Genomic DNA, 49581 nt, shown 5'->3' on the forward strand with positions numbered 1-49581 from the left:
AAACGGGTTGTTTTTGCTAAAAATGGTGTTAAACCACCACCTGAGCCGCTGTACTGTGATAGCAATATCTTTTGTTCAGCTGTAATATCATCAATGCTCATTTCACCATTAATCATCTTTTTGGCCAGATCAATGGCTTGATTATTCCGTTTTTGACGCGTTTTAGCGCCAATACCATTTTCATTGTAATTAAATAAATTAGTATCAGTGACTTGTGGTCTGCTTTCAACGCCGCGACTTTCTTCGAGATCTTCAAGTTCAGTCGGATTTCCATCCAAATCTACAATAGAAATAATTTCAATATTCCAATCATCATCATTGACGGCATCGTCAAAAATGGCTATTTTATCATCATAGGGAATGTGATTTGTTCGTGACCGACTAGCCTTGTCGCTAGAGACAGAATCGAGAACAAGTTCATTCCCTTTGCTATGATACGCAACAAAAATAAACTCTCCATTCTCTCTTTCGGCTACTGAAACTGTATGTTCAACTTTTCTATTATCAAATACAGCAACGCCTTTGAAATAATGGAATGCAACAAACTTTTTCGTTGACTCTTTGTTTTTGTTGTTGCTTTCTCTACCTAAATATTCTCCATTTTTTAATGTATTGGGAACATGAGGGACTAATGCCGCGCGCTGTCTATTTTTCGCAGTTCCAAGCAATAATTCACCTTTGGAAACAGCATTAAACAACACATTCCCGATAACCGTTTTGATATACCTTCCTTGTAGATTTTGCTTAATATACCGTTCAACTGTAACCGATAAATTCTCATCATCATTTTGTTGATACTTATTTAAATCCGTATCAACGTTCTCAGGCAATATTTCATTTGTTAATTGAGGGCGCTTGTCCGCTTTTGCCGCCCCCTCAAACAGCCCTAATTGGCGGCGCAAATCCTGCACCGCCTTGATTAATGGTAATTTTTTAAGTGGATTTTTCTCGATGTTACGTGCATCAACAGCAGATTTTAATTGATTAACCAGCTTCATCTTTTCTAATGCATTCATTATTATTCATCCTCTTGCTGTGCATATTCATCGGTTTTCAGTGTGTAAGCTTCAACAGCTTTTGCGACCAAATCTTGATCGTATTCATACACACGCGTTGCGATTTCTTCCATCTTGGCGTAGAAGTCATCGGCCAATACATCAATCTTGCCGTCGATTACATCTTGCAAGAATGCGCGGTCGTCTTCGACTTGCGGTTCGGTTACAGCCGGTTGCTCTGTCTGAACTTCATTCTCTTGTGCTTTATCATCGGTTTCATTGTCCCACACCTTTTTAAGCCAGTTATCCAAAATATGTTCAGCTTCTTTCATATCTCCACCGTTTTCTAACAAATCACGTGCCTTTGCACCGGCAGAATATTTGTCTATATTTGAAGAGTTGGTGTAGCCATTCGCTTTATGCCACAAGGCCGCTCTTGGATATTTTTCTTCAAGCTCCTGAACTTTAAGTCGTGTATTCTCTTCATCGCCAAGAATAACGCCTGTTCCTTGCTCTATCGAACTTCTGCGATTTTCATACGCAATCTCATTTTGCAAATAAGCCTCTCTTAGCTCCTCAATGCCGGGAACGTTCATATCTCTTTTTTCCTGTTCAAGCCTTTTTTCTCGTTCTTTTTCAGCATTAATCATGTTATAAAAACGTTCTGAAGACTGCACGTCCAGCGCCATCCATTTGTTTTTTTCACCTTCAATTTTCAACAAGAACGCAATCACCCGTACTTCTTCACCATTTATTTTTGTGCTTTTCCACTCAAAACTAAAATAGTCAAAGACACGGTCACCATCAATAGCGCTGATAACTTTGTTTGCATTATCAATATGGACGTTATTCCCATTGATGGTGGTATAGACCGGCTTTTCTTCCTCTTCATCGTACGAATCTTCATCCTTGATTTCGTTGCCGTCTTTATCGAATAAGAATAGATTCAACACCCATTTGCCACTATAAGCCGAATCAAGAACAACATCATTTTCAGCATTAAGTTTATCTAATGCTTCGCCGTCTTCTGCAAAATCGTCTTGCGCACTAACGGAATCAAGTGTAATATTCTCCTTAAGCGGTTTATCCGCTTGAAGTGCGCGATTATCGAACGCCCCGGATTTGTGAACCGGCAAGCCCTCGTAATCGCGCATTTCTATTGCACCGTCCATAATACCCTCTTGCGTAACATCAGATTCAGAGGTATTATTAGCCTCAATACGGTTGCTATCTGAATGTTGACCCCCGGATTTGTTTTCGGTGTTACTCTCATGTTCAGGTATCAGCCGCATTACACTATCCATAACCCCCCCTTCATCTTTAATGTACATATCGTAGAACAGGTTGCCGTTCGAATCTTCTTCTATAGTTAATCGAGCTTTGAACTTATTTCCGCCAATCTCAACCCCTTTTTCCAAATAGTGATACGCAGAGACGCGGGGCTTCTTATCTACTTTATGATTGTCAGTTGTGCCCGTTTTGGCTGCATTTTTTATAATTTCCTCGATTTGAGCCAGCGCTTTCAGCTTATTAGCATCAGCAGAAAACGCCATTACCTTCTTCACTCCGCGCTTACGGATTTCTACATCTGCATTTAACGCTTGACAAAATACTGTTCTGCCGCGCATTGATTCCAAATGTGCCTTGACGGCCTGACGAAGCGCCTTTTTCCCCTCTTCGGTATCAGTATCAAAATCGCCAAGCTCTTTGCCGGTTACTACAACGGGCTCAATGGTTGCTGTTTGACCGTCATTGCCTGCTGCCACGGCTTCAGACGGCATTTCTGATCAGCAGGCGCCTCACTTGATTCTGATTGCTCGTCCAGCCATTCATTGCCCCATGCCAGCGCTTCATCAAGCGAGTTGGTTTTCTTGGGCTGAACAAATCCGCCGTTTGGCAGTTTAAACACGACCTCATAATCATAAGGGTTGCGTTTATACTCTGTGACATCTGAATTTTTATAAGCCCCGGAAATAACGACCTCTTTGTCGCCAACACTTTTTTTGGCCAAAAAGGTTCCCATGGCAGCATCATCATAATTCACAAAATAGCCCATACTTTCGGCTAAAATTTTTCTCACTTTCAATTTTCATTTTTTAATGGCACAAAAAAGGGCTTGATTCGCTTAAAGCCCCATTTTACGCCACTCCATTACCAATTTATTCCCGCTTATTTCAACCAATTCCCTAGTTTTCTTTTTTCTCATGTTAAATGGTTGGATACACTCGTTTCATTATTTTCCCTCGTTAGTGGCGTTATTTTGCCACCTATTGAGGACTCTGGAATTAGTCTACCACTACATATAGAAGAATAACCAAGTGCGGTCGGGGGCAGACCGCACTTGGGGGAGATAGAATCAGGCTTACGGTTTATCTTTATTGAGAAATTTTATGGCTAAATCTGGAAAATCGGTAAAGACGCCACTTGCGCCGGATTGATTCAATAGGGCGTCAGAAACATTTAGGGAAATACCGAAATTCAGGATAACTTTCTAATATCATTCGATAAATTATGGGGTATTTTGGTATTGTTCGTATAGATGACGAAGCTTATGTAAAACCTGAGGATTAATAATAAAGGGGCAGTCTATTTGTTAAACCACTTATCGCCGTAGAAAAACAGTAACATTCCGAAAAATACAATGAGTAATCCGACAAATTTCCAGATAGTGGCCGGGCGGATCGGCATATAAATTAAACCGTAGTGATCGATTAGCATTGCCATAATCAGCTGTCCGACAATGATAAAGAACAGCATATTGCTGACCCCGACTTTGGGAGCAAGCATGATGGTGGTAAAAACAACCAGTGCGCCTAATGTGCCGCCCGTCCATTTCCACCATTGTTGTTGCGGCAGATTTAGCCAAATTTCACTGATATTGGCTTTTGCGAGCGTAATTGCCAGTAAAACTAACGTGCCGGTAAAAAAAGAGATCAGGGCAGCGGCGACAGGCTGATCGCCGACCGCTTTACTGAGTTGGCTATTGATAGCGGCTTGACTGGCAAGAGCAATTCCGGCCGCAAAGGCAATCAGATAGAACAGCATTAAATGGCTTCTTCGTTTTCTTCTGCTGTGCGGATACGGATCACTCGTTCAACATCGTAGACAAAGATCTTTCCGTCGCCGATTTTGCCGGTTTGTGCTGTTTCGATAATGGTATTGATACAGATATCGACTTGTTCATCGGCAATCACAATTTCTAGCTTAACTTTAGGAAGAAAATCAACCATATACTCGGCACCGCGATAAATCTCGGTGTGTCCTTTTTGGCGACCAAAGCCTTTGACTTCGGACACGGTCATACCGGTGATGCCGACATCCGATAACGCTTCTCGCACATCATCGAGTTTAAACGGTTTGATAATAGCTTCTATTTTTTTCATAAGGCATCCTTATTTTTCTTGGCGTGCTGATTTGGGGCGAAAACTTTTAATCACTTCAGGCACTGTATCAATATAAATGCCATCGATCAACTGTAAGCAATAAGGAACGGCACTGAAAATACCGTTGACTAATACGTTGCCGTTCTGATCTTTTACGCCTTCCAATGTTTCTTTGATGGCTTTAGGCTGGCCGGGCAGATTTAAAATCAGGGATTGTTTGCGAATCGCGCCGATTTGACGCGATAAGATCGCGGTGGGAACAAAATTCAGGCTGATTTGTCGCATTTGTTCACCAAAACCCGGCATTTCCCGATCGGCGATCGCTAAGGTCGCATCCGGGGTAACATCGCGTTTTGCCGGGCCGGTTCCCCCTGTTGTCAGTACCAAATGGCAGTGGTGTTGATCAATCAACTCGATTAATGTTTGCTCAATAACGGATTGTTCATCGGCAATGAGACGAGTTTCACTCAAAAAGGGGTCACTTAAGGCGGCTTCGAGCCAAGCGAGTAATTCCGGTATCCCCAGATCCTGATAAATGCCTTGTGAAGCACGGTCGGACACGGATACCAGACCGATTTTTAACTGTTTTTCCATAGCGTTCTCTATTCTTTTTCGGTTGAGGATTCTTGCTGTTGCTTTAATTCTTCAATCGCATGCGCCATGCTGCGTTCAATGAGAGGGATTCGTTCGTCATCAGGTGCAAGCTGGCGCAGCATCATTTCCCATGACATTAACGCCATTTTGTAGTCTTCTTTTTCAAAGGCGCTGAACGCCAGCAGGCTCAATGCGTGGACATTGTTATGATCCTGTTTGATTACGTCGCGTAATAACAGTTCACCGCGTAATTTATCGTTTTCATCTTGTGAGAACATTAATACGCGCGCATGGCTTAGTTTGTATTCGTTATTGTCCGGCTGAAGTGCGGCGGCTCGTTTATAGCTGTCCAGTGCAAGCTGCCCGTTGCCGGCGGCCATGGCGATTTGCCCTAACAACCACCAGTTATCATCACGTTGCGGATTTTTTTGCAGATCAGTGCGTAATGCAATAATAAATCGTTGCAGTTCGTCGGTAGTGAGCGGCTGCTCTTTTTCTTCTGCCAGACGCTGTTGTAAGTGCGGTAGTTCGCTGTGTGCCTGTGCCAGCATGTTTTCGGAGTGCCATGAACCAACGGCAAAATACGCCAAGAGGGCGATGGACGCAAGCGCCAGTGCCGCTGAGGCAAACCAGATTTTACCGTTTTTTAGCGCATGGTCGCTAACCGCACTTTGTTGTTGAGGAATATCGTTCAGCAGGCGCTGTTGTAATTCGTTTTCACTTTGTTGCGGATCGTCCAGTAGTCCCTGTTCGTTGTCTTTTTGCAGCTCTTGCAGCCGATCATAATAGAACGCCTTATTCAGATCCTGTTGCTGAACCGCACTTTGATTATGTTGACGGTTGAGCAATAACGGAAAAAATGCCACGGCTGCCGCGATGAACGTCAGCAGCAAAAAACTAAGCCACAGCATTATTTTTTCTCCTTGTGGTCGGTGTGCAAAATAGCCTGTAAGCGTTGCTGATCGATTTCCGTCTCAGCGGTGTTATGCGGTAGTGTGCTTGCTTGCGGTTTGCGGCGAAACAGGATAACAACACCCAACAGCAGCAAGATCGCCGGAATCAACCATAACAGTATCGTGGACAGGGTCAGCGGCGGATCATAGGTGACGAAATTGCCGTAACGCTGCACCATATAATCCACGATTTCCTGTTTATGTTTACCCTCTTGCAGCAATTGGTACACTTTGGCGCGCATATCGTTGGAAATGGTAGCGTTGGAATCGGCAATATTGTTATTCTGACATTGCGGGCAGCGCAATTGCTGGGTCAGTTGCTGATAAGTTTGCTCTTGCTGTATGGAAGAGAACTCATAGGTTTCAATTGCCGCAAAGGCGGATAGGCTGAAGAATAACAGACAGACTATTTTTAGGCTTTGCATGTGGCATCCTCTGCAATAATTTTATCAAATAACGGCTTAAACCGCACTTGCCATACCGATTCGTTCATATCGCCGGCATAGCGATAGCGGATAACGCCGTTGCAATCGATTAAAAAGGTTTCCGGCGCACCGTATACGCCTAAATCCAGTCCGAGCATACCTTTTGTATCCAGAATATTGTATTGGTAAGGATTACCCAGATTTTTCAGCCACTGCACCGCTTTATTTTGATCATCTTTATAGTTGATGCCGATGATGGTAATGCCCCGTTTGGCGAGTTGATTCAGGTATTGATGTTCGGCATAACAGGTCGGACACCAGGTTGCCCACACATTCAGTAACAGCGGTTTCCCTTGTTGAAACAACTCGTTGCCGAAAGCCGGTTCATTCGGGTGCAAAGCGGGCAAGTCAAAGTGCGGTACCGCTTTGCCGACTAACGCCGACTCCAATGCTTTCGGATCGTCTCCGGCGGAGTTTCTTGCCAATTGCCAAGCGAAAACGACAACCAGCGCCAAAAAAGCCAATAGCGGCAGAAACAGTTTTTTATTCTTCATTTATACGGTCTCCTGTTGACGAGCGTCTTGGGTGATGCGATTCAAACGATAACGACGATCGAACATCGACAGTAATCCGCCGAGCGCCATAAACAGCCCTCCGATCCAAATCCAGCGGATAAACGGCTTGTAATACAGGCGCACGGCCCACGAATTATCTTCCAAGCGTTCACCGAGGGCAACGTAAATATCCCGCTTAAAGCCCCAGTCGATCGCCGCTTCGGTCATACTCATGCGGCTAACGGTGTAAAAGCGTTTTTCGGCGTGCAGAACGGTTTCCAGTTTATCTTTGCGGTAAACTTCGACAACCGCTTTAACGCCTTCATAGTTTGGGCCGTTATCCGGCGTTACGCCTTGAAAAACAAAGCGGTAATCGGCAATTTGTGCGCTGTCGCCGCGGTTCATGCGCACATCGCGCTCGACACTGTAATTTTGGCTGAAAGCGATACCGAATACCGTCATGGCCACGCCGAGATGGGCGGCAATCATGCCCCAATGTGAGCGTGACAGTTTAGTGATGCCTTTAAAAAACGAATGGCGGTGGCTTGCCCGTTGCTGCATTTCATACAGGCTCAGGAGCACAATCAGCACGCTCATCATTGTACCTAAAACAGCCGTCACCGTGATTTGCTCAAACAGCAAGTGCGGTAAGGCAACACCGGCGATAACCATCAATATCAGGCTGATAATCACCGGTGTGCGAATGGCGCTGAACTGATCGCGCCGCCATTTGACCAGTGGACCGATACCCAAAATAAATGCAAACGGCACCATTAAAATCAAGAACATTTGATCGAAAAACGGTGCGCCGACCGAAATTGAGCCTAGACCTAATTGTTTGTGTACCAGCGGTAGCAGCGTACCGATTAATACAATTGAAAGTGCGGTCATCAGCAGGACATTATTCAACAGCAATAAATTCTCACGTGAATAGCGTTGGTAATTGACGGTTGAGCGGATTTGATTGCCTTTAACCGCATAAAGTGCCAGAGAACCGCCGATGACAATCACCAGATAAGCCAAAATATACAAGCCGCGGGTCGGATCCGAGGCAAAGGCGTGTACCGAGACCAGAATCCCGGAACGCACTAAAAACGTACCGAGCAGGCAGAGCGAAAACGCCAAAATTGCCAGTAATACCGTCCATGCTTTGAAGCTACCCCTTTTTTCGGTGACCGCTAACGAGTGAACCAATGCCGTACCGGCAATCCACGGCATGAGCGAGGCATTTTCAACCGGATCCCAGAACCACCAACCGCCCCAGCCCAGTTCATAATAAGCCCACCATGATCCGAGTACGATGCCTAATGTTAAAAACAGCCAGGCGGCAAGTGTCCACGGGCGAGACCAACGTGCCCAAGCGGTATCGAGATTGCCGCCTAATAACGCTGCAATCGCAAAGGCGAAAGCAACGGAAAAACCGACATAGCCCATATACAGTAATGGCGGATGGAAGATCAAGCCGACATCTTGCAATAACGGATTCAGTTCACGGCCGTCGACCGGAAAATCGGGAAAAGTGCGGTCGAACGGATTGGAGGTAAAAATAATAAAGACTAAAAAGCCGATACTGATTAACCCCATTACCGCCAATACGCGCGCAATGGCTTCTTGCGGCAGGCTTTTACTAAAAACGGCAACCGCAGCACCCCAGAGAGAAAGCAGCCAGATCCATAGCAGTAATGAGCCTTCGTGCGATCCCCACACTGCCGAGAGGCGGTAATGCAGCGGCAGGTTGGTATTGGAATTATTGACAATGTACTGCACGCTGAAATCATTGATGGCAAAAAGATAAGATAGCGCAACAAAGGAAAAGGTCAGGCAGAAAAACAGGCTGAATGTCATCGGTTTAGCCAATGACATCAGCACGGCATTATTTTTCAAACAGCCGTAAGCCGGCAGCAGCGTTAATAAAACCGCAACGGCCAAAGCAAGGGCAAGAGCGTAATTTCCGAGTTCCGCAATCATTTGTTTGCCTCAATCGTTTGTTGCAGATTGTGTTGGAATTTTTCCAGATTTTGTTGATCACGCTCGGACACACCTTTTAAATCGTTGTCCGATACGCCCATCGGCTGATGGACTTTTTGCATTTGGCTTTCTAATTCCGGCGGGACATAATTTTCATCATGTTTCGCCAACACTTCGTGGGCTTTTAATGTTTTTTCATCAACCAGTACGCCTTGCGCTACAATGCCTTGCCCTTCACGGAACAGATCCGGCAGGATTCCTTCGTATTCTACCGTGACGGAAGGGCCGATATCGTTGAGGTCAAACCGCACTTTGAGGCTGTTCGGATCGCGAACCACCGTTCCTTCCACCACCATGCCGCCGATTCGCAGCCGTTGGCCGACTTGCGGTTTGGTATCAGGTTGGTTTTCTTTTCCGTAAATAATTTCGGTCGGCGTATAAAATAAATCAATATTTTGTCGCAGCGCATACAGCATTAAGCCGACGGCAACGGAAATACCGAGCAGAACCAACAGCAGTAAACTGAGGCGGGATTTGCGTCTAGGATTCATTACGGCCTCCTGTTGTCGGTGAGGTTTGGCGCTGCCCCAGCCGTTGCTGGCGCTGCCGTTCTTTGGCGACCCATTTCAAAATCTGTTTTTTTTCGCCGATGCTGGCGATAATCAGTATCAGCAGCGCTACGATGGTCACGGCATAACACAGCCAAACGTAAAATCCGTAGCCGCCCATATTAAAAAAGTCGTGCCAAGTTTGGAAAAACGGGGTCATTTTTTCACTCCTGTAAGGTATTTTTCAGCCAATGCCTGCACCCAAGGGCGCTTTTGTTCTTCTTGCAGTAAGGCATTGCGATAGCGTATCAGTGTCAGCCACACAGATAAAAACAGAAAGCCGAAAATGGATAGAATCAGCGGAATTAACATGGAGGTTGCCATTGACGGTTTTTCAAATTTGGTAATCGTAGCGCCTTGGTGCAGGGTATTCCACCATTCTACCGAAAAATGAATAATCGGCAGGTTAATCACCCCGACTACGGCGAGGACGGCTGCCGCTTTGGCGCCGCTGCGACGATCCGGAAAGGCGGAGTAGAGCGCCAGAATACCCAGATAGAGGAACAGTAAAATCAATTCTGCGGTTAAACGGGCGTCCCAAACCCACCAAGTGCCCCACATCGGTTTGCCCCAAACGGCACCGGTCAGCAACGCCAAAAAGGTGAGCGTGGCGCCGACAGGCGCCATGGCGATCATGGCGAGGTAGGCATGGCGAATCTGCCAGACCAGCCCGATCACGGCTGCGATAGCCATTGACCCATAAATGCCCATTGACCAAATTGCTGCCGGAACATGCGGATAGATCATGCGAAAGCCGTTGCCCTGTTGGTAATCGGCGGGGGCGAATACCAATCCCCACACCCAGCCGACAGCGAGCAGCAACAGGGCGAAAATGCCGATATAAGGCTGCAATTTACCGAGCAGATGATATTGGGTTTCTGCTTTGGCATAAGGGTGTAACCATTTCCACATAGGTCATTTCACTCCATTTTATTTTTCAAATAAATCAACAAATCACGGTAAACGTATCAATCCAAGCTGATGCGAAGTGCGGCAGCGATGGCAAAGGGGGCAAGCGAGACGGTCAGTGCCATAATTGCCCCCAGAATCGCCAATTGGCCGTGATAATTTAAATTCAACGAGGCGGCATCAAGCACCGCGGCTGAAAAAATCAGTACCGGAATAATTAACGGTACAACCAGTAAACTCAGTAATACACCGCCTTTACGCAGTGCTACCGTCAGTGCCACACCGATTGCACCGATGGCGCTTAAGGTCGGTGTTCCCAACAGTAGCGTGAAAACCAGCGCTTGCCATACGGCGGGTTCCATTGATAACAGCAGTGCGGCAATCGGCGAAAGCAACAATAACGGAAGTGCGGTCAATAACCAGTGCGCCGCCACTTTGGCAAGCATTACCAAGGGTAACGGATAGGACAGCAGCATAAGCTGTTCCAGTGAACCGTCACGAAAATCATCGGCAAATAAGCGTTCAAACGCCAATAATGCCGACAGCAATGCGGCAACCCAAACCACGCCGGGGCCGATCCGCGCCAGTAATGTCGGTTCGGGCCCGATCACCAGCGGGAAAAGGGTGATGACCAGCAGAAAAAACCAAAGCGGGTTGAGCAGTTCGGCTTTTTTTTGTCGGGCGATTTTCAGTTCCCGTTTGATAATGCTGGCAAAAATCATCTCCAATGATTCCTTATGCGGATGCAGCCGCTTTAAAAGGCTGCATCGGGAATAGGTGTAATAAATCGCTGTTCACGGTTTGGTGGCTGGTAAGTATCACAATGCCCCCTTGTCGGCAGTGCTGCTCGAAAAGTGCGGTCAGCTCGGCGCGCCCTTGTTTATCGATAGCGGTAAAAGGTTCGTCTAAAATCCATAGCACAGCATTGCTCAACCATAAACGTGCCAATGCAACCCGTTTTTGTTGCCCTGCCGAGAGCTGGTAAACCGCACTTTCTTCATAACCGCCCAAACCGACGTGGTATAACGCCTGCCAAATCATGTCATTGTCTTGCACGCGGTTGCTGATCTGCCGGTAAAAACACAGATTGTCATAAGGTGTCAGCTCGCTTTTTACACCGCTGTAATGCCCCAGATACAACAGATCGGAAAGATAAGCGTCCCGATTTTTAAAAATATCGGTTTGATTCCACCGCACGCAACCGTCGGCAGGGCGAGACAGAGTCGTCAGAATGCGCAGCAGGCTGGTTTTGCCGATTCCGTTATGCCCTTCCAGTTGGATTAACTGACCGCTTTCGAAATTTGCCGACAAACGCTCGAACAGCAGCTGTTCGCCACGCTGACAGGCCAAATTATGCAGTTCTAATCGGTTTGGTGCAAACATCAGAGTTACTCGACATCAATAAAAACAGAGCGCAAATTTTAACATAACTGATTGATTAGTGATAACAATCAATTCGATAAAAAACTACCTATTTTTGTGTATTTTATTATTTATTTTGAAATGTAACTATTTGATTTTTAATGATGTATTTGCCGGTTGACGATTTAAGGGTTATTTGATCTAAAACAAGTAAAAAAATCCCAAGTACAGCGGGGCACTTGGGATTTTTATCGATGGTTTTGAATTTTATAACGTGCGGTATTTCGGTTCGTCAAAAACCGTAACGGTCGGTGCTTCTCCGGTGTATTTTTCCACTTGTAAAATCGCCGTGTTCGGCGAGTTCCCTTGTGCCAGTTTTGAGGTGCCGATATCCATAGTCAGTACGTTCGGATTGCCGAATTTACACAACGGTTTTTCATCGCTGCCCAATCCTTGCGGATCGTACCAAGCACCTTCGTGCAGTGCGACGGTTCCTTTGATGATGCCGTCAGTCACGACTGCGCCGGCCAAGACCTGTCCTCGCTGATTGAACAGGCGGACGATATCGCCGTTGGCAATGCCGCGCGCTTTGGCATCGTCGCTGTGGATCAAGACCGGTTCGCGCCCGTTGACGGTGTAGTAATTCCGCAATTCGGCAGAGAAACAGAGCTGGCTGTGCAGGCGATAGTACGGATGCGGCGTCACCAGTGCGAGCGGTGCTTCTGTGGTAACGTTGCCGGCATATTCTTCCGGGACGAACCAAGTCGGATGTCCTTTACAGTCATCATAGCCCATTTTGGCAACGGTATCCGAATAGATCTCGATTTTACCGGACGGCGTTCCTAGCGGATTAAGCAGCGGATCATTGCGGAACTCCTCATAACGAACCCATTTTTTGGCTTTTTCGGCGGCTTTAAAAGTGACGGGTTTGTTTTCTTGCCAAAACTGTTCAAAGCGCGGCATGATAACTCGGTTTTTGCGTGCACTATCGTAGGCGGTTTGGTAGAACGCTTTTAACCAGTCCATCTCCGATTTTCCTTCGGTGAATTTTTCTTCGACACCCGCCAGTTTGGCTAGTGCGGCAAAAACGTCATAGTCGCTTTTTGCCTCGAATTGCGGTTCAACGGCTTTTTTCATCGGATAGACATGCATCATGGAGTAATCGCCGCTCATGGTGAGGTCGTTGCGTTCGTAAGAGGTGGTTACCGGAAGTACGATATCCGCCATACGTGCCGTCGGGGTCCAGTAAATTTCATTGACGACGATGGTTTCGGGCCTTTGCCAGGCTTTAACCAAGGTATTGGTATCTTGGTGGTGGGTGAAAGGGTTGCCGCCGGTCCAGTAAATGAACTTGATGTCGGGATAGGTGATTTCAGTCCCGTTGTATTGAATTTTTTTACCCGGATTCAGTAGCGCATCGGAAATCCGTGCCAGTGGGAAACTGTATTCCGACGTTTTGGTCAGCCAAGACATTCCTGTGTTGTCACTGTTATTGCCGACCGTTGCAGATATTGAACTTAAGCTGCCGCCGGTTGTTGTCGGGGCGCCGCCGTTAGAGTAGTGGTAGCTCAAGCCGAATCCGCCGCCCGGCAACCCGATTTGCCCCAGCATTGCCGCCAGAGTGACCAGCATCCAGTGGGTTTGTTCGCCGTGTCGTTGACGTTGCATGCCCCAGCCGGCCATCAGCATAGTGCGGTTGGCTGCAAAATCGAGCGCCAATTTTTTGATGACATCTGCCGGAATACCGCAGATTTGGCTTGCCCATTCCGCATTTTTTACGATTCCGTCTTCGGCTTGCCCTAATACGTAAGGTTCGAATTTATCATAGCCGATGGTATATTTTTTCAGAAATTCGGTATCGTGTTTGCCTTCGCTGATCAAGGTATGTGCAATACCCAGCATCAGCGGAACGTCGGTTGCGGTGTTAATCGGAATCCATTCTGCGCCTAAATATTCACAGCTTTCGCTTTTGACCGGATCAATACAGAGAATACGCTTACCGCTCTCTTTCAGTTTTTTGAAATAGTCAACCCCTTGTTGATCGGTCGAGGTCCAAGCAATTCTGAGGGTGGTCATCGGGTTTGCCGACCATAACACAATAATATCGCTGTTTTCTAAAACGACTTCCCAGCTGGTTTGTTGTTCGTAGACCTCGATCGTGCCCAACACATGCGGCATAATGACTTGCGCCGCGCCGGTGGAGTAGTCGCCTTTTGTGCCGACAAACCCGCCGGTCAGGTTCATGTAACGGTGTAAGAGTGTTCTGCAACTGTGCAATACGCCGGAACTTTTCCAGCCGTATGAACCGGCGAAGACGCCGGTTACGCCATAAGTTTCACGTACACGTTTCAATTCGCCGTCTACCAGCTCAAGCGCCTTATCCCAAGAGACTTGCACCCATTCGTCGCGCCCTCTCAAGCCGGTATCGCTTTTGCCGGGATTTTCCAGATAGCTTTTACGCACCATCGGGTATTTTATACGGGCATTGCTATGAACCTGTTCCGCAACAACATGTTGCAGTTCATTGGCGACAGCAGGTTCGATGGCCGGTCCTGATTTGACGATTTTGCCGTCTTCCACAATGATGCCCAACGGCCCCCAATGGGCGGCAGAAACCACCGTAGAGGATTCAGCCGCCATAGCTTTTGTCGGCATCAGGATCCCGCTAGTCATGCCGCCGGCGGTTGCGAGACCGACAGTGCCCAGTGAGGTATTTTTTAGGAATTGCCTGCGGCTTCGATTCGTTTTTTTCATGTTTTGCATATGATCTGATCTCCTCGTTGATTATAAAATTTATCCCAAAAGGATTAATGGGAACTTCCCATGTCTTTGGCAAAATGTTGTAAATAAAGGGTAATTGTTCTGACTTCCTCATCATTCATTGAAGTGCGGTCTTTCATCGAATTAATCACACCGACCCATTGATTGGCCGTATAGTGATCGGCGGCAATAGGTGCATGGCAGGTGCTGCAATGAGTTTGATCCAGACTTTTTCCGTATTGGTTCAGCGCGTTGATATCCGATGTTAACGCCGCCTTGTCGACACTGAGTGCGATATTGACTTCATGCCAATCAGAATCGGTTATGTCGTCGTGTACGGTTTTTAACACCGTTATTTGTGATTTTGCATCGTCATCGACAACAGCAACGATAATCCGTTTGCCCATTTGTTGATAAATCAGGCTTTCCGCCCCGGCTTGCTGCCAGCCGTTTACCGTACCCTTGATATCATTGTTATCCGCTTGCCAGTCAACCAGTCGGGCAAACGGCATTAGACGCACTTGTCCGTTTCCGGCGGTGGCGGACGACATTCCCATCAGGTACAGCGTTTTGTCATCGTTTGCAAATTGTCCGGCGTGTTTGCTTAATTCTCCGCTTGCGGCACTCGAATCCGTCGCAACGTCCGGCATAAAATGTACAATGCCTTTGTGGCAATCGATACAGGTTTGATTGGTCTCTATCGCCAGTTTATGCATGGTTTGCGCTTGTTCGGACTGCTCGCTTAAAATCCAAGCATCGGTTTTATGGCAGGTTCGGCATGAGGAAGAATCCAGCGCTTTCATCTGCTCCCAAACCGTTTGAGCCATTTGTAAACGGTGTTGCTCGAATGCTTCCGCATCAGGAATTTTTCCGGTTAATTCTCCCCAGACATCCTTGAGGGCGATAAATTTAGCTTTGATGTAATGCCAGTTTTCCGGCGGAAGGTGGCAATCCGAACATTCCGCCCGAATCCCGAGTTTATTGGCAAAATGCACGCTGCCTTCCCACTCCTCTTTGGCGGTGGTCATGGAGTGGCAACTGATGCAGAATTCGGTGGAACTGGTTTTGTGAAAAACCGTTTGTGTCAGCCAAAATCCGATCGCACCGACGGCAATCAATATGATTCCGCCGATAAATCCTTTCTTTTTTATCAACATACCTATTCCCGTTTAATATTAACGTAGCTAAACAAATATAAAGACAATGTTTCATAAGTTGTATTTATACGGTTTGATATATATCAAAATACAATTAATTTTTTATTTTAAAATTAACTTCCCTTCTTTATTGTAAATAGGATGTTTTCTTTTTGTTGTATTTTTGTGGTGATTTTTTTTATTAATTAATTGTTTTTTCAAAAAATTTTCATTTTCTCTTGTGTGAATTTTTATATGGGATTTTAGTCTTAAAAATAAAGATTGAGGCAGCTAGCAAAAATGGAACAAGCTTCTTGTCTTGATAATTGAATATGATTAGAGTGATTTTTGATATTCTATTTTATAGGAGGCGGTATGGTTGAGAATAGCTTGAAAAAATTAATTGTCGGTACGATTTCATTAATTTTAGCGGTGATTTTTTTCGGCGGTTTTGCCAAAGATGTCATGGGCGGAATTTTTGATTTCAGCAAGTTGACCGGTCAGTTTCCGGAATGGCTGAAAACCAGCGGCGGAACGAGTGCCAAAGGCGGATTTTTATTTGCGGTGACATTGGTTCCCAGTGTGATGCTGGCTTTGGGATTTGTTGCGGTTTTTGAACATTACGGCGCATTGTCGGCCGCCTCGAAGTGGCTGAATCCGATTTTGAAACCGATCATGGGAATCCCCGGTAACTGTTCCATCTCTTTGATTGCCAGTACACAGAGTACCGATGCCGGCAGTTCAACTACAAAATTTTTACGTGAGGAAGGTGCGATCACGCACAAAGAATTGCTGATTTTTGCCGCATTTCAGTTTAGTGCCGGTGCCTTATTGACCAATTTTTTAGCGTCTTTTGCCCCGGTTTTGCTGATACAGGACAAAGCAGGACAGGTCGCACCGGTTTCCATCGCTATGTGTCTGGGTATTATTTTTGTGTTTAAGATTTTCGGCGCGAATTTAATGCGTCTTTATGTAAAAAAATTCGTGAAAGACGATGAGGAGTCGCTATGAGCCGGACAAGCAGTCAAAGCAAGTTGATTACCGATATTTTTATTGACGGTGCGAGAAAAGGCTGGAATATCGCCGTGACCAGTACGATTCCCAATGTATTGATGGCTTTCGTGATTATTTATATGTTGAATGCCTCCGGTTTATTGAAACTTATCGGCGACTATTTAGGGTTTATTATGTTGCCGTTAGCGCTTCCCGGGGAATCAATTGCAGTATTGATGGCGGCATTTTTGAGCTGGGGAGGCGCCGCCGGAGTACTGGTGGCGCTAGTGCAGGAAGGCGTACTGAATGCGGCGGATATTGCCGTTTTATTGCCGGGTATGGCGCTGGTCGGTTCGACCGTACAGTATATGGGGCGAATTCTGGGCGTGTTAGGGGTTCCGGGTAAACACTATTTGGTTTTATTCGGCATCTGTATTGTCAATGCTTACCTTGCGATGCTGATGATGCGTATCTTTATTTAGTCGGCTGTAGATATAAGAGAGACTGAATGACTGTTTTAATTAAGCTTGTCGCTTAATTTCCGTGATAAAAAGTACTGTTCCTGCAAGCAGTACTTTTTTATGAAAATGAAATTTAAAAATGTGATCCGAATCACTGTTTTTATTTATTGAGATAAAAAGTGCGATATTTGTCACATTTTAAAAATCGGAACTTAAAAATTTAATGTGATATTAATCACAAATTATATGAATAAAATTTCAGATTAATTTATAAGCATGATACTTTTTCAGTTACGTAAAACGTGGTTTTACAATCGTGATTTTGACAACGACACTGAGGTGAAAAATGTTATCTGCTTCTGTAAAAGTAAAAGTCCAAAATTTTGGGCGTTTTCTATCGAACATGGTGATGCCGAATATCGGCGCATTCATTGCGTGGGGTTTTATTACCGCACTTTTCATTCCGACCGGCTGGATTCCGAATGAAACACTGGGGGCGTTGGTCGGCCCGATGATTACCTATTTGCTGCCGTTGCTGATCGGTTATACCGGCGGTAAATTGGTCGGCGGCGAGCGTGGTGCGGTAGTCGGCGCGATTACCACGATGGGGGTGATTGTCGGCTCCGATATTCCAATGTTCCTTGGTGCGATGATTGCCGGGCCGTTGGGCGGTTATGCGATCAAAAAGTTTGATAAATGGGTAGACGGCAAGATCAAGAGCGGTTTTGAAATGTTGGTCAACAATTTCTCAGCCGGGATTATCGGTATGTTGTGCGCCTTGCTGGCCTTGATTTTAATCGGCCCTGCCGTGAAAGCCCTTTCCGTTACGTTAGCCGCCGGCGTAGATGTGCTGGTGAATGCCGGCTTACTGCCGTTGACCTCGATTTTTGTCGAACCGGCTAAAATCCTGTTCCTGAACAATGCGATTAACCACGGCATCTTTACGCCGTTGGGCGTGCAGCAATCGACTGAATTCGGGCAATCGATTTTCTTCCTGATCGAAGCGAATCCGGGCCCGGGGCTTGGCGTATTGCTGGCTTATATGTTCTTTGGTCGCGGCAGCGCCAAACAAACTGCCGGCGGTGCGGCGATTATCCATTTTTTCGGCGGTATCCATGAAATTTATTTCCCGTATATCCTGATGAAACCACGCTTGATTCTGGCGGTGATTGCCGGCGGTATGGTCGGGGTCTTGACACTGGTGTTGTTTAATGCCGGTTTGCGTGCGCCGGCTTCTCCGGGGTCGATTTTTGCCGTATTGCTGATGACACCGCCGCCCGCGTTTGTCGGCGTGATTGTTTCCGTCTTGGCATCTTGTGCCGTCTCGTTTGCCGTTGCCGCTTTTCTGTTGAAAACGGATAAGCAAGAAAGTGTCTCGTTGGAAGATGCCACCTCACAAATGAAAGCAATGAAAATGGGAAGCGGGAAAACCGAATTGAGTGCTAGCGATTACAGCACCTTGCAAACTATTTACGTTTCTTGTGATGCGGGCATGGGGTCCAGTGCGATGGGGGCTAGTATGCTGCGTAAAAAAGTACAGGCCGCCGGGCTGGATATCCGAGTGGTTAACTGTGCAATTAATGACTTGCCGTCCGATGCACGTTTGGTTATCACGCATAAAGATTTAACGTTACGTGCGAAGCAGCAAGCGCCGGAGGCCACCCATCTGTCGTTAACCAATTTTTTGGATAATCCGTTTTATGACAGTCTGGTGAGTGATATTGTGGATAAAGTCGGGGCTTCTGAAGAGGAGTCTGAAGTGGCGGCGACCGATGCGGAACAGCAGCCGTCGGCGTTCAAACTGGAAAAAGCACAAATCTTTTTGGGGCTGAAAGCGGCGACCAAAGAAGAAGCAATCCGTTTTGCCGGTGAGCAGCTGGTGAAAGCGGGTTTTGCTAAACCGGATTACGTTCCTGCCATGTTTGAACGGGAAAAACTGGTTTCTACTTATCTCGGTGAAGGGGTTGCCGTGCCGCACGGGACGATTGAAGCCAAAGATCAAGTGATTAAAACCGGGATTGTGTTCTGTCAATATCCTGACGGAGTTCGGTTCACCGATGAAGAAGACGGCGTTGCCAAACTGGTTATCGGGATTGCGGCGAAAAACAATGAACATATTGCCGTGGTCACTTCAATTACCAGCGCACTGGACAGCGAAGAGTCGATTGAATTACTGACAACCACCGACGATGTGGAACAGGTATTGAAATTATTGAAATAACGGACTGTGATGTTACGTCACCGCCTTGCGAAGTGGATTGCGATTCGAGGCAATCCAAGCAAAGTGCGGTGGCGGAACGGGGGCGAGGCCGTCGGTTTTTCTCGTTATCATCATTCTTTATCGGGCGTGATTTCCGCCCGCTTAATCAGCTATTTGGAGAGATTTATGAAAGCATTGCATTTTGGCGCCGGCAATATCGGCAGAGGGTTTATCGGGAAACTGCTTTCCGATTCAGGCATTCATGTCACCTTTGCCGATGTGAACGATAGTGTGATTGACCTGCTCAATCAACAGCAGGGCTATGATGTTAAAATCGTCAGCGAGCAGGAAAGTAAAATTGAACATGTCGCACCGGTCGACGGCATCAATTCCAAAAACAGCGAGCGGATTATCGAAAAATTTAATCAGGTGGACTTGGTGACCACGGCGGTCGGCCCGAATGTACTGGAGATTATTTCCGCCACCCTTGCCGATGCGCTGAAAGCCCGCTTTGCCGCCGGCAACAAACACTACCTGAATATTATCGCCTGTGAAAATATGGTGCGCGGCACTTCTTATCTGAAAGAGAAAGTGCGCTCTCACTTGGCGGCGGAATACCATACCGCACTTGAGCAATATATCGGTTTTGTCGACTCCGCCGTTGATCGCATTGTGCCGCCGGTTGCGCCGAATGCCGACAATCCATTGCTGGTGACGGTGGAGGAATTCAGTGAATGGATTGTCGATCAAACCCAATTTAAAGGCGAAATTCCCAAAATTGCCGGCATGGAACTGACTGATAATCTGATGGCATTTGTCGAACGTAAACTGTTCACTTTGAATACCGGACATGCGGTGACGGCGTATCTGGGCAAACTGAAAGGTCATCGTCTGGTGCGCGAAGCCATTGAAGACGAAGCGATTAAACAGCAAGTGCGGTCTGTCATGCAGGAAAGCGGAGCGGTGTTGATCAGACGTTATGGTTTTGAGCAGGAGAAACATTTCGCCTATATCGAAAAAATTCTGAAACGCTTTGCCAATCCGTACCTGCCGGACGATGTCGATCGCGTCGGACGTGAACCGATACGCAAACTCAGCATGAACGATCGTCTGGTTAAACCGCTGTTGGGCACGATTGAATACGGTTTACCGCACTTGGTATTGTGCAAAGCGGTGGCGGCGGCATTGCGTTATCAGAATGAAAATGATCCTCAGGCTATTGAATTACAAGCCTTTATTGCAGATAATGGTGTGCAGGCGGCGATTGAAAAATATACCGGACTGGGCGACCGTGAGGTTATCCGACGGATTATCGCCGATTATCAGCAACTATAACCCTTACAGGATTGATATTTCAACACTATGTCTCCGTCTCAAGAGCAGTTTGTTTACGAGCAGCTGAATGATATTCCGACCTTGCGCGGCGTGATCACGGCGGCGGTAAATATTTTTGATCATGACGTGGAACAACTGATGCAACGGGTTTTCCGCAAAACGGACTTTGCGGTCAAATCCGTGGTGGATTCGTTGCTCGGCAGCAGCGGCCCGCTGGCGGATTTAAGCGTGCGGCTTAAAGTCTTGTTGGGGTTGGGCGTGCTTGAGACCGAGGCATATCAGGATATCGAGTATTATCTGGATTTAAAAGTGCGGTTGAACAATGAAAGCAAAGAGTATGCATTTTCATCGCCGCTCACCTTGGCGTTTTTAAACCAACTGCATTCCGTGCAGGACAAAGCCATACTGCAAAAGCTGGAAAAAGAGTTGCACGGCACGCAAGAAAACAAAGATTCGCTGTTGTTGCAAGTCAAAGCCATGCGTCATGAAAAAATCCTGCGTTCCTATCTATTGCTTTCCGTCAACACCATCTGCGAACGGCTGGATATTGAAAGTCCGTTGTAAGCGTGATTATCTGAACGATAGCTTGCTTTTTCGGTTGTAAGCATTAAAATCCGCTTCTTATTTGAACGATAGAGGATTTTCCATGACCGCACTCACATTACCGAAAGTTGTTTTACACGAGCATATCGAAGGCTCGGTAGCCCCCTCATTGGCGATAAAATTGGCGCAAAAATACCAAGTGCGGTTAGCCGACGATTTTTTATATCGTGAGGGCGAATATGATGCGCAGGATTTTCCGAACGGGCGCTATCGGTATGATGAGTCGGATTTCCGTGAATTTGTCGACGCTTATGATACTGTTGCCGAATTGGTACGAGATGCGGAAGATTATTATTGGGTGACCAAAGATTACCTCATGCGCAACGCCAAGCAGGGTTTGATCTATTGCGAGCTGATCACCTCCGCTTATCATATGTGTACTACACTCGGACAAAGTGGTGAGAGGATTTGGTCGCCTGAACGATATGCAGAAATTATGCAGGCGATTGAACAGGCAATGGATGAAGTTAGGGCTGAATTCGGTGTTGAAACCCGTTTGCACGCCTGCGGTGTGCGCCATTTACCGTTTGCCGAGATGTTGGCGAGTGCGGATTTTATTGCTAAAAATCCAAGGGAATCGATCACGGGGTTCAATATTGCCGGTAATGAAAAAGCCGGACAATTTTCCGACTTTAACGCATTGCATCAATTGGTTGACGACATTCCGTTACCGAAATCGTATCATGCCGGTGAAATTTGCGGCCCGCAAAGCGTGCATGACGCGATCAAGTGCGGTGCGGTAAGAATCGGGCACGGTATTGCTTCAATTCAGGATTCCGATTTAATTCAATTATTGATTGAAAAACAGATTACTTTGGAAATTTCGCCGAGCAGTAATCGTATCCTCGTGCCGGAATTGCAATCTTCACTGAAAAATCACCCGCTGCGCAAATTGTATGACAGCGGTGTCAGAATTTGCCTTAATACCGATGATGCCGGGCTGTTCGGCACAGATATCGGCAAAGAGTATCTTCTGGCGGCGCAAGCGTTTGGATTCTGCCGTGCCGAATTATTGGATATAACCTTGTGCGCGCTGGAATGTGCTTTTGTGGAAAAGACAGTTAAAAATCGCCTGATTTCACAGGTTTATCAACAAATTAACGACGAAGATCGACAGCAGTTTGCGGATTTGATTGCAAACTGTACTAATCCCGCCCTCAAAGTGCGGTTGCAGCAGCGCTATCGGCAAGTGGGATAGGCGACGAGTAAAAAGCCTGTTTGGCTGAGTCGCTTAACAGGCTCTCGGGACACATTTTCTATTGCCAAGACAAGGACGGCTTTTTGTTATTTTTAGCACAATCGGTTAAATAGAGGTTACATAGCAGATAGGCTTTATAAAAGGTATCCGATAAGCACAAAACCGAAGAATTTATCAGCGGTTGTTTTTTCGTTCAATGAGAAAACCTGATCCACCTCACAAATTGAAATCAAGCCGGTATCTATTTTGATTTTTCTTTCCTAGAATATCGCCATTGTTTATCGAAACGTTTCGATGGGATTTTTTTACAGCCTTGGAGACGTCAGGAGTATACCCAATGAAAAAAAACAGCGTGCTGAATGCACAATTATCGCATCTGATTGCCACGTTAGGGCATACCGACAGCGTGACGGTGTGTGATGCCGGGCTGCCGATTCCGACAACGATAGAACGTGTGGATTTGGCACTGACTGCCGGTGTACCGCACTTTTTGCAAACGGTTGAGACGGTAACGCAGGAACTGTTTGTCGAAAGTGCGGTGTTGGCGGAAGAGATCAAAGAAAAAAATGTGAGCGTCTATTATGCCTTGCTGAAACAGTTACAACAGTTAGAACGGCAACAAGGCAATAAAATCGTGATTGAATATGTCAGCCACGAAGCTTTTAAAAATCTGAGTCGACAATCAAAGGGCATTGTGCGCAGCGGTGAATGTACGCCTTACGCCAATATCATTCTCTATTCCGGCGTCCCGTTTTAAGGATATGACCATGCAACATGAAACCTTATTGCGGATACAGGGCATTGAGAAATCCTTTCCGGGCGTAAAGGCGCTGAATAATGCCTGTTTAAATGTATATGCCGGACGTGTGATGGCATTAATGGGCGAGAACGGCGCCGGCAAATCGACCTTGATGAAAGTGCTGACCGGCATTTACAGCAAAGACAAGGGCGCAATCGACTATTTGGGCGAAGCCGCCGATTTCAGCGGGCCGAAAGCCTCACAAGAAGCCGGCATCAGCATTATCCATCAGGAATTAAACCTGATTGACAACTTAACCATTGCCGAAAATATTTTTCTCGGACGTGAGTTTATCAACCGTTTTGGCGGGATCGACTGGAAAAAAATGTATCGGGAGGCGGATAAACTGCTGGCGAAGCTGAATGTCAAACACAGCAGCCGCACGCTCGCGGGCGAATTGTCAATCGGCGAGCTGCAAATGGTGGAAATCGCCAAAGCGCTCAGCTTTGAATCACGCGTGATCATTATGGACGAGCCGACCGATGCCTTGACTGATACGGAAACGGAATCGTTGTTTAAAATCATTAACGAATTGACGGCTGAAGGGCGCGGCATTGTGTATATTTCTCACCGAATCAAAGAAATTTTTGAGATTTGCGATGATGTGACGGTATTGCGTGACGGAGAGTTTATTGCTGAAAGTGCGGTAGCGGATCTGAACGAAGATCGGCTAATCGAGATGATGGTGGGGCGAAAGCTGGAAGATCGTTATCCGCACTTGGAAAAAGCCTATGGCGAAACCCGCTTGCAAGTGAACAATCTCTCCGGCAGCGGCGTGCATAATGTCAGTTTCCGCTTGCATGAAGGCGAAATTTTGGGCATTTCGGGCTTGATGGGCGCCGGGCGCAGCGAGTTGATGAAAGTGATTTACGGCGCCTTGCCGAAAACCGCAGGCGAAGTGCGGTTGGACGGCAAAACAATCGACAACCGCCATGAACAGGACGGCTTGAACAACGGGATTGTGTATATCTCCGAAGACCGTAAAGGCGACGGCTTGATTTTGGGTATGTCGGTAAAAGAAAACATGACGCTGACCGCACTTCAGTATTTTTCACAATACGGCTATGTCAAAAAAGGGGCGGAGCGTTTGGCGGTGGACGATTTTATCGTGCTGTTCAACATCAAAACGCCGGGCAGGGAGCAGGAAGTCGGGCTGTTATCCGGCGGAAACCAGCAAAAAGTAGCGATAGCCAAAGGTTTGATGACGCGGCCGAAAGTCTTGATTTTGGACGAACCGACGCGCGGCGTGGATGTCGGTGCCAAAAAAGAGATTTATCAGCTGATCAATAAATTCAAAGATGAGGGGCTGAGTATTATTTTGGTGTCGTCCGAAATGCCGGAAGTACTGGGCATGAGCGATCGGATTTTAGTGATGCACGAAGGGCGGATCAGCGGCGAATTTATGCGTGATCAGGCAACACAAGAACAGTTACTGGCAGCGGCAATCGGCAAGCATTAACGGAAAGGAATCAAGGAAACAAGACAATGACAACAAAAACAGTGGAAAGAAAAGGGTTTAATCTGAGCGGGTTTTTAATTGAACAGCGTTCGATTATTGCATTATTGGTTCTGATTGCAATTGTGTCGATGCTGAATCCGAATTTTTTCAGCGCCGACAATATTTTGAATATTTTGCGTCAAACCTCGGTCAATGCGATTATTGCGGTCGGCATGACTTTTGTCATTCTTATCGCCGGTATTGATTTGTCGGTCGGTTCGGTTTTGGCATTGACCGGAGCATTTGCCGCCACGCTGGTCGGGCTGGATATGTCGATTTTTATCGTGGTGCCGGTCGTACTGATTGCCGGCATGTTATTGGGCGGCGTGAGCGGGCTGATTGTCGCCAAAGGCAATGTGCAGGCGTTTATTGCAACCTTAGTGACCATGACGTTATTACGCGGCGTAACGATGGTTTATACCGACGGTCGTCCGGTCAGTACCGGCTTTTCCGACAGTGCGGATCAATTCAGTGTGATCGGAACCGGCTATTTATTCGGCATTCCGTTACCGATTTGGATTATGGCCGTTGTGTTTGCCGCGGCGTGGTACATTTTGCAGCATACCCGTATGGGGCGTTACATCTATGCCTTGGGCGGCAACGAAGCGGCGACCAAATTATCCGGCATCAACGTGACAAAAATTAAACTGTTTGTGTTTGCCGCCAGCGGGTTATTGTCCGCTTTGGCAGGATTGATTGTAACGTCTCGCTTGTCTTCCGCACAGCCGACCGCCGGCGTCAGTTATGAACTTGATGCCATTGCCGCCGTGGTCGTCGGCGGTACCAGCCTGATGGGCGGAAAAGGACGGGTCATGGGTACGCTAATCGGGGCGCTGATTATCGGCTTCTTGAACAACGCACTGAATATTTTGGATATTTCGTCCTATTATCAAATGATTGCAAAAGCATTGGTTATTCTGGTTGCGGTATTGGCAGATAACTATTTGGGCAGTAAAAAAGTCGGATAAGTAGAAGGGCACAGGAGTCTCGGCACAATCTGCGCACATGGACGTGCACTTCTACCCGTTTTAAATTAATTTAATGAGGAAACATTATGAAAAAATTAACCACAGTTGCATCCGCTTTAATCGTCAGCCTGGCGGTCAGCGGTTCCGTATTGGCAAAAGAAACGATTGCCTTAGCGGTTTCTACACTGGATAACCCGTTTTTTGTAACCTTAAAAGACGGGGCGGAAAAAGAAGCGGATAAATTGGGCTACAATCTGGTGGTGTTGGATTCACAAAACGATCCGGCGAAAGAACTTGCCAATGTTGAAGATTTATTGGTACGCGGTGCGAAAGTGCTGTTGATCAACCCAACCGATTCCGAAGCCGTCGCCAATGCGGTCATGCGCGCCAATAAACAAGGCGTACCGGTCATCACGCTGGATCGCGGCGCTGCCAAAGGCGAGGTTATCAGCCATATTGCCTCGGATAATGTTGCCGGCGGAAAATTGGCAGGGGATTTTATCGCTGAAAAATTAGGTAAAGAAGCTAAAGTGATTCAACTGGAAGGTATCGCCGGCACATCAGCGGCGCGTGAACGCGGTGAAGGCTTCACACAAGCGGTGGCTGAGCACGGTTTCAGCGTGTTGGCGAGCCAACCGGCAGATTTTGACCGCACGAAAGGATTAAATGTGATGGAGAATTTACTGGCGAGCCAAGCGGCGGTGCAAGCGGTATTTGCGCAAAACGATGAAATGGCGTTAGGCGCTTTGCGAGCCTTACAGGCGGCGAAAAAAGGCGATGTGCTGGTGGTCGGCTTTGACGGCACCGATGATGCGGTACGAGCCGTAGAAGGCGGTAAATTGGGGGCGACCATTGCACAGCAGCCGGAAAAAATCGGCGAGTTGGGGGTGGTGACGGCGGATAAAGTGCTGAAAGGCGAACAGGTGGACGCTACCATTCCTGTGCCGTTGAAAGTCGTTGCGAAATAAGATTGTTGCAAAAACCGAACCGCACTTTGGTGCTGATTTGATACAAAGTGCGGTTTGAGAAGAGGCGGAAAAGATGTCAAAACCGAAAAAACTGGTCGTACTCGGCAGTATCAACGCCGATCATGTTATTTCCGTACCGCACTTTGTCAAACCCGGCGAGACGCTGTCGGGCAGCGGTTACCATATTGCCTATGGCGGAAAAGGGGCGAATCAGGCAGTTGCGGCGGCTCGTCTGGGGGCTGAAACCGATTTTATTGCCTGTATCGGGCAGGACGATATCGGACGGGCGATGAAGCAGGCGTTTGCCGAGGATAATATCAATACGGATAGCATTGTGGCGATTGCCGATGAAATGAGCGGGATTGCGATGATTCAAGTCGCTGACGGCGGCGAGAACAGCATTGTTATTGCGGCGGGCGCCAACGGCCGTTTAGATGAAAGCGTGGTGGCGAAATTTCAGCAAAATATTATGCAGGCCGATACGCTGCTGATGCAGTTGGAAACGCCGTTGGCAGGGATTTTAGCGGCGGCAAAACTGGCGAAACAGAACCAAACCCGCGTTGTTTTGAATCCGGCGCCGGCTCAGCCGTTACCGCAGGAATTGTTGGCTCAGGTGGATATGATTACCCCGAATGAGACGGAAGCGAAAACGTTGACCGGGATTAACGTGGTCGATGAAGCAACGGCACAACAGGCGGCAGAGGTGTTTCACCAACAAGGGATTCAAACCGTGCTGATCACGTTGGGTTCGAAAGGGGTATTTGTCAGTGAACAGGGGCAAAACGGGCAAATTATTGCCGGTTTTCGGGTGCAGGCGGTGGATACTACCGCCGCAGGCGACACCTTCAACGGCGCATTGCTGACCGCACTTTTAGAAGATCAGCCATTGGCAGATGCAATCCGCTTCGCCCATGCGGCAGCGGCAATTTCGGTCACCCGCAAAGGCGCACAACCGTCAATCCCGACACGACAGGAAGTGGCGGCGTTTTTGCAACGGCGGCAGCGATAGTTTCCATAACGGCTTATGGCGGTTCACTTTTTTAATTGCTACCGTTTTTCGCCGCTAAGGCGGAAGACGATATTTTTATCCGGAAAACAGCGAACAAACGAACGGATCCTTGCTATTCAACCGCACTTTGGTGACTTGAGAACACACTATGGCAACCATGAAAGACATCGCCCGTTTGGCGCAGGTTTCAACTTCAACGGTATCACACGTCATCAATAATTCCCGTTTTGTCAGCGATGAAATCCGTGAAAAAGTGATGGCGGTGGTGCGGCAGCTGAATTACACGCCCTCCGCGCTGGCACGTAGTTTAAAAATCAAAGAAACCAATACCTTAGGAATGCTGGTGACCGCCAGTTCGAACCCGTTTTTTGCCGAAGTGATTCGCAGTGTCGAACGCTATTGCAACCGTCATCAGTACAACTTGATTTTGTCTTATACCGATGGTGACAGCGAACGCTTGCAGCGTAATCTGGAAACGTTGATCCGCAAACAGGTCGACGGCTTGCTGCTGATGTGTGCCGAATCGCATTGGCAATTGAATGACGACATCAGCCAGCGGTTACACTTGCCGATGGTGATGCTGGACTGGTGGCCGACCGCACTTAATGCCGACAAAGTGCATGAAAATTCAGAGTATGGCGGCTATCTGGCAACAAAAACCTTAATTGATGCCGGACACCGAGAGATTGCGATTATCACCGGCAGTTTCAAAAAATCATTGGCGTTCAATCGGGTGCAGGGCTATCAAAAGGCATTGGCGGAAGCGGGTATTCCGTTGCGTAAAGCGTGGATTATCGAAAGCCACTTTGATGTTGAGGGCGGCATTGACAGTATGCAAAAGATTCTAGGCTTAACCCCGCGCCCAAGTGCGGTTTTCGCCTGTTCCGACACGATTGCAATCGGGGCTTATCAAGCGCTTTGGCGAGCCGGGCTGACGGTCGGCAAAGATATATCGATTATCGGTTACGATAATATCGAAATGGCGCAATACCTCTCGCCGCCACTCACGACAATCCATCAGTCGAAGAATCATTTGGCAAAACAAGCAGTGGAAATGTTGCTGCAAAGAATCAAACAACCGCCGCAAGAAAACCGCACTTTAACGCTGGAACCACATTTGGTTTGGCGCGAATCGGTGTTGGATTTACACGCCGTTAATCCCGTTTCGGAACGGCGGGATCGCTAAATTTATCCGTTAAAGTGCGGTAAGTTGCCGGTCATGGCCAGAAGATGGAAAACGGCGACCAGAATGCCGAATAACATAACAAGATAAAGGGTGATATTGCCGCCGAGAATACGGAATGCGCGCTGTTCGGGGTATTGTTGGCGGGCTTTTCGAGCCAACAGTGCCGGAATAATGCAGGCCCATATCGTTGCGACGGCGCCGGCGTAGCCGATGACGATAACAAAACCGAACGGAAACAGGACGGACATCAGCAGAGGCGGAATAAAGGTGACCGCCCAGCTTTTTGTTCTGCCGATTTTGCTGTCGTCAAATTTAAAAAAATCGGCCAAAAAGTCAAATAATCCCGGTCCGACGCCGATAAAGGAAGAGAGGATTGCCGCCATCGAAAACGCATTGATCGCATGGGAAATCCGTGTCGAATCAATGACCGACCCCAATGCGCTTAACAAGACGTCAATATTGCCGCCCTGAGCGATAATCGGAGCAAACTGCTCGCGCGCCAAATTGCCGAAGATACTGATCAGCCAGACGGCATAAAAAAACAGTGCGATTGCCGTGCCGCCGAAAATGGCCTGCTGCGCTTTGCGCTCTTCGCCATAATAGATGCGCATTGAGGCGACGGAATGGTGGTAGCCGAAAGAGGTCAAGGCAACCGGCAGTAATGCCATGATATAAGGCGCATATTCGCCGCCGGGGTTATGAGCGTCGAATAAAAGATCGAGTTGAATCCGGGTTGACATACCGGAAATACTGAAAATAAAGCTGAATATCATAAAGGCGATCAAGATGACCGAGATGCGGCTGACGGCTTTTGTCGAGTACCAGACAACGGCGGAAAAAAGCGCAACAAAGAGAAAAGCCGATATTTGCGTATTAATGTGCAAGAGTTGACCGATGATCAGGCTGGACGAGGTGGTATAGGCGTAAAGCAGGATACAGCCGACAAAATAGACGGCAAGATTATTGATAAAATTGACTTTTTCCCCGAGTAAATGTCGGGTGACGCTGTCGAACGAAACACGAATATCGTAGTGTTGAAACGCTTCCAGCAGTAACCAGCCGGACAAGGTCATCATCATCATGGTCAGGGTGATCGCCAATAACGACCAGATTGTCCATGCGCCGGCGCCCGCACTTGGCAAACCGAGCATACCGGCGCCGACACAGACGCTGGCAATGACACAGGCTCCTCCGATTAAAGAGTGTTGTTTTTTCATAGCAAAGCTCCATACATGATAAGAAGTGCGGTCGGCAAAACCGCACTTTGATTAAAATTATTGCGTGGTGCCGTCGACTTCTTTCAGGCGTGCGGTGAAATGCCGCAGTACTTTCGGTTCATAGCTAAACTCAAGTCCTTTAATGTTGTGGAGATTTTCTTTTACCTTGGCAAACGCTTCGATGATGAAATCCATATGGGTCTGGGTATAGGTTGCACGCGGAATCGTCAAACGCAATAATTCCGCCGGACAAGGGTGCTGCTTGCCGCTATGCGGATCGCGCCCTAAGAGTAACGAACCGATTTCAACCGCCCGAATACCGGCGACTTTATACAGTTCGCAAGCGAGTGCGTGTGCCGGAAATTGGTCGGCGGGAATGTGCGGCAGTAATTTTCCGGCATCGACAAAGGCCGCATGTCCGCCCGCTTGTTGACAGTGAATGCCGATGGCTTCAAGGCCGTTAACCAAATATTGGATTTGCTGAATACGGTAAGCCAGCCATTCTTGCCGCATTCCGTCAAACAAACCGACAGCCAGCCGTTCCATTGCGCCGCCTTCCAAGCCGCCGTAGGTCGGAAATCCTTCCTGAACCACACAGAGCGTGCGGCATTCGGTATATACGTCCAACATGGTGTCGTTTTTAAAACAGAGCAATCCCCCCATTTGCACCATTGCATCTTTCTTCGCCGACATAGCCAGAATATCGGCATATTGATAAGATTCATAGGTGATTTCTTTAATTGTCCGCTCGGCATAGCCGGCTTCCCGTTGTTGAATAAAATAGGCGTTTTCGGCAAATCTGGCGGAGTCCATTACCACCGGAATATCATATTTTCGGGCAATGTTATAAACCGCTTTTAAATTGGCAATCGACACCGGTTGTCCGCCAGCCGAATTACAGGTAATCGTGCTGACAATATACGGAATATTCTCACTGCCGATGTCTAGAATAGTTTTTTCCAACTTTTGCAGATCAAAATTCCCTTTGAAGTCATCGTATATTTCAGTATTAAAAGCATTGCTGTTATAGATATTTTTAGCAACACAGTGATTTAATTGCGTATGTCCTTGGGTGGTGTCAAAAAAATAGTTGGAAAGTGCGGTCATTTTATCCGGTTTGCCGCCTTTTTCCCGTAGTCGTTTCTGGATTAATACCGGAATATAAATCTGTTCCGCACCACGTCCTTGATGGGTGGGAATCGTATATTGATAGCCGAAAATCGTGTTGACCGCTTTCGCCAGTGCATGAAAACTTCTGCTGCCGCTGTAGGCTTCGTCGCCGATTAACATAGCGGCCTGCATCGCTTGGGTTATGGCGCCGGTGCCGCTGTCGGTCAGCAAATCGATAAAAACATCTTCGCTATCGAGTAAAAACGGGTTCATGCCCGCCGCTAAAATTGCTTTTTCACGGTATTCTCGCGTGGTTCTTTTTACCGGTTCGATAACCCGAATACGGAAAGGTTCGGGCAAATGTTTAAAGGTATTCATATAAACTCCTGATCATAAAAAATAACAAGCGCCGCTTATTTGTTTTAAACAAATAACGGATTGAATAATCAATTTATTGAAACTAAATGATGGACAATATATCCGATGACAGGCAAATAAAATGGCCTTGTTGTTATTTATGGAAACGGATAGGCGAGCTTATGATCTTGGTTAAACCAAGTTTTTAGGGTTAAGGTTAGGATCTTCATTTTAATTTCCTCATTGCGAGTGAAAATTAGTTGAAATCAGAATGAAGTATTAATGAAATTTTAACTTTGTCACGCTAAAAACATAGAGGTTGCGAGAGGGATCACAAAATACTTTTGATCATAAGACGGAGATAAAATCCGTCTTAATCGGGTGAGAAAAAGTGCACTTATCAGAGAATCAATTTCACGATTTTATCCGCTTGCAGCCGTCGGAAACGCGTGAGCAGTTTTTTGACTTCCGGCGGATAATTTTGCAATTTTTCCAGCGTACGATAATGGTGGACAAGTGCGGTATGGCGGCGGATTGCCGCCAGTTCTTGTTGTAGCTGCGGTTGCAGCTGTTGCTGCGGATCAATCATCAATATGCCGTTTTCGGCATCTAAACGCCACGCTCTCGGGTTTAGGTTATTGCCGGTCAGCAAAATATAGTGATCATCGACCCAGATGCCTTTCAGGTGGTAGGAGTTTTCTCCGTGTTGCCATAAACGCACGCTCAGCTGTCCGTTGGCGAGCATTTTGCGGTATTTTTTGCAAAAATTACGCAGATTGGTTTCATACAAGTACGGCAGGGCGGCGGACATGGTAAACGGTTTATCCGGCGCCAAGTAAAAGTCATTGGCGGTTTTGTCGCCGACAATGATTTCCACCGCTTTACCTTCTTTTAATAATGCGCCGAGTTGCAAACGCAAGCTGCGCGGAAAATTGAAATACGGGGTGCAGATAGTTAATTTCTGCTGTACCACGCCAAAGAGCGATTCGATTACCGTATTAAGCGGATTGTTGTTGGACAGCCCGAAAATAGGGGAAATTAACAGTTGTTCCGCCGCAAAGGCGACGGGCGAAGCCAACGGATAAGCCACCTGCTGGCTCAATTTTTTTCGATAGTGGCGAATCGCCGGGCGAATGCTTTTATCTTTGCGCACCGCTTGATCCAAGCGCTGAACCGCACTTGAATCGATGATATGCTGATTTAAGAAGGCGACAAAACTGTCGGCCAAGCTCGGATTAAGAATTTTCTGATAGCGATCATAACGATATTTGTCCTGTTGATGCAGATAAACGTTATTGATGCTGGCGCCGCTGTACAGCACACAGTCGTCAAAGACAGAGCCTTTAATATGCAAAACACCGAAAAGTTCGCGGGTGTTAATCGGAACGCCGTAAAAGACGATATCGTTATCGACGGACAAACCGTATTTTTGGCGTTGTTCGGCATACCATTCGGCGTTGGTCTGCGCGGTTTCGGCGCCCAGCAATCCGCGCTGCGCACGATGAAAATCGACAAAAACCCGAATATCCAGTTCGGGATTGTGTTGCTTGGCTTGATACAACTCATGCAGAATTTCTTGCCCTGCTTCGTCATTTTGCCAGTAAAGTGCGGTAATATAGATACGCTGTTTGGCTTGTCGAATCAGCTGAATAAAGTGTTGTTTGTAGTCTGCCGCCGTGTAGATAAATTCCACATCTTCCGCCGCTTGCGGCAAAAACGGCAATGACTGCAACTGATGCAGCGACTGATAATATTTGGGATTCAGCATAGTGATTAAACGCTATCAAATAAATTTAAATGATATAAAGTGATTTAGTTTACCTGCGTTAATCGGCTTTGAACAGTTTTTTCCCCCGATGTTTGGTTAAATCGGCGTAAAAATTTGTTATAATCCGCCCGGATTCATACGGACTCTCCGTCACACCCATTTACCCCTAATTTAAGGCATTTTCATGAACGATAAATTTGATTCCCGCAATAACCGCAAGCCCGCATTTCAACAACCGGATTCCAAAAGCCGCTTTTCGCCGAAATCGGCGCGTGACGGTGAAAAAAGCGAAAAACGCTTTTCCGACAACCGCACTTCAAACCGCACTTCGGATCGGCGTCGCTCGGAGGGTGGTTTTTCAGCAGGTCCTAAATCGGCTGCGGCACGTCAACCGTCGGCAAGCGGGGAGCGGCGCGAGCGGAGAGAGGACGGCGGCAGACAGGAATTCCGTCAGCCTCGTGAACGCCGCGACAACCGCGAGAGGGGCGACAATCGGGATCGTCGGGAAAAACGGGATTCGCCGAATACCGGCTATGTGTGGGGCGAGCGGGAAATGGATGCCGTTAAGGCAGGCAAACACAGCGAAGGCAGTGTAAAGGTGATGATTAAGGGCGAGGTGAAAGGCGAGAAAAAAACCGGAGCTTTATCTCCGCGCGCACCGGAAAAAATCCGTAAGAACCGCAATGAAGAGATGAAAGTATACGGCGAAGCGGCATGTCTGGCGCTGTTCCGCCAACGTCCCGACAGTATCGTCCGCTTATGGGTGACGGTAGAAGTCAGCCACCGAATCGGGAAAATCATGAGCTATTTGGCGAATGCGAAAAAAACCTATCATGTGGTCGACAGTGCCGAATTGGAACTGGTGAGCGGCAGCGATCATCACGGCGGTATTTGTATGCTGGTGAAAAAAGCCACGCCGATGAATTTGGACGCCTACTTAAAAACAGCTAAATTACAGGATTGTGTATTGGTGCTGGACGGAATTAACAATGCGCATAATTTGGGCGGTATTATCCGCACGGCGGCTTATTACGGCGTTAAAGGAATTGTTTGCGAAAGTGCGGATAAATTTTATTCCGCCGCCGCCGCAAGAGTGGCGGAGGGCGGAATGGAACATATTTATGCGCTCGAAAGCCGCAGCAGTGATTCGGCTATTGAACAATTGAATGCGGCAGGCTATCAGGTGATTGCCCTCACGGCAAACAAACAGGCGCAACCGTTGAATAAAACCGTGCTGCGCGATAAAGTGGCGTTTGTGTTGGCGGAAACGGTTTCGACCGACATGCGTCCGTCGGCGGAGGCGGTGGTATTATCGTTTGACAATCCGCTAAACAGCGGCTTGAATGTGGCGGTCAATGCGGGAATTTTGTTGTCGCACTGGTATTTCAGATAGCGTTATAACTTGTCGGCATGGTGCAACAGGGCGAAGCGTTCCCACAGGACATCATCCGATTCGGTATGATCGGGATCGGTGATAATACAGTGGTTGATCGGGCAGACTTTCTGGCAGGTCGGCGTTTCATAATGGCCGACACATTCCGTGCAAAGTGCGGGATCGATAACGTAGATCTCTTCTCCCATGCTGATTGCCTGATTAGGGCATTCAGGTTCGCACATATCGCAGTTGGTGCATTTTTCAGTAATCAGCAGTGCCATAACGTTTGTCTCAAATCCCAATCGGGCAGTATGTCGAATGTTCGGTAAAAAGCGGACGATTATAATCAAGAATGCTGAAAAAACCAACAATCCTTTTTAAATTTTAATGAAACCGAAGAAAAGTATGCAGTTAAGTTCAATCAAAATGCCACAGCTTGCGCTGTTTATCGTCCTATTTTTTGCCTTGATTTTAAGCGCATTATATTTTTCGCACCGGCAAAAAGCCTCGATGGATACCTTGTTGGAAGCGGATTATGATGTTGCGATGAGCAGTGATTCGATCGGGCAGAATAAAACCGCCAAGGCTAATTATTATGCGTTGGTGCTGTCTTGGTCCCCGGGGTTTTGCCAAAGTTTGCGCAGCGGTAATGCCGGTGCGGTTCCCAAATCGGCTGCCTATCAATGCGGCGGGGCGCAAAAATTCGGCTGGGTAATTCACGGTTTGTGGCCGCAAAGCGCAACCGCCCGACGGGTGTCGGATCATCCGCGCTTTTGCCTGGGCGACTTGCCGCCGCTCGAAGTGGGTTTACTGGAGAAATATCTGACCCATTCGCCGAGCCTGAAATTATTGCAGGGCGAATGGGAAAAGCACGGCGCTTGTGCGTTTAGCCACGCTAAAGACTATTTTGACAAACAACAGGAACTGTTTTTGCAGTTGAAATTGCCGGATTACGAACTGAAAAGAGCGGATCTGTTCAGCTGGTTGCGGAAAAACAATCCGCACTTGGCGGGAAAATACATGGCGGCGGGGCGTGATGAATTACAGATTTGCTATAGTTTGGAGTGGGACGTCATCAATTGCCCGAAAATCCGTTTTTAACGGAGCGGTGGCAAGCAAGTGCGGAAGTGTTACGGCAAATTGTCGGAAAGTACTGCAGTTGAAAAAGAAAAGTAATCGTACTGTTAAAAACAGCCTAAGATTTGGCAGAAAAGTGAATAACAGACTGGCGGGAAAAGGGCTTGGCGTTATAATCGGAACAGACGGAAGGAATCGTTTCAAAGAGTAAAATTTTACATTGTGGTCATAGATTAAATTGCTATAATCAATGACCAAACAGCATGCTGTAATCGTTTCAGAATTATCATTCACAATTAAACAAGAGGACTTATTATGTCAGTAATTAAAATGACCGACTTGGATTTGGCGGGGAAGCGTGTTCTTATCCGTTCCGACTTAAATGTACCTGTCAAAGACGGTAAAGTCACTTCGGATGCGCGTATCAAGGCATCGATTCCGACTATCGAACTGGCACTGAAACAAGGTGCGAAAGTGATGGTGACTTCCCATTTCGGTCGTCCTACGGAAGGCGAGTACAACGCAGAATATTCGTTGCAGCCGGTGGTTGATTACTTGAATGAAGCGTTGGACGTGCCGGTTCGTTTGGTAAAAACGTATTTGGATGGGGTTGATGTCGCTCCAAATGAATTGGTTGTGCTGGAAAATGTCCGTTTCAATAAAGGCGAAAAGAAAAATGAAGATGCCTTGACGCAAAAATATGCCGCACTTTGCGATGTTTTCGTGATGGACGCATTCGGAACCGCACACCGCGCGCAAGGTTCGACCCACGGGGTTGCCAAATTTGCGCCGATTGCCTGTGCCGGCCCGCTGTTGGCGAATGAATTGGAGGCATTGGGCAAAGCGCTGAAAAATCCGGCTCGTCCGATGGTGGCGATTGTCGGCGGTTCTAAAGTATCAACCAAACTGACCGTGCTGGATTCATTATCCAAAATTGCCGATCAACTGATTGTCGGCGGCGGTATCTCGAATACATTTGTTGCGGCGCAAGGCTTGAATATCGGGAAATCACTGTATGAGGCGGATCTGATTCCGGAAGCGCAACGCTTGATGGAAATCTCCGACATTCCGTTGCCGAGCGATGTGCGTGTTGCGACCGAATTTTCCGAAACGGCGGAAGCCACGATTAAATTGGTCACCGACGTTCAGGATGATGAACAAATTCTGGATTTGGGCGATGTCTCCGCCGAAGTACTTGCCGACATTATCCGTAATGCCAAAACCATCTTGTGGAACGGGCCGGTCGGCGTATTCGAATTCCCGAATTTCCGCAAAGGGACGGAAATCATTGCTAATGCGATTGCCGAAAGTGACGGTTTCTCCATTGCCGGTGGCGGTGATACGCTGGCGGCAATCGATCTGTTCGGTATTGCGGACAAAATTTCTTACATCTCGACCGGTGGCGGTGCGTTCCTTGAGTTTGTCGAAGGAAAAGTATTACCGGCCGTCGCTATTCTGGAAGAACGCGCCAAAGCGTAATTATTCCCCCGATTTATCAACTTGGGCGGAAGGTAATGCTTTTGCCCGCTATTTAAAATAGGAAATTTATCATGTCAAAATTATTAGATATCGTAAAACCCGGCGTGTTGACGGGTGACGACGTTCAAAAAGTCTTTGCTTATGCCAAAGAACACGGTTTTGCACTGCCGGCGGTCAATTGTGTCGGTACTGACTCCGTCAATGCGGTATTGGAAACGGCCGCCCGGGTAAAAGCGCCGGTTATTGTACAATTTTCTAATGGCGGCGCTCAATTTTATGCCGGTAAAGGTATTAAACCGACCGACGGTTCACGTCCGGACGTGTTAGGTGCGGTAGCCGGGGCAAAACATGTTCACCAATTGGCGGAACATTACGGCGTGCCGGTGATTCTGCATACCGACCATGCGGCGAAAAAATTACTGCCGTGGATCGACGGCTTGCTTGATGCCGGTGAAAAACACTTTGCCGAAACCGGTAAACCGCTGTTTTCATCTCACATGATCGATCTTTCCGAAGAACCAATGGAAGAAAATATGGCGATTTGCCGTGAGTATTTGGCACGTATGTCAAAAATGGGCATGACCCTTGAAATTGAAATCGGAATTACCGGCGGCGAAGAAGACGGCGTAGATAACTCCGATGTCGATGAATCTAAATTGTACACCCAACCGGAAGATGTGCTGTACGTTTACGACCAATTAAACCCGGTCAGCCCGCGTTTCACTATTGCTGCGGCGTTTGGTAACGTACACGGCGTGTATAAACCGGGCAATGTAAAATTAAAACCGTCTATTCTGGGCGCTTCGCAAGAGTTTGTCTCTAAAGAGCGTAACTTGCCGGCGAAATCATTGGATTTCGTTTTCCACGGCGGTTCCGGTTCTTCAACCGAAGAAATTCGTGAAGCGATCAGTTACGGTGCGATCAAAATGAATATCGACACCGACACCCAATGGGCGGCTTGGGAAGGCATTTTGAACTTCTACAAAGCCAATGAAGCTTATCTGCAAGGTCAGTTGGGCAATCCTGAAGGCGCCGATGCCCCAAACAAAAAATTCTACGATCCGCGTGTTTGGCTGCGTAAATCGGAAGAGTCCATGTCCAAACGTTTGGAAAAATCGTTTGATGACCTAAACTGCCGTGATGTACTGTAATCACTGACCGCACTTTTAAGTGTCAACAAAAAAGCACCGCTGAGTCGGTGCTTTTTATTGTTGTTGAATATGACTGAAATATAAAGCAAAGTGCGGTTATATTGCAAGTGTTGTTACACCTCAAGCCACAGCGGAAGCGTAATCGTCACCCGTAAGCCGCCCAGCGGGCTTTTGCTGGCGGTGACGGTGCCTTTATGTTGTTCGACGGCATTGGCAACAATTGATAATCCCAATCCGGTACCGCCGGTCGTGCGGGCTCTGGCCTGATCGGTACGGTAGAACGGGCGGAAGATTTGTTGATATTCATGTGCCGCAACCCCTTCGCCGTTGTCATCGACAATAATTTCCAGCGTGTTATTGTTAAGAATAGTGCAATTCAACTGTACTTTGTCGCGCGCATATTTAAATGCGTTGCGGATAATGTTTTCCAGTGCACTGGCCAGAGCATCTTCGTTACCGTTGATAAAGTAATCCTGCGGGTTTTTGATGTTTTGGATAAAGCTGAATTCAAAATGGCGCTCACGGCTTTCAAATTTAGCATCTTCTACGACATCTTCCCAAATAAACGGCAGATTGAATACTTCGCGATTGATATGAGAGTTCATGTGTTGCCGTGAAAGCGAAAGCAGTTGATTTAACATTTTCTCCATACGTTCGGTTTCGGTGCTGATCCGCGTCAGTTCGCTGCTTTCGCCTTGGCGGCGGCGTAACAATGAGGTCGCCAATTGTAAGCGGGTCAGCGGGGTGCGCAGTTCATGAGAGACGTCGAGCAATAAGCGTTGTTGCGAGCTGATCATATCTTCCAATGATGTCACCATCTGGTTGAAACTTTTACCCACTTCGCGCAGTTCCAATGAGCCTTGTTTCTCCAGAATCGGATTGACCGACAAATTTCCGGTGGAAATGGCGTTGGCGGCGCTGCGCAGTTCTTTGATCGGCTGAGTCAGGCTGAAAATCAATCCGAGCAGCAATGGTGTACTGGTCGTCATCAGCAAAAACAGCATGATTAACGGGTGATCGAAGAAGAAATTGATGAACTCCCGTTGTGGATCCACTGATTCAATAAAATACAGCAGATACGGTTCACTGTCTGAAAACGGATAGGGTGAAATGAACGGGCCGACAATATCCTGATTGTAAAACCGGCGTTTTTGCGGTGACAGCGGATTATTCGAACGGTTGACAAATTCGTATAATTGACTGCTTTCATTATAATTCAGCGGGCCAATCACTTTATTATAGTCGTTCGGATCGACCAACACCGGTTTTTTGGACAACAGCATGATGTCGTGTTTATCAATGGATTGCTTGTCGTCCTGATATTGTAGATCGTGCAGCAGGTTGCTTTTGGTCAGTTTGATGACTTCAAACTGATACAGATTGACTTCGTCGCCGGATAATTCGGTGTAATTGCGCGCATCCATGGTGGGAATAAAAAAAGCAAACCCCATCAAGACGAAAAATGCCACCCAAATCAGCCAGAATAAAAAGAAGATTTGGACATTGATGGAATTCAGCAGGCGAAGCGATCTGCGCAATAGTTTCATGATATGCCATTTAGCAAGAAGAAAAGACAAGCGTGCCGTATCGGCACGCTATTATTCTTTTGCCGTTGATTCATTATTTTTCAGTGACCAACAGATAACCTCTACCGCGCAGGGTTTTAAACCACGGCAAATTGTCTGTGCGTTCCGGTAATTTTTTACGTAAATTTGAAATATGCATGTCTATTGCACGGTCGAACGGGGTCAGCCGTTTGCCTAAAATTTCGAGACTGAGCAATTCACGCGACAAAATTTGTCCCGGATGTTTGACCAGAATTTGTAACAAAGCAAATTCTGTGCCGGTTAAGTCCAGATCTTGATCGTTGTACAGTGCCTGCTGTCTGCCCGGATGCAAGGTGATGCCGCCGAAATCCAATTGCTTGTTATCGTCTTTGTCATGGCTGCTGATTGTGCCCAGCGAGGCGGTTTGATTGCCGGTACGGCGCAAAATTGCCTTGATACGGGCGACTAATTCGCGATCATTGAAAGGTTTTGCCAAATAATCGTCTGCGCCCAGTTCGAGCCCCAACACGCGATCAATGTCATCACCGCGCGCAGTCAGCATTAATACCGGAGTAGAAAAACTTTTTCTGAGTTGTTTAAGTGTTTCAATTCCGTTCAGAATCGGCATCATTACATCAAGCAAGACGATATCATGGCTAAAGTTCAGTAATTTAAGGGCTTCTTCGCCGTTATAAGCCTGTTCGACTTCGAATCCCTCAATTTTTAATACTTCGGACAAGAGTTCCGTCAATTCAACATCATCGTCAACAAGTAATATTTTTGACATGAAATAGTTTCCTTTGATTTATCATTATTAGTAATAGGGTGCATTAATGTATTTTGGACAGGTAAGATACATGAAAGTTCATACCATTAACTTGAGGTAAAACAAAATTTTTGCAAAATTTCTACAGTAAATTGCTTTCTTAAGTAAAATCCTAGTGGTAATGTCTTGATCGGCTGTCCTTGTTGCCCGTTTGCACTTGTCCGCTCCCTTTTATTTGCGCCTTTCGGACGTAATTGCAGCACTTCGCCGATAGAGGCATTGATATTATGAATTTCCCCCATGACGATCAAATCCATCAGTTCTTCCCAATCCCGTGCCAAGCGAGCTTCTTGCTCCGGCGTGGGTTGCCATAAAATCGGCATACCGATCCGTCTTGCCGATAACGGAATTGTTCTTTCCCCTTCGACGGGAATCCATAATACTTTTTGCAGTTTATGTCGGACATGGCTGTTTTGCCAGATAACACCGCTGTTTTGTGTCAACGGCGCCAGACTGACAAACGTTGTTTCCAACGGATAACCGTGGCGGTTGACCGGAATGGTTTTCAGCTCGATACCGATATCGGCAAAATCTTGCTGCGCTTTACTGCCGGCTTCGGCGCCAAGTGCGGTTTCCAATAACATACCGACCCAGCCTTTATTGCGTTTTAAGTTTTCAGGCACATTCAGGTTGTGTTCCGCTGCAATTTCCGCGATGCTCAAACCCGCTAGACGGCGGGCGCGTTGCAGCAATTGGCTTTCGGATTGCGGGCTCATCGGTATCTTGTTCCGTCTTGGTGGTAGGGTTCGCCATTGTAACGGCAACTTGTCGGTACGGCAAGTCTGCTCAGGTGAGATGCGGCTGTCTAAAAATTATACTCGTCCGATTCTCTTGATTCATATCGCAGGATGATTTGTGTGAATAAATCGTATTTATTTGATTTATCAAGAAAAATGGAAAACATTTAATATGCGTTCGGCGATAAAAAACGGTAATACCGCATTCAGCCACAATGTTATCCACAGAAAATCTGAATAACTTTGTTTGAACGGGGAAAAACGGATTATGCGGTGTCGCATGGAAGGATTGTCTATAAACTGAATTAAAAATGCTTTTTTTATCGTCAGCGAAAACGGCATCTTATCTTGTGCGGGCAGAAAATCGCCGAAATACCCTGCTTTCTTGCAGATCATTGTGGCGCATAGTCGTTATGCCTGTTCGGACGGTATGGCATTTTTTTCAGCAACAATACTTCCAGTGATTACACACAGAGTTATCCACAGCCGGTAAGAATATATCGAATGTTTGTCGGCATACCCATAAAGTGCCGAAGAAATCGGCTATTTCTCAACGCTGGTTGATGGTTGTGGTTGTATCACTTTCGATATTATGAAACAATCAACCACATTTCAGAGTTCAAAAGATGATTTAAGAGGATCGATAGTGATCGATTTCGATGGTTACCGGCCAAATGTTGGGATTATCATTTGTAACCCACAAGGGCAGGTCTTATGGGCCAAGCGCTGCGGGCAAAATTCATGGCAGTTTCCGCAAGGCGGTATTAATCAGGGCGAAACGCCTGAACAGGCGATGTATCGCGAACTGTTCGAAGAGGTCGGCTTGAGTCGGCAAGACGTCAAAATTCTGTCGGTCTCAAAAGGCTGGCTGCGTTACAAATTGCCGAAACGCTTGGTACGTAATGACGGCAATCCGGTCTGTATCGGGCAAAAGCAGCGTTGGTTTCTGTTAATGTTAGTAAGCGATGAGAAAAACATCAATATGCAGGCGACGCAAGCACCGGAGTTTGACGGTTGGCGCTGGGTCAGTTATTGGTATCCGGTCAGGCAGGTTATCGCCTTCAAGCGTGAAGTCTATCGCCGCGTGATGAAAGAGTTTTCCGTTATCATGGTTGCGTTGCCGGACAGTACAAGTGCGGTTGCGACAAAATCTAAAGAAATATCGAAAGGCGAAAGCGAACGTTACTCACCGTCACGCGGTAAGAAACCTTTCCGCCCTTACCGCAAACAGGACAAAAGAGCGGTTCAAAACAATAAAGGGGAAAAACGCAGATGATCTTGTTTGCCGTCTATTGTCTTTTAACCGGCGCATTGGCCGGTTTTCTTGCCGGTCTGTTCGGCATCGGCGGCGGTTTGGTGATTGTGCCGGTGTTGGTGCATCTGTTGCCGCAAATCGGTATTCCCGAACCGTTATTGATGAATGTGGCGTTGGGAACTTCGTTTGCCACCATTGTGATTACCGCATTTTCCTCCGCTCAACGCCATCATAAACTGGGCAATGTTGATTGGCAGGCGTCGAAATATTTGATTCCGTCTTTAATGATTTCAGTCTTTATTGCCGGTTTGTTCATCAGTTTTCTGCCGAAATCGATCACCAGTAAATTGTTTGCTTTTATGGTGTTGTATCTGGCAATCAAAATGCTGCTGTCGATCAAACATAAAACCGGTAATCGAGCTTTAACCGCTAAACAAGGTATTGTCGGCGGTGTGCTGATCGGTGCGGTGTCCAGCTTTGCCGGTATTGCCGGCGGTGCATTTATCGTCCCTTTCTTGAATGCCAGAGGACTGGAAATGAAACGGGCAATCGGCACTTCTTCGTTTTGCGGTATGTTGTTGGGGCTGTCCGGCATGATCAGTTTTGTCGTCAGCGGCCTGAATATTGCCGATCTGCCGCCTTATTCACTGGGCTATGTTTATTTGCCGGCGGTGCTGCTGATTACATTGGTTTCGTTCTTTACTTCAAAATTCGGTGCGACGCTGACAACCAAACTGCCGGTATCGACGCTGAAAAAAGCGTTTGCGGTCTGGCTGTGTCTGGTTGCAATCAAAATGTTGCTCGGTTAACGGATTATTATCAAGGGCGTTATGAATTCCTATCTTACTTTTCCGGAAATTGATCCGGTCATTTTCCAGATTGGGCCGGTCGGCTTGCGCTGGTACGGGTTGATGTATTTAATCGGGTTTATGTTTGCCCGCTGGCTGGCGGTGAAACGCGCTCGACAGGCGAACAGCGGCTGGACGGTGGATCAAGTCGATTCGTTGTTGTTTAACGGTTTTCTCGGCGTTTTTCTGGGCGGCAGGATCGGTTATGTGTTGTTTTATCAATTTGACCGTTTTATGCAGGATCCGCTCTACCTGTTCCGTATTCTGGACGGCGGCATGTCGTTTCACGGCGGCTTAATCGGCGTGATTTTATCGATGATTATTACCGCTCGGCTACAAAAGCGCTCGTTTTGGGTCACGGCCGACTTTGTTGCGCCGCTGATTCCGTTCGGGCTGGGCATGGGACGGATCGGTAATTTTATTAATGATGAACTTTGGGGACGGGTAACCGATGTTCCATGGGCGGTTTTATTTCCTTCCGGCGGTTATCTGCCGCGTCATCCGTCGCAGTTGTACGAAGCGTTTCTGGAGGGAGTCGTCTTATTCTTTATTTTGAACGGGTTTATCCGTAAGCCGCGTCCGGCAGGTTCGGTAGCGGGATTATTTCTGACTTTTTACGGGCTTTTCCGTTTTATTGTCGAATTTTTCCGTGAGCCGGACGAGCATTTGGGGCTGTTCTTGGGGCAACAGATTTCAATGGGGCAAATCTTATCCGCACCAATGATCCTTATCGGCTTGTCAATGGTATTTTGGGCTTATCGGCGTGCTGCAAAAATGCAAAGTGCGGTCTAAAGGGGGGGAAGCTATGCGTCAATATTTGGATTTATGTCAACGAATCGTACAACATGGCGTCTGGGTCGGCAACGAACGCACCGGCAAGCGTTGCTTAACCGTGGTTAATGCCGATTTGACTTATGATGTCGCCAATAATCAGTTTCCGTTAATCACCACGCGCAAAAGTTATTGGAAAGCCGCTATTGCCGAATTTTTAGGCTATATCCGCGGTTATGACAATGCCGCCGACTTCCGTAAACTGGGGACTAAAACCTGGGATGCCAATGCCAACGAAAATCAAGTTTGGTTGAACAGCCCGTACCGCAAAGGCACTGACGATATGGGGCGGGTTTACGGGGTACAAGGCAGGCGCTGGCGTAAGCCGGACGGCTCGCCTCTGGATCAGCTGCAAAAAGTAGTGGATAACTTATCGAAAGGCATTGACGATCGCGGCGAAATCATCACATTTTATAATCCCGGCGAGATTGAAATGGGCTGCCTGCGTCCTTGTATGCACACCCATACCTTTTCATTGTTGGGCGATACCTTGTATCTCACCAGTTATCAACGTTCTTGCGATGTGCCGCTCGGCTTGAATTTTAACCAAATCCAGGTTTACACCTTTTTGGCGTTAATGGCGCAAATCAGCGGTAAAAAAGCGGGACAGGCATATCATAAAATTGTTAACGCCCATATTTATGAAGACCAACTGGAACTGATGAAAACCGTACAGTTGCCGCGTGAACCGCTGCCGTTGCCGCAGTTGGAGATTAATCCGGCAATAAAAACGCTGGCGGATCTGGAAAGTTGGGTCACATTGGACGATTTTAAGGTGAGCGGCTATCAGTCGCATCCGCCGATTCAATATCCGTTTTCGGTATAATGCCCAATACAGCGCATTTTATTTGATTTAATTTGATTTACGTGAAAACTGATCGGATAATACGAGGCGAACATGGTTCGATTTCTGCTGAAATCGATAATATTCATCAATAGCTTATTAAGGAAATAACATGGGATTATTTGATTTTGTCGGTAATATCGGTAAGAAAATCTTTGGCAAGGAAGAAGAAGCGTCAAGTGCGGTAACACAGCACATCAATGAAGACAATCCGGGCGTTGAAAACGTAGCGGTTACCGTTGAAAACGGCGTTGCCAAAATCGAAGGCACGGCGAAAGATGCTTCCGCCTTGGAAAAAGCGATCTTAATGGCGGGCAATATTTCCGGCATTACCAAAGTAGAAGCGCAAGGCGTGACGATTGCCAGTGGTGAAGCATTGGCAACCGATGAGGAATTCTATGTGATTGAAAAAGGCGACACCCTGTGGAAAATCGCTGAAAAAGCTTACGGCAACGGCGCTAAATACACCGCAATTGTTGCGGCGAACAAAGAAGTGATCAAAGATGCGGATAAAATTTTCCCAGGACAAAAAATCCGCATCCCGAAAGGTCTGTAAAGCTATTGTCGCTTGGTTGATGAACCCGATTCTTCTGAATCGGGTTTTTTAATGCATTCGCCGCAAAAATCGTCTAAACCGTGAAAAGTGCGGTTTAAAAAATCGTCAATTATCCTGTTTTCTGCGCTTATAACTCGACTGATGCGTGATGACTGGTTATAATCTCGTGTCTATTTTTTTAAGTTCGGTGTTTGTTGTTCATGTGATGATATGAGTGGCGCCGAGAATATCTGAATTTTTTGAGGTAAAAAATGCAATTTTCCGTAGAAACTACCCAAGGTCTTGAGCGCCGTATCACTATCACGGTTGCGGCTGATACTATCGAACAGAATGTTCGTGAAGAATTAAAAAATGTCGCAAAAAATGCGCGTATCGATGGTTTCCGTAAAGGCAAAATTCCCCCGGCAATCGTTGAAAAACGCTTCGGTGCGTCAGTACGTCAAGACGTGTTGAGCGATGCGATGCAACGCAGCTTTTTTGATGCGATTATGCAAGACAAAATCAATTTTGCCGGTCGCCCGACTTTTACCCCTGAACAATACGAAGCCGGTAAAGACTTCACTTTCAGCGCGACTTTCGAAGTTTATCCGGAAGTGAAACTGCAAGGACTGGAAGAGATCAGTGTTGAAAAACCGGTTGTGGAAATCAGCGAAGCCGATATTGATAAAATGATCGATGTACTGCGCAAACAACAAGCGACATGGAAAGAAAGTGCGGTTGCCGCCAAAGCGGACGATCGTGTGACTATTGATTTTGACGGTTCTGTTGACGGTGAAGCGTTTGAAGGCGGTAAAGCCGCTGATTTCGTCCTATTGATGGGACAAGGACGTATGATCCCCGGTTTTGAAGACGGGATTGTCGGCCGCAAAGCCGGTGAAAACTTCACGATTGATGTGACGTTTCCGGAAGATTACCATGCCGAAAATCTGAAAGGCAAAGCGGCGAAATTCGACATCAGCCTGAAAAAAGTCGAAGAGATGGAGTTACCGGAAGTGACCGAAGAATTCGTGCAGAAATTCGGCTCCAAAAACAAAACGGTTGCCGATCTGCGGGCTGAAATCAGCAAAAATATGCAGCGTGAATTGAACAATGCATTGACTACTCGTGTAAAAAATCAGGTAATTGACGGTTTGTTGGCGAACAACAGCATTGATGTACCGGCGGCGGCGGTCGATCAGGAAATCGAAGTACTGCAACAGCAAGCGGCGCAACGTTTCGGCGGTCAAGCACCGAAAGATTTCCAGTTGCCGCGTGAAATTTTTGAAGATCAGGCGCGTCGTCGCGTTCAAGTCGGATTGCTGTTTGCCGAAGTGATCGCCGCTAATGAGCTGAAAGTTGACGAAGCACGCGTGAAAGCGATGATCGAAGATATTGCCGCCGCTTACGAACAACCGGCGGAAGTGGTTGAGTATTACAGCAACAACAAAGAGTTGATGAATAATTTGCGCAACGTAGTTTTGGAAGAACAAGCGGTTGATGCCGTTTTAGCCAAAGCGAAAGTGACTGAAAAAGCGGCTTCTTTTGACGAGATTATGAATCCGCAGCAAGCCTAATCGACAACCTGTTGTTTTATCAGTGAAAGTGCGGTCTGTGACCGCACTTTTTGTTTTCAGCGCACGGAAAGATAACGGATTATTCTGTTTTTTTGCCTGTTTTTCGGTAGAATATCGAACATTCCGTGTCGGCGCTTGCCAAAACACCCAACGTCAGTAGAGGATAGAATGAGTTTAGTTCCAATGGTGGTGGATCAAACATCACGCGGCGAAAGAGCCTATGATATTTATTCGCGCTTGTTAAAAGAGCGGATTATTTTTTTAAGCGGTCAGGTTGAAGACAATATGGCGAATCTGATTGTTGCCCAGTTGCTGTATCTGGAATCGGTCGATCCGGAAAAAGACATCAATCTGTATATCAACTCGCCGGGCGGCGTAGTGACTGCCGGATTGGCGATTTATGATACCATGCAGTTTATCAAACCCGATGTCCGTACGTTGTGCATCGGTCAAGCTTGTTCGATGGGGGCGTTTTTATTGGCGGGCGGAGCCGCCGGCAAACGTTTTGCCCTGCCGCATGCGCGCGTGATGATTCACCAGCCGCTCGGCGGCTACCGCGGACAGGCGTCGGATATTCAGATTCATGCACAGGAAATTTTGAAAATTCGTGATACGTTGAATCGGCGTTTGGCGCACCATACCGGACAGCCGTTGGAAAAAATCGAACGGGATACCGAACGGGATAACTTTATGTCGGCAGCGGAAGCACAGCAGTACGGCTTAGTCGATGAAGTGTTAACAGAACGAATTTAAGTGGGATAAAACATGTCTGATGAAAAACAACATCATTGCTCTTTTTGCGGTAAAGAACAGCATGAGGTGGACAAGCTGATTGCCGGCGCATCCGGCTATATTTGCAACGAATGTATTCAGGACTGCTATGACTTGCTGGAAAAAGACGAGCAGCAGAACAGTGCCGAATCCGAAGCGGCGCCAAGTGCGGTTCAGCAAGAAAAATTGCCGACCCCGCATGAGATCCGTAAGCATCTGGACGACTATGTTATTGGGCAGGATCATGCCAAAAAAGTGCTGGCGGTGGCGGTGTATAACCATTACAAACGCTTGCGCAGCGATACCGGTTCCGAAGTGGAACTGGGCAAAAGCAATATTTTGTTGATAGGCCCGACCGGCAGCGGCAAAACCTTGTTGGCGGAAACATTGGCGCGTATGCTGAATGTGCCGTTTGCCATGGCGGACGCCACCACGCTGACTGAAGCGGGTTATGTCGGTGAAGATGTGGAAAACATCATTCAGAAGTTATTACAACGTTGCGATTACGACGTGGAAAAAGCCGAACGCGGCATCGTTTATATCGATGAAATCGATAAAATTACCCGTAAATCGGAAAACCCGTCGATCACTCGTGATGTGTCCGGCGAGGGCGTACAACAAGCACTGTTGAAATTGATTGAAGGTACAACCGCCTCTATTCCGCCGCAAGGCGGCAGAAAACATCCGCAGCAGGAATTTTTACGGGTCGACACGTCTAAAATTCTGTTTATCTGCGGCGGAGCGTTTGCCGGTCTGGATAAAGTCGTCGATCAACGTCATAACGTGCGCAGCGGTATCGGTTTCGGCGCCGAAGTTAAAGGCGAAAAAGATAAAGCCACTGTCAGTGAACTGCTGAAACAGGTTGAACCGGAAGATTTAATCAAATTCGGTTTAATTCCGGAATTTATCGGACGCTTGCCGGTGGTTGCCGCACTGAGCGAGCTGGACGAAGAGGCGTTGGTTAAAATTCTGACCGAGCCGAAAAATGCGCTGACCAAACAGTATCAGGCGTTGTTCGCGCTTGAGAATGTGGAACTGGAATTTACCGATGCCGCATTGATTGCTATGGCGAAAAAAGCCTTAAAACGTAAAACCGGGGCGCGTGGTTTACGTTCCATTTTGGAGGCGGTTCTGCTGGATACGATGTATGATTTACCATCGCTTGAAAACTTACAAAAAGTGTTGATTGATGAAGAGGTTATCGATAATCAACAGCCACCGAAATTGGAATATCGCCTAGAGCAGGCAGGTTAATGATTCACACCAGTAGGATTCCCCTCCCTGTTAGTCAGGGCGGGAAATCCTGTTTTGGTGAGTTTGGCGTATTATTAGTTTATTAACGAACGATAGCGCGCCTTTAAAAACATATCAGCCGCTTGTTATACGGCGCAAGAGATCAACAAAAAGCCAAAGT

The 49581-nt window shown here is 47.2% G+C and carries 47 protein-coding genes and 2 pseudogenes; 24 read left to right on the forward strand and 25 right to left on the reverse strand.

The window, feature by feature from the left end; translation table 11 throughout:
• The 18 genes and pseudogenes from OA57_RS11385 to OA57_RS11465 form a co-directional block, all read right to left on the reverse strand.
• Positions 1-1016 (reverse strand): LPD3 domain-containing protein (locus OA57_RS11385; RefSeq protein ID WP_034617982.1); only part of this gene is annotated, 1016 nt, incomplete at its 3' end.
• 2 nt (positions 1017-1018) lie between these two features.
• The gene (locus tag OA57_RS12740) at positions 1019-2776 is read right to left on the reverse strand and encodes an LPD3 domain-containing protein (protein ID WP_161788353.1); all 1758 of its coding nucleotides are present in this window, start codon (positions 2774-2776) and stop codon (positions 1019-1021) included.
• Positions 2713-3075 (reverse strand): hypothetical protein, encoded by a 363-nt coding sequence (locus tag OA57_RS11395; protein WP_034617983.1) that lies wholly within the window; start codon positions 3073-3075, stop codon positions 2713-2715. Before OA57_RS11395 ends, OA57_RS12740 begins: the two co-directional genes overlap by 64 nt.
• Before the next feature lie 282 nt (positions 3076-3357).
• Positions 3358-3447, reverse strand: a pseudogene (locus tag OA57_RS12985) (phosphodiesterase); the annotation flags it as partial.
• Positions 3448-3581: 134 nt separating this feature from the next.
• Positions 3582-4040, reverse strand: coding sequence for a DMT family transporter (locus OA57_RS11400; protein ID WP_034617984.1), 459 nt, complete (start codon positions 4038-4040; stop codon positions 3582-3584).
• Entirely contained in the window at positions 4040-4378 is a 339-nt protein-coding gene (gene glnB / locus OA57_RS11405) for a nitrogen regulatory protein P-II (RefSeq protein WP_034617986.1), read from the reverse strand. The genes OA57_RS11400 and glnB overlap by 1 nt, the downstream gene beginning before the upstream one ends.
• Before the next feature lie 9 nt (positions 4379-4387).
• Entirely contained in the window at positions 4388-4972 is a 585-nt protein-coding gene (mog, locus tag OA57_RS11410) for a molybdopterin adenylyltransferase (protein ID WP_034617988.1), read from the reverse strand.
• Positions 4973-4980: 8 nt separating this feature from the next.
• A complete protein-coding gene (ccmI, locus tag OA57_RS11415) occupies positions 4981-5886 on the reverse strand; it encodes a c-type cytochrome biogenesis protein CcmI (RefSeq protein WP_052122486.1) in 906 nt (301 codons plus the stop codon).
• The gene (locus tag OA57_RS11420) at positions 5883-6350 is read right to left on the reverse strand and encodes a cytochrome c-type biogenesis protein (protein WP_034617992.1); all 468 of its coding nucleotides are present in this window, start codon (positions 6348-6350) and stop codon (positions 5883-5885) included. Before OA57_RS11420 ends, ccmI begins: the two co-directional genes overlap by 4 nt.
• On the reverse strand, positions 6338-6904 hold the full coding sequence (locus OA57_RS11425; RefSeq protein ID WP_034617994.1) for a DsbE family thiol:disulfide interchange protein: 567 nt from the start codon (positions 6902-6904) through the stop codon (positions 6338-6340). Before OA57_RS11425 ends, OA57_RS11420 begins: the two co-directional genes overlap by 13 nt.
• On the reverse strand, positions 6905-8872 hold the full coding sequence (locus OA57_RS11430; RefSeq protein ID WP_034617996.1) for a heme lyase CcmF/NrfE family subunit: 1968 nt from the start codon (positions 8870-8872) through the stop codon (positions 6905-6907).
• Positions 8869-9423 carry a cytochrome c maturation protein CcmE gene (gene ccmE, locus OA57_RS11435; protein WP_034617997.1) on the reverse strand — a complete coding sequence of 185 codons (555 nt, stop codon included), beginning with the start codon at positions 9421-9423 and terminating at the stop codon, positions 8869-8871. Before ccmE ends, OA57_RS11430 begins: the two co-directional genes overlap by 4 nt.
• Entirely contained in the window at positions 9413-9640 is a 228-nt protein-coding gene (gene ccmD, locus OA57_RS11440) for a heme exporter protein CcmD (RefSeq protein WP_034617998.1), read from the reverse strand. Before ccmD ends, ccmE begins: the two co-directional genes overlap by 11 nt.
• Entirely contained in the window at positions 9637-10392 is a 756-nt protein-coding gene (locus OA57_RS11445) for a heme ABC transporter permease (RefSeq protein ID WP_034618000.1), read from the reverse strand. Before OA57_RS11445 ends, ccmD begins: the two co-directional genes overlap by 4 nt.
• Positions 10393-10448: 56 nt before the next feature.
• The gene (gene ccmB / locus OA57_RS11450; protein ID WP_034618002.1) at positions 10449-11111 is read right to left on the reverse strand and encodes a heme exporter protein CcmB; all 663 of its coding nucleotides are present in this window, start codon (positions 11109-11111) and stop codon (positions 10449-10451) included.
• Positions 11112-11124: 13 nt separating this feature from the next.
• On the reverse strand, positions 11125-11772 hold the full coding sequence (gene ccmA / locus OA57_RS11455) for a cytochrome c biogenesis heme-transporting ATPase CcmA (RefSeq protein WP_034618004.1): 648 nt from the start codon (positions 11770-11772) through the stop codon (positions 11125-11127).
• Between the two features lie 246 nt (positions 11773-12018).
• Positions 12019-14514 (reverse strand): trimethylamine-N-oxide reductase TorA, encoded by a 2496-nt coding sequence (gene torA, locus OA57_RS11460; protein ID WP_200883629.1) that lies wholly within the window; start codon positions 14512-14514, stop codon positions 12019-12021.
• Positions 14515-14558: 44 nt separating this feature from the next.
• Positions 14559-15668 (reverse strand): NapC/NirT family cytochrome c, encoded by a 1110-nt coding sequence (locus OA57_RS11465; protein WP_034618006.1) that lies wholly within the window; start codon positions 15666-15668, stop codon positions 14559-14561.
• Between the two features lie 354 nt (positions 15669-16022).
• Between OA57_RS11465 and OA57_RS11470 the strand changes: the two genes are divergently transcribed.
• The 12 genes from OA57_RS11470 to OA57_RS11525 all read left to right on the forward strand — a co-directional run bounded on the left by OA57_RS11470 (position 16023) and on the right by OA57_RS11525 (position 28865).
• Positions 16023-16658, forward strand: a complete 636-nt coding sequence (locus OA57_RS11470) for a nucleoside recognition domain-containing protein (RefSeq protein ID WP_034618008.1) — start codon at positions 16023-16025, stop codon at positions 16656-16658.
• Positions 16655-17122 carry a YjiG family protein gene (locus tag OA57_RS11475; protein WP_034618010.1) on the forward strand — a complete coding sequence of 156 codons (468 nt, stop codon included), beginning with the start codon at positions 16655-16657 and terminating at the stop codon, positions 17120-17122. Before OA57_RS11470 ends, OA57_RS11475 begins: the two co-directional genes overlap by 4 nt.
• Positions 17123-17447: 325 nt before the next feature.
• Entirely contained in the window at positions 17448-19322 is a 1875-nt protein-coding gene (locus tag OA57_RS11480) for a PTS mannitol transporter subunit IICBA (protein ID WP_034618012.1), read from the forward strand.
• Between the two features lie 165 nt (positions 19323-19487).
• Entirely contained in the window at positions 19488-20636 is a 1149-nt protein-coding gene (locus OA57_RS11485) for a mannitol-1-phosphate 5-dehydrogenase (RefSeq protein WP_034618061.1), read from the forward strand.
• A 27-nt stretch (positions 20637-20663) separates the two neighbouring features.
• A complete protein-coding gene (locus OA57_RS11490) occupies positions 20664-21200 on the forward strand; it encodes an MltR family transcriptional regulator (protein WP_034618013.1) in 537 nt (178 codons plus the stop codon).
• A gap of 82 nt (positions 21201-21282) precedes the next feature.
• Positions 21283-22437, forward strand: a complete 1155-nt coding sequence (add, locus tag OA57_RS11495; protein ID WP_034618014.1) for an adenosine deaminase — start codon at positions 21283-21285, stop codon at positions 22435-22437.
• 337 nt (positions 22438-22774) lie between these two features.
• A complete protein-coding gene (gene rbsD, locus OA57_RS11500) occupies positions 22775-23194 on the forward strand; it encodes a D-ribose pyranase (protein WP_034618015.1) in 420 nt (139 codons plus the stop codon).
• 10 nt (positions 23195-23204) lie between these two features.
• Positions 23205-24695 carry a ribose ABC transporter ATP-binding protein RbsA gene (rbsA, locus tag OA57_RS11505; protein WP_034618017.1) on the forward strand — a complete coding sequence of 497 codons (1491 nt, stop codon included), beginning with the start codon at positions 23205-23207 and terminating at the stop codon, positions 24693-24695.
• Between the two features lie 26 nt (positions 24696-24721).
• The gene (gene rbsC / locus OA57_RS11510) at positions 24722-25702 is read left to right on the forward strand and encodes a ribose ABC transporter permease (protein ID WP_052122487.1); all 981 of its coding nucleotides are present in this window, start codon (positions 24722-24724) and stop codon (positions 25700-25702) included.
• Positions 25703-25788: 86 nt separating this feature from the next.
• Positions 25789-26670, forward strand: a complete 882-nt coding sequence (gene rbsB / locus OA57_RS11515) for a ribose ABC transporter substrate-binding protein RbsB (RefSeq protein WP_034618019.1) — start codon at positions 25789-25791, stop codon at positions 26668-26670.
• A gap of 73 nt (positions 26671-26743) precedes the next feature.
• Positions 26744-27679 carry a ribokinase gene (gene rbsK, locus OA57_RS11520; protein ID WP_034618021.1) on the forward strand — a complete coding sequence of 312 codons (936 nt, stop codon included), beginning with the start codon at positions 26744-26746 and terminating at the stop codon, positions 27677-27679.
• Positions 27680-27827: 148 nt separating this feature from the next.
• Positions 27828-28865, forward strand: coding sequence for a substrate-binding domain-containing protein (locus OA57_RS11525; protein ID WP_052122488.1), 1038 nt, complete (start codon positions 27828-27830; stop codon positions 28863-28865).
• A gap of 2 nt (positions 28866-28867) precedes the next feature.
• Here the strand turns inward: OA57_RS11525 and OA57_RS11530 are convergent, their stop codons facing one another.
• The 3 genes from OA57_RS11530 to pssA form a co-directional block, all read right to left on the reverse strand.
• Complete coding sequence (locus OA57_RS11530; RefSeq protein ID WP_034618022.1) at positions 28868-30082, reverse strand: aromatic amino acid transporter; 1215 nt, start codon at positions 30080-30082, stop codon at positions 28868-28870.
• 57 nt (positions 30083-30139) lie between these two features.
• Positions 30140-31570: a tryptophanase gene (gene tnaA, locus OA57_RS11535; protein ID WP_034618024.1), complete on the reverse strand. Its 1431-nt coding sequence runs from the start codon at positions 31568-31570 to the stop codon at positions 30140-30142.
• Between the two features lie 379 nt (positions 31571-31949).
• Positions 31950-33317: a CDP-diacylglycerol--serine O-phosphatidyltransferase gene (gene pssA / locus OA57_RS11540; protein WP_034618026.1), complete on the reverse strand. Its 1368-nt coding sequence runs from the start codon at positions 33315-33317 to the stop codon at positions 31950-31952.
• Between the two features lie 184 nt (positions 33318-33501).
• Between pssA and OA57_RS11545 the strand changes: the two genes are divergently transcribed.
• On the forward strand, positions 33502-34710 hold the full coding sequence (locus tag OA57_RS11545; protein ID WP_084589932.1) for a TrmH family RNA methyltransferase: 1209 nt from the start codon (positions 33502-33504) through the stop codon (positions 34708-34710).
• Positions 34711-34712: 2 nt separating this feature from the next.
• Here OA57_RS11545 and OA57_RS11550 read toward each other — a convergent pair whose 3' ends face one another.
• A complete protein-coding gene (locus OA57_RS11550; RefSeq protein ID WP_034618028.1) occupies positions 34713-34973 on the reverse strand; it encodes a YfhL family 4Fe-4S dicluster ferredoxin in 261 nt (86 codons plus the stop codon).
• Positions 34974-35097: 124 nt separating this feature from the next.
• On the opposite strand from OA57_RS11550, the gene OA57_RS11555 reads away from it, so the two are divergent.
• From OA57_RS11555 to fbaA, 3 genes are all read left to right on the forward strand, one after another.
• The gene (locus OA57_RS11555) at positions 35098-35793 is read left to right on the forward strand and encodes a ribonuclease T2 family protein (protein ID WP_407637110.1); all 696 of its coding nucleotides are present in this window, start codon (positions 35098-35100) and stop codon (positions 35791-35793) included.
• 291 nt (positions 35794-36084) lie between these two features.
• Positions 36085-37248, forward strand: a complete 1164-nt coding sequence (gene pgk / locus OA57_RS11560; protein ID WP_034618031.1) for a phosphoglycerate kinase — start codon at positions 36085-36087, stop codon at positions 37246-37248.
• Positions 37249-37319: 71 nt separating this feature from the next.
• The gene (fbaA, locus tag OA57_RS11565) at positions 37320-38399 is read left to right on the forward strand and encodes a class II fructose-bisphosphate aldolase (protein ID WP_034618032.1); all 1080 of its coding nucleotides are present in this window, start codon (positions 37320-37322) and stop codon (positions 38397-38399) included.
• A 113-nt stretch (positions 38400-38512) separates the two neighbouring features.
• On the opposite strand, the gene cpxA is transcribed toward fbaA, so the two are convergent.
• The 3 genes from cpxA to mutH form a co-directional block, all read right to left on the reverse strand.
• Positions 38513-39946, reverse strand: a complete 1434-nt coding sequence (cpxA, locus tag OA57_RS11570) for an envelope stress sensor histidine kinase CpxA (RefSeq protein WP_034618034.1) — start codon at positions 39944-39946, stop codon at positions 38513-38515.
• Between the two features lie 73 nt (positions 39947-40019).
• The gene (cpxR, locus tag OA57_RS11575) at positions 40020-40733 is read right to left on the reverse strand and encodes an envelope stress response regulator transcription factor CpxR (protein WP_034618036.1); all 714 of its coding nucleotides are present in this window, start codon (positions 40731-40733) and stop codon (positions 40020-40022) included.
• An 86-nt stretch (positions 40734-40819) separates the two neighbouring features.
• Positions 40820-41488, reverse strand: a complete 669-nt coding sequence (gene mutH / locus OA57_RS11580; RefSeq protein WP_034618037.1) for a DNA mismatch repair endonuclease MutH — start codon at positions 41486-41488, stop codon at positions 40820-40822.
• 667 nt (positions 41489-42155) lie between these two features.
• Between mutH and rppH the strand changes: the two are divergent.
• From rppH to clpX, 8 genes and pseudogenes are all read left to right on the forward strand, one after another.
• Positions 42156-42612, forward strand: a pseudogene (gene rppH, locus OA57_RS11590) (RNA pyrophosphohydrolase); the annotation flags it as partial.
• 169 nt (positions 42613-42781) lie between these two features.
• On the forward strand, positions 42782-43573 hold the full coding sequence (locus tag OA57_RS11595) for a sulfite exporter TauE/SafE family protein (protein WP_034618046.1): 792 nt from the start codon (positions 42782-42784) through the stop codon (positions 43571-43573).
• A 21-nt stretch (positions 43574-43594) separates the two neighbouring features.
• A complete protein-coding gene (gene lgt, locus OA57_RS11600) occupies positions 43595-44404 on the forward strand; it encodes a prolipoprotein diacylglyceryl transferase (protein ID WP_034618048.1) in 810 nt (269 codons plus the stop codon).
• Between the two features lie 13 nt (positions 44405-44417).
• Positions 44418-45269: a thymidylate synthase gene (locus tag OA57_RS11605; protein WP_034618050.1), complete on the forward strand. Its 852-nt coding sequence runs from the start codon at positions 44418-44420 to the stop codon at positions 45267-45269.
• A gap of 130 nt (positions 45270-45399) precedes the next feature.
• Positions 45400-45843, forward strand: coding sequence for a peptidoglycan-binding protein LysM (gene lysM, locus OA57_RS11610; protein WP_034618052.1), 444 nt, complete (start codon positions 45400-45402; stop codon positions 45841-45843).
• A gap of 251 nt (positions 45844-46094) precedes the next feature.
• The gene (gene tig, locus OA57_RS11615) at positions 46095-47396 is read left to right on the forward strand and encodes a trigger factor (protein WP_034618054.1); all 1302 of its coding nucleotides are present in this window, start codon (positions 46095-46097) and stop codon (positions 47394-47396) included.
• Positions 47397-47564: 168 nt separating this feature from the next.
• Complete coding sequence (clpP, locus tag OA57_RS11620; RefSeq protein WP_034618055.1) at positions 47565-48149, forward strand: ATP-dependent Clp endopeptidase proteolytic subunit ClpP; 585 nt, start codon at positions 47565-47567, stop codon at positions 48147-48149.
• Between the two features lie 12 nt (positions 48150-48161).
• On the forward strand, positions 48162-49421 hold the full coding sequence (gene clpX, locus OA57_RS11625) for an ATP-dependent protease ATP-binding subunit ClpX (RefSeq protein WP_034618056.1): 1260 nt from the start codon (positions 48162-48164) through the stop codon (positions 49419-49421).
• Positions 49422-49581 lie beyond the last annotated feature (160 nt).

The sequence above is a fragment of the Chelonobacter oris genome, assembly GCF_000772535.1.
GTDB lineage: Bacteria > Pseudomonadota > Gammaproteobacteria > Enterobacterales > Pasteurellaceae > Chelonobacter > Chelonobacter oris.

Coding starts and splice junctions, on each gene's coding strand:
- OA57_RS12740 (WP_161788353.1), bottom strand. CDS start 2,776: ATGCCGTCTGAAGCCGTGGCAGCAGGCAATGACGGTCAAACAGCAACC.
- OA57_RS11400 (WP_034617984.1), bottom strand. CDS start 4,040: ATGCTGTTCTATCTGATTGCCTTTGCGGCCGGAATTGCTCTTGCCAGT.
- glnB (WP_034617986.1), bottom strand. CDS start 4,378: ATGAAAAAAATAGAAGCTATTATCAAACCGTTTAAACTCGATGATGTG.
- mog (WP_034617988.1), bottom strand. CDS start 4,972: ATGGAAAAACAGTTAAAAATCGGTCTGGTATCCGTGTCCGACCGTGCT.
- OA57_RS11420 (WP_034617992.1), bottom strand. CDS start 6,350: ATGCAAAGCCTAAAAATAGTCTGTCTGTTATTCTTCAGCCTATCCGCC.
- OA57_RS11425 (WP_034617994.1), bottom strand. CDS start 6,904: ATGAAGAATAAAAAACTGTTTCTGCCGCTATTGGCTTTTTTGGCGCTG.
- OA57_RS11430 (WP_034617996.1), bottom strand. CDS start 8,872: ATGATTGCGGAACTCGGAAATTACGCTCTTGCCCTTGCTTTGGCCGTT.
- ccmE (WP_034617997.1), bottom strand. CDS start 9,423: ATGAATCCTAGACGCAAATCCCGCCTCAGTTTACTGCTGTTGGTTCTG.
- ccmD (WP_034617998.1), bottom strand. CDS start 9,640: ATGACCCCGTTTTTCCAAACTTGGCACGACTTTTTTAATATGGGCGGC.
- OA57_RS11445 (WP_034618000.1), bottom strand. CDS start 10,392: ATGTGGAAATGGTTACACCCTTATGCCAAAGCAGAAACCCAATATCAT.
- ccmB (WP_034618002.1), bottom strand. CDS start 11,111: ATGATTTTTGCCAGCATTATCAAACGGGAACTGAAAATCGCCCGACAA.
- ccmA (WP_034618004.1), bottom strand. CDS start 11,772: ATGTTTGCACCAAACCGATTAGAACTGCATAATTTGGCCTGTCAGCGT.
- torA (WP_200883629.1), bottom strand. CDS start 14,514: ATGCAAAACATGAAAAAAACGAATCGAAGCCGCAGGCAATTCCTAAAA.
- OA57_RS11465 (WP_034618006.1), bottom strand. CDS start 15,668: ATGTTGATAAAAAAGAAAGGATTTATCGGCGGAATCATATTGATTGCC.
- OA57_RS11470 (WP_034618008.1), top strand. CDS start 16,023: ATGGTTGAGAATAGCTTGAAAAAATTAATTGTCGGTACGATTTCATTA.
- OA57_RS11475 (WP_034618010.1), top strand. CDS start 16,655: ATGAGCCGGACAAGCAGTCAAAGCAAGTTGATTACCGATATTTTTATT.
- OA57_RS11480 (WP_034618012.1), top strand. CDS start 17,448: ATGTTATCTGCTTCTGTAAAAGTAAAAGTCCAAAATTTTGGGCGTTTT.
- OA57_RS11485 (WP_034618061.1), top strand. CDS start 19,488: ATGAAAGCATTGCATTTTGGCGCCGGCAATATCGGCAGAGGGTTTATC.
- OA57_RS11490 (WP_034618013.1), top strand. CDS start 20,664: ATGTCTCCGTCTCAAGAGCAGTTTGTTTACGAGCAGCTGAATGATATT.
- add (WP_034618014.1), top strand. CDS start 21,283: ATGACCGCACTCACATTACCGAAAGTTGTTTTACACGAGCATATCGAA.
- rbsD (WP_034618015.1), top strand. CDS start 22,775: ATGAAAAAAAACAGCGTGCTGAATGCACAATTATCGCATCTGATTGCC.
- rbsA (WP_034618017.1), top strand. CDS start 23,205: ATGCAACATGAAACCTTATTGCGGATACAGGGCATTGAGAAATCCTTT.
- rbsC (WP_052122487.1), top strand. CDS start 24,722: ATGACAACAAAAACAGTGGAAAGAAAAGGGTTTAATCTGAGCGGGTTT.
- rbsB (WP_034618019.1), top strand. CDS start 25,789: ATGAAAAAATTAACCACAGTTGCATCCGCTTTAATCGTCAGCCTGGCG.
- rbsK (WP_034618021.1), top strand. CDS start 26,744: ATGTCAAAACCGAAAAAACTGGTCGTACTCGGCAGTATCAACGCCGAT.
- OA57_RS11525 (WP_052122488.1), top strand. CDS start 27,828: ATGGCAACCATGAAAGACATCGCCCGTTTGGCGCAGGTTTCAACTTCA.
- OA57_RS11530 (WP_034618022.1), bottom strand. CDS start 30,082: ATGAAAAAACAACACTCTTTAATCGGAGGAGCCTGTGTCATTGCCAGC.
- tnaA (WP_034618024.1), bottom strand. CDS start 31,570: ATGAATACCTTTAAACATTTGCCCGAACCTTTCCGTATTCGGGTTATC.
- pssA (WP_034618026.1), bottom strand. CDS start 33,317: ATGCTGAATCCCAAATATTATCAGTCGCTGCATCAGTTGCAGTCATTG.
- OA57_RS11545 (WP_084589932.1), top strand. CDS start 33,502: ATGAACGATAAATTTGATTCCCGCAATAACCGCAAGCCCGCATTTCAA.
- OA57_RS11550 (WP_034618028.1), bottom strand. CDS start 34,973: ATGGCACTGCTGATTACTGAAAAATGCACCAACTGCGATATGTGCGAA.
- OA57_RS11555 (WP_407637110.1), top strand. CDS start 35,098: ATGCAGTTAAGTTCAATCAAAATGCCACAGCTTGCGCTGTTTATCGTC.
- pgk (WP_034618031.1), top strand. CDS start 36,085: ATGTCAGTAATTAAAATGACCGACTTGGATTTGGCGGGGAAGCGTGTT.
- fbaA (WP_034618032.1), top strand. CDS start 37,320: ATGTCAAAATTATTAGATATCGTAAAACCCGGCGTGTTGACGGGTGAC.
- cpxA (WP_034618034.1), bottom strand. CDS start 39,946: ATGAAACTATTGCGCAGATCGCTTCGCCTGCTGAATTCCATCAATGTC.
- cpxR (WP_034618036.1), bottom strand. CDS start 40,733: ATGTCAAAAATATTACTTGTTGACGATGATGTTGAATTGACGGAACTC.
- mutH (WP_034618037.1), bottom strand. CDS start 41,488: ATGAGCCCGCAATCCGAAAGCCAATTGCTGCAACGCGCCCGCCGTCTA.
- OA57_RS11595 (WP_034618046.1), top strand. CDS start 42,782: ATGATCTTGTTTGCCGTCTATTGTCTTTTAACCGGCGCATTGGCCGGT.
- lgt (WP_034618048.1), top strand. CDS start 43,595: ATGAATTCCTATCTTACTTTTCCGGAAATTGATCCGGTCATTTTCCAG.
- OA57_RS11605 (WP_034618050.1), top strand. CDS start 44,418: ATGCGTCAATATTTGGATTTATGTCAACGAATCGTACAACATGGCGTC.
- lysM (WP_034618052.1), top strand. CDS start 45,400: ATGGGATTATTTGATTTTGTCGGTAATATCGGTAAGAAAATCTTTGGC.
- tig (WP_034618054.1), top strand. CDS start 46,095: ATGCAATTTTCCGTAGAAACTACCCAAGGTCTTGAGCGCCGTATCACT.
- clpP (WP_034618055.1), top strand. CDS start 47,565: ATGAGTTTAGTTCCAATGGTGGTGGATCAAACATCACGCGGCGAAAGA.
- clpX (WP_034618056.1), top strand. CDS start 48,162: ATGTCTGATGAAAAACAACATCATTGCTCTTTTTGCGGTAAAGAACAG.